The 42,831-nt window shown below is 37.7% G+C and carries 41 protein-coding genes, 4 tRNA genes and 1 pseudogene; 18 read left to right on the top strand and 28 right to left on the bottom strand.

Annotation, left to right across the window (positions count from 1 at the left end):
* Nucleotides 1–252 precede the first annotated feature (252 nt).
* From CDA10_RS15650 to CDA10_RS15640, 3 genes are read left to right on the top strand one after another with little or no spacing between them, the layout of a single operon-like run.
* Nucleotides 253–663 carry a regulatory sequestration protein YfiR gene (locus tag CDA10_RS15650; protein WP_456049116.1) on the top strand — a complete coding sequence of 137 codons (411 nt, stop codon included), beginning with the start codon at nucleotides 253–255 and terminating at the stop codon, nucleotides 661–663.
* Between the two features lie 4 nt (nucleotides 664–667).
* Entirely contained in the window at nucleotides 668–1,885 is a 1,218-nt protein-coding gene (locus tag CDA10_RS15645) for a diguanylate cyclase DgcN/YfiN (protein WP_089606500.1), read from the top strand.
* Nucleotides 1,886–1,911: 26 nt separating this feature from the next.
* Nucleotides 1,912–2,391, top strand: a complete 480-nt coding sequence (locus tag CDA10_RS15640; protein WP_089606499.1) for an outer membrane lipoprotein YfiB — start codon at nucleotides 1,912–1,914, stop codon at nucleotides 2,389–2,391.
* A 170-nt stretch (nucleotides 2,392–2,561) separates the two neighbouring features.
* Here CDA10_RS15640 and CDA10_RS15635 read toward each other — a convergent pair.
* The 8 genes from CDA10_RS15635 to secA all read right to left on the bottom strand — a co-directional run bounded on the left by CDA10_RS15635 (nucleotide 2,562) and on the right by secA (nucleotide 8,996).
* Nucleotides 2,562–2,638 (bottom strand) — tRNA-Pro (locus tag CDA10_RS15635).
* A gap of 16 nt (nucleotides 2,639–2,654) precedes the next feature.
* A tRNA-His gene (locus CDA10_RS15630) sits at nucleotides 2,655–2,730 on the bottom strand.
* A 43-nt stretch (nucleotides 2,731–2,773) separates the two neighbouring features.
* A tRNA-Arg gene (locus CDA10_RS15625) sits at nucleotides 2,774–2,850 on the bottom strand.
* A gap of 48 nt (nucleotides 2,851–2,898) precedes the next feature.
* A tRNA-Pro gene (locus CDA10_RS15620) sits at nucleotides 2,899–2,975 on the bottom strand.
* Nucleotides 2,976–3,126: 151 nt separating this feature from the next.
* Nucleotides 3,127–4,194 (bottom strand): quinolinate synthase NadA, encoded by a 1,068-nt coding sequence (gene nadA / locus CDA10_RS15615; protein WP_089606498.1) that lies wholly within the window; start codon nucleotides 4,192–4,194, stop codon nucleotides 3,127–3,129.
* Between the two features lie 149 nt (nucleotides 4,195–4,343).
* Nucleotides 4,344–5,564: a bifunctional glutamate N-acetyltransferase/amino-acid acetyltransferase ArgJ gene (gene argJ, locus CDA10_RS15610; RefSeq protein WP_089606497.1), complete on the bottom strand. Its 1,221-nt coding sequence runs from the start codon at nucleotides 5,562–5,564 to the stop codon at nucleotides 4,344–4,346.
* A gap of 178 nt (nucleotides 5,565–5,742) precedes the next feature.
* Nucleotides 5,743–6,132 (bottom strand): hypothetical protein, encoded by a 390-nt coding sequence (locus tag CDA10_RS15605; RefSeq protein ID WP_089606496.1) that lies wholly within the window; start codon nucleotides 6,130–6,132, stop codon nucleotides 5,743–5,745.
* Between the two features lie 146 nt (nucleotides 6,133–6,278).
* Nucleotides 6,279–8,996: a preprotein translocase subunit SecA gene (gene secA / locus CDA10_RS15600; protein WP_089606495.1), complete on the bottom strand. Its 2,718-nt coding sequence runs from the start codon at nucleotides 8,994–8,996 to the stop codon at nucleotides 6,279–6,281.
* Nucleotides 8,997–9,331: 335 nt separating this feature from the next.
* Between secA and CDA10_RS15595 the strand changes: the two genes are divergently transcribed.
* Entirely contained in the window at nucleotides 9,332–9,973 is a 642-nt protein-coding gene (locus CDA10_RS15595; protein ID WP_089606494.1) for a peroxiredoxin, read from the top strand.
* A gap of 262 nt (nucleotides 9,974–10,235) precedes the next feature.
* Complete coding sequence (locus tag CDA10_RS15590; RefSeq protein WP_089606493.1) at nucleotides 10,236–10,841, top strand: DUF805 domain-containing protein; 606 nt, start codon at nucleotides 10,236–10,238, stop codon at nucleotides 10,839–10,841.
* 65 nt (nucleotides 10,842–10,906) lie between these two features.
* Here CDA10_RS15590 and CDA10_RS15585 read toward each other — a convergent pair whose 3' ends face one another.
* The 7 genes from CDA10_RS15585 to CDA10_RS15555 all read right to left on the bottom strand — a co-directional run bounded on the left by CDA10_RS15585 (nucleotide 10,907) and on the right by CDA10_RS15555 (nucleotide 15,221).
* Nucleotides 10,907–11,320, bottom strand: coding sequence for a TM2 domain-containing protein (locus CDA10_RS15585; RefSeq protein ID WP_089606492.1), 414 nt, complete (start codon nucleotides 11,318–11,320; stop codon nucleotides 10,907–10,909).
* Nucleotides 11,321–11,469: 149 nt separating this feature from the next.
* A complete protein-coding gene (gene lysM, locus CDA10_RS15580) occupies nucleotides 11,470–11,943 on the bottom strand; it encodes a peptidoglycan-binding protein LysM (RefSeq protein ID WP_010113715.1) in 474 nt (157 codons plus the stop codon).
* Between the two features lie 245 nt (nucleotides 11,944–12,188).
* The gene (gene acpP, locus CDA10_RS15575) at nucleotides 12,189–12,425 is read right to left on the bottom strand and encodes an acyl carrier protein (RefSeq protein WP_004723957.1); all 237 of its coding nucleotides are present in this window, start codon (nucleotides 12,423–12,425) and stop codon (nucleotides 12,189–12,191) included.
* A gap of 87 nt (nucleotides 12,426–12,512) precedes the next feature.
* Nucleotides 12,513–13,247 (bottom strand): 3-oxoacyl-ACP reductase FabG, encoded by a 735-nt coding sequence (fabG, locus tag CDA10_RS15570; protein ID WP_089606491.1) that lies wholly within the window; start codon nucleotides 13,245–13,247, stop codon nucleotides 12,513–12,515.
* Nucleotides 13,244–14,230, bottom strand: a complete 987-nt coding sequence (gene fabD / locus CDA10_RS15565) for an ACP S-malonyltransferase (protein ID WP_089606490.1) — start codon at nucleotides 14,228–14,230, stop codon at nucleotides 13,244–13,246. The genes fabG and fabD overlap by 4 nt, the downstream gene beginning before the upstream one ends.
* Nucleotides 14,231–14,397: 167 nt before the next feature.
* A complete protein-coding gene (gene rpmF / locus CDA10_RS15560; protein WP_004922151.1) occupies nucleotides 14,398–14,583 on the bottom strand; it encodes a 50S ribosomal protein L32 in 186 nt (61 codons plus the stop codon).
* Between the two features lie 74 nt (nucleotides 14,584–14,657).
* Entirely contained in the window at nucleotides 14,658–15,221 is a 564-nt protein-coding gene (locus tag CDA10_RS15555; protein WP_089606489.1) for a YceD family protein, read from the bottom strand.
* Nucleotides 15,222–15,318: 97 nt separating this feature from the next.
* Between CDA10_RS15555 and CDA10_RS15550 the strand changes: the two genes are divergently transcribed.
* The 3 genes from CDA10_RS15550 (at nucleotide 15,319) to CDA10_RS15540 (ending at nucleotide 17,228) form a co-directional block, all read left to right on the top strand.
* Nucleotides 15,319–15,981 (top strand): elongation factor P hydroxylase, encoded by a 663-nt coding sequence (locus CDA10_RS15550; protein ID WP_089606488.1) that lies wholly within the window; start codon nucleotides 15,319–15,321, stop codon nucleotides 15,979–15,981.
* A 259-nt stretch (nucleotides 15,982–16,240) separates the two neighbouring features.
* The gene (locus CDA10_RS15545; RefSeq protein WP_089606487.1) at nucleotides 16,241–16,858 is read left to right on the top strand and encodes an L-threonylcarbamoyladenylate synthase; all 618 of its coding nucleotides are present in this window, start codon (nucleotides 16,241–16,243) and stop codon (nucleotides 16,856–16,858) included.
* A gap of 103 nt (nucleotides 16,859–16,961) precedes the next feature.
* Entirely contained in the window at nucleotides 16,962–17,228 is a 267-nt protein-coding gene (locus tag CDA10_RS15540; RefSeq protein ID WP_089606486.1) for a hypothetical protein, read from the top strand.
* A gap of 137 nt (nucleotides 17,229–17,365) precedes the next feature.
* On the opposite strand, the gene CDA10_RS15535 is transcribed toward CDA10_RS15540, so the two are convergent.
* Nucleotides 17,366–18,175, bottom strand: coding sequence for a DUF695 domain-containing protein (locus CDA10_RS15535; RefSeq protein WP_089606485.1), 810 nt, complete (start codon nucleotides 18,173–18,175; stop codon nucleotides 17,366–17,368).
* 128 nt (nucleotides 18,176–18,303) lie between these two features.
* On the opposite strand from CDA10_RS15535, the pseudogene CDA10_RS15530 reads away from it, so the two are divergent.
* The 3 genes and pseudogenes from CDA10_RS15530 (at nucleotide 18,304) to CDA10_RS15520 (ending at nucleotide 20,779) form a co-directional block, all read left to right on the top strand.
* Nucleotides 18,304–19,181: pseudogene (locus CDA10_RS15530) on the top strand (IS982 family transposase).
* A gap of 189 nt (nucleotides 19,182–19,370) precedes the next feature.
* A complete protein-coding gene (locus CDA10_RS15525) occupies nucleotides 19,371–20,186 on the top strand; it encodes an MBL fold metallo-hydrolase (RefSeq protein WP_089606484.1) in 816 nt (271 codons plus the stop codon).
* A gap of 5 nt (nucleotides 20,187–20,191) precedes the next feature.
* Nucleotides 20,192–20,779: a dual specificity protein phosphatase family protein gene (locus tag CDA10_RS15520; protein WP_089606502.1), complete on the top strand. Its 588-nt coding sequence runs from the start codon at nucleotides 20,192–20,194 to the stop codon at nucleotides 20,777–20,779.
* A gap of 22 nt (nucleotides 20,780–20,801) precedes the next feature.
* On the opposite strand, the gene CDA10_RS15515 is transcribed toward CDA10_RS15520, so the two are convergent.
* The 4 genes from CDA10_RS15515 to trpA are packed head-to-tail and all read right to left on the bottom strand — an operon-like array spanning nucleotide 20,802 to nucleotide 24,836.
* Complete coding sequence (locus tag CDA10_RS15515; RefSeq protein ID WP_089606483.1) at nucleotides 20,802–21,863, bottom strand: SPOR domain-containing protein; 1,062 nt, start codon at nucleotides 21,861–21,863, stop codon at nucleotides 20,802–20,804.
* A complete protein-coding gene (folC, locus tag CDA10_RS15510) occupies nucleotides 21,854–23,143 on the bottom strand; it encodes a bifunctional tetrahydrofolate synthase/dihydrofolate synthase (RefSeq protein ID WP_089606482.1) in 1,290 nt (429 codons plus the stop codon). The genes CDA10_RS15515 and folC overlap by 10 nt, the downstream gene beginning before the upstream one ends.
* Entirely contained in the window at nucleotides 23,140–24,036 is an 897-nt protein-coding gene (gene accD, locus CDA10_RS15505) for an acetyl-CoA carboxylase, carboxyltransferase subunit beta (protein ID WP_089606481.1), read from the bottom strand. Before accD ends, folC begins: the two co-directional genes overlap by 4 nt.
* Complete coding sequence (gene trpA / locus CDA10_RS15500; RefSeq protein ID WP_089606480.1) at nucleotides 24,033–24,836, bottom strand: tryptophan synthase subunit alpha; 804 nt, start codon at nucleotides 24,834–24,836, stop codon at nucleotides 24,033–24,035. Before trpA ends, accD begins: the two co-directional genes overlap by 4 nt.
* A gap of 360 nt (nucleotides 24,837–25,196) precedes the next feature.
* Here trpA and CDA10_RS15495 point away from each other — a divergent pair, with 360 nt between their 5' ends.
* Nucleotides 25,197–26,537 carry a Na+/H+ antiporter NhaC family protein gene (locus CDA10_RS15495; RefSeq protein WP_089606479.1) on the top strand — a complete coding sequence of 447 codons (1,341 nt, stop codon included), beginning with the start codon at nucleotides 25,197–25,199 and terminating at the stop codon, nucleotides 26,535–26,537.
* Between the two features lie 68 nt (nucleotides 26,538–26,605).
* Here the strand turns inward: CDA10_RS15495 and CDA10_RS15490 are convergent, their stop codons facing one another.
* Nucleotides 26,606–27,640, bottom strand: a complete 1,035-nt coding sequence (locus CDA10_RS15490; RefSeq protein ID WP_089606478.1) for an AraC family transcriptional regulator — start codon at nucleotides 27,638–27,640, stop codon at nucleotides 26,606–26,608.
* A gap of 150 nt (nucleotides 27,641–27,790) precedes the next feature.
* Between CDA10_RS15490 and CDA10_RS15485 the strand changes: the two genes are divergently transcribed.
* The 3 genes from CDA10_RS15485 to CDA10_RS15475 all read left to right on the top strand — a co-directional run bounded on the left by CDA10_RS15485 (nucleotide 27,791) and on the right by CDA10_RS15475 (nucleotide 30,624).
* The gene (locus CDA10_RS15485; RefSeq protein WP_089606477.1) at nucleotides 27,791–28,666 is read left to right on the top strand and encodes a metal-dependent hydrolase; all 876 of its coding nucleotides are present in this window, start codon (nucleotides 27,791–27,793) and stop codon (nucleotides 28,664–28,666) included.
* Between the two features lie 51 nt (nucleotides 28,667–28,717).
* Complete coding sequence (locus tag CDA10_RS15480) at nucleotides 28,718–29,593, top strand: metal-dependent hydrolase (RefSeq protein WP_089606476.1); 876 nt, start codon at nucleotides 28,718–28,720, stop codon at nucleotides 29,591–29,593.
* A gap of 155 nt (nucleotides 29,594–29,748) precedes the next feature.
* Nucleotides 29,749–30,624, top strand: coding sequence for a metal-dependent hydrolase (locus CDA10_RS15475; protein WP_089606475.1), 876 nt, complete (start codon nucleotides 29,749–29,751; stop codon nucleotides 30,622–30,624).
* Between the two features lie 77 nt (nucleotides 30,625–30,701).
* On the opposite strand, the gene CDA10_RS15470 is transcribed toward CDA10_RS15475, so the two are convergent.
* The 7 genes from CDA10_RS15470 to CDA10_RS15440 all read right to left on the bottom strand — a co-directional run bounded on the left by CDA10_RS15470 (nucleotide 30,702) and on the right by CDA10_RS15440 (nucleotide 39,491).
* A complete protein-coding gene (locus CDA10_RS15470; RefSeq protein ID WP_089606474.1) occupies nucleotides 30,702–31,697 on the bottom strand; it encodes a DUF2804 domain-containing protein in 996 nt (331 codons plus the stop codon).
* Between the two features lie 522 nt (nucleotides 31,698–32,219).
* A complete protein-coding gene (locus CDA10_RS15465) occupies nucleotides 32,220–33,122 on the bottom strand; it encodes an alpha/beta hydrolase (protein WP_089606473.1) in 903 nt (300 codons plus the stop codon).
* A gap of 336 nt (nucleotides 33,123–33,458) precedes the next feature.
* Entirely contained in the window at nucleotides 33,459–35,591 is a 2,133-nt protein-coding gene (locus CDA10_RS15460; protein ID WP_089606472.1) for a 3-hydroxyacyl-CoA dehydrogenase NAD-binding domain-containing protein, read from the bottom strand.
* A gap of 11 nt (nucleotides 35,592–35,602) precedes the next feature.
* Nucleotides 35,603–36,808: an acetyl-CoA C-acetyltransferase gene (locus CDA10_RS15455; RefSeq protein WP_089606471.1), complete on the bottom strand. Its 1,206-nt coding sequence runs from the start codon at nucleotides 36,806–36,808 to the stop codon at nucleotides 35,603–35,605.
* Between the two features lie 204 nt (nucleotides 36,809–37,012).
* Nucleotides 37,013–37,531, bottom strand: a complete 519-nt coding sequence (locus CDA10_RS15450; RefSeq protein ID WP_089606470.1) for a GNAT family N-acetyltransferase — start codon at nucleotides 37,529–37,531, stop codon at nucleotides 37,013–37,015.
* A gap of 9 nt (nucleotides 37,532–37,540) precedes the next feature.
* A complete protein-coding gene (locus tag CDA10_RS15445; RefSeq protein WP_089606469.1) occupies nucleotides 37,541–38,017 on the bottom strand; it encodes a GNAT family N-acetyltransferase in 477 nt (158 codons plus the stop codon).
* Between the two features lie 463 nt (nucleotides 38,018–38,480).
* The gene (locus CDA10_RS15440; RefSeq protein ID WP_089606468.1) at nucleotides 38,481–39,491 is read right to left on the bottom strand and encodes an AraC family transcriptional regulator; all 1,011 of its coding nucleotides are present in this window, start codon (nucleotides 39,489–39,491) and stop codon (nucleotides 38,481–38,483) included.
* A 211-nt stretch (nucleotides 39,492–39,702) separates the two neighbouring features.
* On the opposite strand from CDA10_RS15440, the gene CDA10_RS15435 reads away from it, so the two are divergent.
* From CDA10_RS15435 to CDA10_RS17200, 3 genes are all read left to right on the top strand, one after another.
* The gene (locus CDA10_RS15435) at nucleotides 39,703–40,821 is read left to right on the top strand and encodes a CaiB/BaiF CoA transferase family protein (protein WP_089606467.1); all 1,119 of its coding nucleotides are present in this window, start codon (nucleotides 39,703–39,705) and stop codon (nucleotides 40,819–40,821) included.
* A 441-nt stretch (nucleotides 40,822–41,262) separates the two neighbouring features.
* Nucleotides 41,263–42,516 (top strand): carbohydrate porin, encoded by a 1,254-nt coding sequence (locus tag CDA10_RS15430; RefSeq protein WP_089606466.1) that lies wholly within the window; start codon nucleotides 41,263–41,265, stop codon nucleotides 42,514–42,516.
* Between the two features lie 162 nt (nucleotides 42,517–42,678).
* The coding region (locus CDA10_RS17200) for a hypothetical protein (RefSeq protein ID WP_167374976.1) at nucleotides 42,679–42,831 on the top strand (153 nt) is incomplete at its 3' end.

Below are 42,831 nucleotides of genomic sequence, written 5' to 3'. Positions count from 1 at the left end.
CCCCTTTTTAAGTTATTTTCTAAATAGTGTACCGTTTGGTTGTTTATCAATCAAATTTATATAAACACCTATGAATTTAACTAAATTTTGAGCTATTTATATTTGTTATTTTTCTTTAAACTACATTTGACGGTTTTTATCTTTAAAATTAATTCGAATATGGCCTATTTTATAAATAGAAAAACATTATGTTTAGGAGTCTTGCTATTTTTTTGCAACTATTCCTCTGCCAATTCGCCACACAATTTTTTTATGATGACATTGTCTATATTAAGTTATGCGAAATGGAATAGTCCCAACCCTCAATTATGTGTTGTCGATAATCCTGATTATGCAACTCAATTTAGTAGTTACATCAAAAGTACTAAATCTCCATTTTCGGCATTAGCAGTTCATGCGACTGAATTAAAAACACGTCATTGTGATGTGGTCTTTTTTTCTAACACGACTGCTCAAGCAGAGCAAAGTTTGATCAACAAGTCTTTTAACCCTTCAATTCTATCTTTTAGTACAAATAATACCGAATGTGACATCGGGAGCACTTTCTGTTTATTAAGCAACAAATCAGGAAATACCATTTTTAAAGTGAATTTAGATAGTTTGGCGCAGTCTAAAATACATATTGATCCACGTGTTTTATTACTTGCAAAGAATTCGGATTAAATTAATGATCAACAATTTTTTTAAATCGACTTCATTACAAACCTTATTCCGTAAATCTCAATTTACGATCTTTGCGATCACCCTTCTGATTTGTACTTCAACATTCGTCAGTATTTCAATATTTACTGTTGAGTCTTATGCGAAGCAAAATTTGTTATTAATCAGTAGAACTGTTTCTGAGCGTATTCAGCCTGCTTTAGTGTTTTCAGATAAATATGCAATCTCTCAAATTATTGATGAATTTACCATTCAGCATTCTGTTCGTTCAATTCAAGTTTATGATGCTCAAGGTCATGAGATTGCAAAGAGTTTGAAAACCGTTCAGCATTATTCTTATATTCAGAATTTTTTTGATCATATTTTTCTAAAAGAAGCCATCAAGCTAGATGTACAACATCAAGGGCAACACGTAGGTAATGTTGTTCTTTATGGTAGTTCCAATGAAATTCTAATGTTTATTTTCAAAATTTTTATTGGACTTGCTTTTGGAATGCTATTCATGGTTTTTGCATTATGGTGGTCTGTTAATCTAACCTATCGCCATATTATGCATTCTTTCTCACCTCTCATTCAGATCGCAGAATTATTAAAAAGTCAAAAAGCTTATAATTTAAGATTCCCACAAAACGATATTCAAGAATTCCAAGAATTGAACATCGTTTTCAACCAGTTACTGGATGAGATTCAATCTTGGCATACACATCTTCAGAATGAGAACCATGAACTTTCATACCAAGTTCAGCATGATCATTTAACCCAGCTCCCAAATCGTAACTATTTTTTCCAAGTTTTGTGTAATTTATTTGAAGATTCAAAGCAACGTGACAATCTTGCATTATTATTTATCGACAATAATAATTTTAAAGCGATTAATGATCAGTACGGGCATTTGGTTGGAGATGAAGTCCTGAAAGAGATGTCCAACAGACTTAAAAACAATATTCGTCAAAATGATTTTGTAGCTCGGCTTGCGGGTGATGAGTTCGCTATTATTTTACAATCTGTTTCGAAAATCGAACATTTAATTTCTATTGCTGAAAATTTGATAAAATGCTGCGAAGAACCTTTGATTTATAAAGGGCAATCCATTTCGTTTAGTTTCAGTCTAGGTATTGCGCTTTCGAAACATGCTTCTACCCCAGAAGATTTAATTTCTCAAGCGGATCAAGCAATGTATAAGGCAAAATCTTTGCAACATCATTGGTTTATTTATCATTCGTAATTTATTTAAAATGTAGAGAATTGTATATGTCACTTAGAAATTTACAGCTTACGATCCTTGCTGTGTTTTGTTTAGCACTTTCTGGATGTATGAATCTAGGCGGTCTAAGCTACAAACAAGCTCGTGTTGTAAAACAGGAGGGCTTTACTCTTACAGATGAAGGTTGGAGCTTAGGGCTGCCTGAGCGTTTACTTTTTGGTTTTAACGAATCCACCATTAAGCCAGAAAACCAAACAGATATCGCTCGTTTAGCAACACAGCTCAATAAATATAGTTTAGATAAACTCAGAATCGTTGGTCATACAGATAATGTTGGAAATCCTGATTATAATTTAAAACTTTCTGAAGAACGTGCGCAGAGTGTTGCCAACGTGTTTATCACACAAAAATTTGATCCACAAAATTTAAAAGTTGTAGGTAAGGGTTCGACTCAACCTATTCACGATAATGAGACAGAAGAGCATCGTGCTGAAAACCGTCGTGTCACTGTGATTATTATTCCTTAATTTACAGTTTCCAATAATCCAACTTTTTAAAATAGATCTCTTCGGAGATCTTTTTTATGTCTACTGTTTTTAATTGTACTTAAAGTTCAGCTTCTATTTTAAATGCCAAATTTCAGACATAAAAAAACCGCTTGTTAGCGGATAATTTATATTTAAGCTTTCACTTAAATTGGTCGGAGCAGTAGGATTCGAACCTACGACCCCCTGGTCCCAAACCAGGTGCACTACCAGGCTGTGCTATGCTCCGATTTCTCATAAGAGATTGGGGTGGATGAAGGGGCTCGAACCCTCGACAACCGGAATCACAATCCGGGGCTCTACCAACTGAGCTACAACCACCATAACAGCATTTTCAGGATCTATAACATCAAACTACCATAAATGGTGCGCCTGACAGGATTCGAACCTGTGACCATCCGCTTAGAAGGCGGATGCTCTATCCAACTGAGCTACAGGCGCATGACCAATGATACTAAAATATCACATGATTACCTTGCCTTGAAGAATTGGTCGGAGCAGTAGGATTCGAACCTACGACCCCCTGGTCCCAAACCAGGTGCACTACCAGGCTGTGCTATGCTCCGTTCATCTCAGCTTTTTGTATCACACATCGTGCGGTACGGTGTGCATTCTAGGCGTGACGCCCGAAGACGTCAACACCTATCTTGAAAAAAAATTAAAAAAACACTCCAAATGTATATTAATCAAGCATTTCAGATATTTTTTATACAATTTCTAACGTTTTAATTGAGCGCTGAAGTTCAACATGCGATCTAAAGGTAATTTAGCACGCTCTGCAAGCGCAGGATCTACAAAAATTTCTTGATCACCTTTTCGCAGTACATCCAAAATACCATCTAATTCATTCATTGCCATCCATGGACAATGTGCACATGAACGACATGTTGCCCCTTCACCTGCTGTTGGTGCTTCAATCAAGGTTTTATGCGGTACAGCTTGCTGCATTTTATAAAAAATTCCGCGATCCGTAGCCACGATTAAAGTATCTTGCGGAAGCGTCTGAGCTGCTTTGATTAATTGCGATGTACTTCCGACTGCATCTGCAATATCAATTACAGATTCAGGTGACTCTGGATGAACCAATACAGCTGCATTTGGATACAGCGCTTTCATATTGCCAATACCACGCGCACGGAACTCCTCATGCACAATGCATGAACCATCCCATAACAACATTTCTGCACCAGTTTTCTTTTGAATATAACGTCCTAAGTGCTGATCAGGCGCCCAAATGATCTTTTCACCTAAGCTATCCAAATGCTCAATAATCTCAACCGCACAACTTGATGTTACAACCCAATCTGCACGTGCTTTCACGGCTGCTGATGTATTTGCATAAACCACGACAGTATAGTCAGGATGCGCGTCACAGAATGCTGTGAACTCATCAACAGGACAGCCCAAGTCTAATGAACAGGTCGCTTCGAGTGTTGGCATGAGAATGGTTTTTTCAGGAGAAAGAATTTTTGCTGTTTCTCCCATAAATTTCACACCAGCAACCACCAATGTAGACGCTTCATGGTCACGTCCGAAACGCGCCATTTCTAATGAATCAGAAACACAGCCACCTGTCGCTTCTGCAAGCTCTTGCACTTCAGGATCACAATAGTAATGTGCAACCAATACCGCATTACGTTTTTGCAACTCTGCTTTAATTTGCTCAAACTTTTGTTGCTTTAGCTCAGGACTTAAACTGTTGTCCTTCGGTTCACCTAAACGATCTAAATGCGCTTGCACAATCGATTTTGCTTCGTTGGCAATTAAATTATTCGCATCACTCATATGAGGTCTTCTCTTTCCTTGTCGCTGGCGTCATGCTAGCGTTTACACATTTGTGAATTGATTGTACGTTCTACCGCACAGAAATTCACCACGAAAAATGTTTTGTTATAAAAAAGCCTCACAAATGAGGCTCTTTTTATATTTAAAAATTAAGAACGATAATCAGCATTAATCTTGACGTAATCATATGATAAATCACAGGTATAAACCGTATCTTTTGCCTGCCCTCGCCCTAAATCAACACGAATCGTCATTTCAGTTTGTGACATCACACGTGCACCAGCTTCTTCTGTATAGTCAGCCGCAGCACCACCATCCTTACAGATTTGCACATCATCCAACCACACTTGAATTTTTTCAACATCTAAATCTTGAACACCTGCATATCCAATCGCAGCAAGGATGCGTCCCCAATTTGGATCTGATGCAAAAATCGCTGTTTTTACCAATGGAGAATGCGCAATGCTATAGGCAATATCACAACATTCTTGAGTGTCATTTCCACCTTCCACAGTCACAGTAATGAATTTTGTTGCACCTTCACCATCACGGATAATCAACTGTGCTAAGCGTTTCATTACACGTGATAAAACATCTAAAACGATGATATATCGTGGATCTTCAACTGAGCTAATTTCTGTACCACCTGCCAAACCTGTTGCAGCAAAAATACAAGAATCATTTGTAGAAGTATCACCATCAACGGTAATACGGTTAAATGATTGCTCAACACTGACTTTTAACATTTGTTGAACAAGGGGACGTGAAATAGGAACATCTGTTGCAACAAAGCTCAACATCGTTGCCATATTCGGGCGAATCATGCCCGCACCCTTAGATATACCCGTCATGGTATAAGTCACACCATCAAGCTCAAACTGCTCAGAAGCTCCTTTAGGCGTGGTATCCGTGGTCATAATACCCGTAGCAGCATCTACCCATGAGTTTTCATTCAAAGTGTTTAATGCAGGTTGTAAACCTTGCACTAATCTTTCGATCGGAAGTTGCTCACCGATCACACCTGTAGAAAATGGTAGCACTTCAAATTCTTCAACGTGAGCAAGCTCAGCGAGCTTCAAACACGTCAATTGCGCATTTTCCATACCCAATTTACCAGTTCCTGCATTGGCATTGCCTGTATTGATCACTAAATAGCGTGGATTAGCTTGTGCTAAATGTTGCTTTGAAACATGTACTGGAGCTGCACAAAAAGCATTTTGGGTGAATACACCTGCAACATTACTTCCTTGTGCAAATTCAAAAATAACTAAATCTCGTCGATTAGGATAACGTACATACGCCTCAGCAGAGCCAATTTTTACCCCTTGCACCACATGCATATGTGGCATAGACACGTCACCAACAGCCATTTTTAAATGTCCATATGAAATATAATAAGAGCACAGCTTATTAGAAATTTTAATAAAAATCGAGCCTATTAAAATGCTTATCTATTTTTACTATCAGAAATTATTCTTGATTTAAATATAAAATTGAAAAAGCCAGTAAAATTTACTGGCTTTCGTCGTCTTGAATATCAACAAATGTTTATTGTTGAACAGGCGCTGCTGTAACCGCTGTTGCATTGGCAGTTGTAGTATCCACAGCCAATAAAGCTTGTTTTACTTTTTCTTGACTACTTGCAGATAAAGCAGGATTTGAAGCCACAACACGGTTAATGGTTGCAGGTGTCACCGCTGCAATCGCTGCAGTTTTGAGAATAATCGGGCGTCCGCCAGTATTTCCCAAGGTATAGCGAATACCTGTACGTGGGCTAATCACAGTCGTCGTTTCATTTTTCACGACAGTTTGTGCAGTCGTTACACCTGTCGCAGCTTGCACTTTTTCAACCGTTGTTGTTTGCGGTGCAGTATCTGCAAATGCCAATACTGGAATTGCTAAAGTTGCAAAAAATAAAGGTTGTAATAATTTTTTCATTGTCTTTCCACAGAACGATCCAATCCAGCAAGTTAATAGCATTTAATTGACATTCCTGCAATCAAAATTAACTTTCAGTAATAACTTGTAAAAAAAAGCAGAACAATTGTTCTGCTTTTTTGGTCAATTTAAAAGGTCAGTGCAAATTAGAGTTTACCGTGACATTGTTTATACTTCAGACCAGAACCACATGGACATGGCGCATTACGGCTTTCTGGTGCCACAATTTTCATCTCTTCAGTAAATTGTGCATCCACAACAACATTATTTAATTCACCCGTTAAACCATCCACTTCATCATGCGCGAAGTTTAAGCGCATAGACTCAGCTTGAGCTTGTTGTTGAGCTTCCATTTCTGCAAGTTCTTCAGGTGTAGGAATATGTACACGAGAAAGATCCATCACCACATCAGATTTGATCACACCCAACATGTTTACAAATAAGTTAAATGCTTCTTTTTTGTATTCTTGCTCAGGATTTTTCTGTGCATAACCACGTAAATGAATCCCTTGACGTAAATAATCCATCGCAGCCAAATGGTCTTTCCAATGACGATCTAAAGCACCCAACATAAAATGGCGTTCCAATGTTGCAGCAGAATCACCACCCATTTGTTCACGACGGTTTCTATAGCGAGTTATAACTTCGTCAGAAATACGTTCAACCAAAGCTTCTTCATCTAAACGACGATCATCTTCCAACCATTGGCTTACAGCAAGATCAATACCTAAATCTTCTCGTAAAGCAACTTCTAAACCATTGATATCCCATTGATCATGGATTGACTCTGGTGGAATATAATTCTCAATTAAGCCTTTCACAACTTCATGATGCATTTCTTCAATATAATCTTGCAGTGTGCTTTCTTGAAGAATTTCATCACGTTGAGAATAAATAATTTTACGTTGTTCGTTATTTACATCATCGTATTTCAATAAGTTTTTACGAATATCAAAGTTACGTGCTTCTACTTTACGTTGTGCATTTTCAATCGAACGTGACACCATTTTATGTTCAATGGCTTCATTTTCTTGTAAACCCATTGCACGCATCATGCCTACAACACGATCACCTGCGAAAATACGCATCAAATCATCTTCTAAAGACAAGAAGAAACGAGACACACCTGGGTCACCTTGACGACCTGAACGACCACGTAGCTGGTTATCAATACGGCGAGACTCATGACGTTCAGAACCGATGATGTGTAAACCACCTGAACTAATCACCATTTCATTGTTACGATCCCACTCTGCTTTTAGATCAACTTCATCTTGTGCAGTATGGTTTTCAATTTTAGCGAGCTTAGCTTTCCAGTTACCACCAAGTAAAATATCTGTACCACGACCCGCCATGTTAGTCGCAATCGTTACAGCGCGTGGTGAACCTGCCTGCGCAATAATATCTGCTTCACGCTCATGTTGTTTTGCATTCAAAACTTCATGCGTAATTCCAGCTTCTTTCAACTTGTCAGATAGAATTTCAGAAGCTTCAATGGTTGCTGTACCAATCAAAATTGGCGCAACACCTGCTTCGTGGATTTTTTGAATTTCTTCAATAATTGCATTGTATTTACCATTACGATTTAAATAGATTAAATCATTCTGATCATTACGAATCATTGGGCGATGGGTCGGAATAAGTACCACATCTAAGCCATAAATTTCTTTCATTTCCGCCGCTTCAGTATCAGCAGTACCTGTCATACCTGAAAGCTTTTTGTATAAACGGAAATAGTTTTGGAACGTTGTAGTTGCTAAAGTTTGGTTTTCAGGTTGAACTTCTAAACCTTCTTTGGCTTCAACAGCTTGATGCAAGCCTTCTGACCAACGACGTCCAGGCATGGTACGGCCTGTATTTTCATCAACAATCACTACTTCATTTTCATGAATAATATAATGAACATTACGTTGATATAAAAAACGCGCACGAATTGCAGCAGTCACGTGATGCACAAGGTTTAAATTTGCCGGAGAATATAAACTTTCACCCTCAGCCAATAAACCCATTTCAATCAGTTCATTTTCAACCGTTTCAAAACCAACTTCAGTCATTTCTACAGTACGTTGCTTTTCATCGATCCAGAAATGACCACCATCAGCAACTTTTTCTTCTTTCTGAGCTTTTAACTTCGGAGGAATACTATTAATGGCAACATAAAGCTGTGAAGAATCATCACTTTGACCCGAAATAATCAACGGTGTACGTGCTTCATCAATCAAGATCGAATCGACCTCATCGATAATCGCATAAGTGAGACCACGTTGCTTTTTCTCTGCCATAGAGAAAACCATGTTGTCACGCAAATAGTCAAAACCAAACTCGTTGTTTGTACCGTAAGTAATATCTGCACGATAAGCTTCAGCTTTTTCAACAGGTGATTGCATTGAATAAATCACACCGACAGATAAGCCTAAAAACTCATACAATGGGCGGTTAAGCTCAGCATCACGTTGTGCCAAATAATCGTTCACGGTAATGACGTGTACGCCTTGCCCACTAATCGCATTCAGGTATACAGCCAAAGTACCCATGAGGGTTTTACCTTCACCTGTACGCATTTCAGCAATTTTACCTTCATGTAAGGTAATACCACCAATCAACTGAACATCGTAGTGACGCATCCCCATGACACGCTTACCTGCTTCACGACAAACCGCAAATGCTTCTGCTAACAACTGATCTAGACTTTCGCCTTTGTTATACCGTTGTTTGAATTCTTCAGTTTTTGCAGATAAGTCCGCATCGCTTAAAGCTGATATCGTTGGCTCGAGCGCATTGATCTTATCGACAATTTTACGCATCCGTTTGAGTTCACGCTCATTTTTTGTACCGAAGATACCTCCGATCAGACTTACCAACATATAAACTCTCTAAATCTTTGTGAAATAATTTTTTCTCAAACGATATTATGGTGCTAGAAATTTGAAGTACAAGGGTTTTGCACAAAACCCATAAAAAAAATCTGACCACCAGTTCTAGCGAATATGAGCTAAAGCGCATTAATGTAGCAAATTTGATCGATATTTACAGCGAAGAACAGATCAATTACACGATTTTTTTTCATGGTTTGATTCTGCAATATCTATTTTCCAGATAAAGAAATATAAAAACACTATTTTTAATTATAAAAAATCTACGCAATAGTATTCATGACGAGCAAATAACGAACTACTTTTCTAAATATTGAGGTTTTAAAATGACTTTACGATTAGGCGATATAGCCCCTGACTTTAAACAAGAATCAAGCCAAGGCGCAATTCAGTTTTATGATTATTTAGATAATCACTGGGGAATCTTATTTTCACACCCTGCCGATTACACACCTGTTTGTACAACTGAACTTGGCTACACAGCAAAATTAAAAGATGAATTTGAAAAACGAGGCGTGAAAGCCATCGCACTGTCTGTAGATGATGTTGAGTCGCATAAAGGCTGGATTGACGATATAAATGAAACCCAAGTGACTCAAGTCAATTTTCCGATCATTGCAGATAAAGATCGTAAGGTTTCAACACTCTATGATTTTATTCATCCCAATGCGAGTGAAACGCTGACAGTACGTTCATTGGTGATTATCGATCCAAATAAAAAAGTTCGATTAATTATTACTTACCCTGCCTCTACTGGACGAAACTTTAAAGAAATTTTACGTGTCGTGGATTCACTACAACTGACAGACAAATTTAAAGTGGCAACACCTGCCAACTGGCAAGATGGTGAAGATGTCGTGATTGTACCTTCACTCAAAGATGAAGCTGAATTAAAACAGCGCTTTCCTAAAGGTTATACAGCGGTTAAACCCTATTTACGTTTAACACCACAACCCGATAAAAACTAAAAAACTGTACTCAATCATCAGTATTTATATTCAAACAGCTTATTGCAGTCACTGCTAGATCTAACGAAGAACTCAGACATTGTAATAAGCTGTTTTTATTTGAAATCCCCATGTATTCTTTATGAAAATTAGAATAATAATTAAAGTTAAACCACTATTTTACAAAAAAGTTTCTTGGCTATAGAACAAAATACATGCAACTCTGTTAATATCTTTTTCAATAACAAATGTTCTTTTATTAACAACAAACATTGAGAAAAATATGAAAGGTACGATTTTAGATTACAGTATACAAAGCAACTCTGGTGTGATTAGCGGAGATGATCAAATCCGTTATCCTTTTACTGGGACAGAATGGAAAGGACAAACTCCACCAAACCGTGGCATGCGTATTGATTTTGATGTTGATAGTATGGGCAATGCTTTACAGATCTATACTGAACTCAAGACTAACAATACGCTTCAAAGTATCAACAAGCAGTTAGATCAAATTTCGAATCTCAACCAAGACGAAGAACAATACAATCCGATTGATTGGTTTGTAAAATGCATAAAACAATATGTAACTTTTGATGGTCGCGCACGTCGTAAAGAATTTTGGTTTTTTATGTTAGTATGTATTGGTTTAGGTATTGTTACACAAATCGTTGATAGTATTATTGGTACTGCACCACTACTGAATGGCTTATTAAATCTGGCATTATTTTTACCAAGCCTTGCAGTCGGTGCACGTCGCTTACATGATGTTGGTCGCTCTGGTTGGTGGCAACTGATTGCGTTGACAGGAATTGGACTTATTCTGCTTATCGTGTGGTGGGCGACAGACACTAAACAAGAACAGAATGAATATGGCCCTCCTGCACGTTAATTCATCTTGAAAAAAATAAAGGGCTAATTAGCCCTTTATTTTTGAATCTACGAAATCAATTTTACTCAACCATATTTACGAGCAAAGTCTTGATCAGAAGTACAGAGATAAATAATAAATTCAATAAAAGCAACAATTGAAGGAATAAACGTCCAACAGAAAACGAGGTAAACAATTCCCCAACCGATTTGACCTAAATAGAATTTATGTGCGCCAAATCCACCTAAAAAGAATGCCAATAACGCAGCAACGATACGATTTTTTTCACCTAATTGATTCGGCAACTGAATAGATTGATTCGTGAGATAAATTTCAATCGCTTGCCCAGCTCCATCAATTGCAAAATCGACACGCTGACCACGATTTGGCGCATGCTGATTACGCCACTGCACCCCAGAAAACTGATATCTATTTTGATCATCACCCGTGATCACACCTGAATTAGTTTGTACTGAATAATCAAGTATTTGACCTTTCATGCTTTTCCTTATTTTTCTTGATAATTTAAGACATCAGTATAAAAATTATCAATCAATTTTTCAAATAATTTCTTATATTTTGAGAGTTTAAAGCAGGGTTTGAAAATAAAAAAAAGACACTTTCGTGTCTTTTCTATCATAACTCAGTCTTACGCAGGAATACGTAAAACTTGTCCTGGGAAAATCTCATCAGGATCTTTAAGCATTGGTTTATTTGCTTCAAAAATTTTAGGATATTTATTGGCATCGCCATAAACTTCTTTGGCAATTTTAGATAAGTTATCACCAGATTTAACCGTATAGAACTTACTTTCAGGCTCTGGAGTGACGACTGTCATTTGGTCGTCAACTTGAGCAACATGATCAATATTACCTACAGCAAGAATAATTTTTTCTTTATCTGCCTGTGTCTGCACTTGACCTTGAATGGTTGCTAGATCAGTTGCGCCATTATAGCTCACCGAAAGCCCTGTTACAGGTAAACCAAGCGCTTTAATATGACCTAATAATTTATTTGCAATTTCCTGAGCAGATGGCTCAGAAGGTGTCGCTGGTGCTGCTTGAGGTTCAGCAGGTGCTGTATTTTTTTTACCAATTCCTTTAATAAAATCAAAAAGACCCATGTGATTACTCCATATAAATAGTGAACTTGTTTTACTGTGAATGATTTCTATTGTGTTATAAAAATTTATAAACCTTATTCTTATAGCTAAAAAACATACTGAATAACGTTGTCATTGGTGACATAAACGTAACGTTATGTAACTCACATTTTTCTTCAAAAACAAATCCATTTCCTCAAAATATAAAAAAACCACCTTAACGGTGGCTTTTACGCGTAACAACAACGTGTTACACAGTCAACTGATTAACCAAGTTTTTTAGTTACATAGTCGATCGCTGATTGAACAGTCGTGATTTCGTTAGAATCTTCATCAGGAATAGTGATGTCGAAGTCATTTTCGAAAGACATAACAAGTTCTACTAAATCTAAAGAATCAGCACCTAAGTCATCCATGAAAGATGCTTCGTTTTTGATTTCTTCAGCTTTGATACCTAATTGTTCTGCAACAGCTTGTTTAATGCGTTGTTCGATATCGCTCACAGGAATTCTCCTCATTGCTTGTGGCGGCGTTTTAATTGCCTGATAGTTTAATTGAATATTTAGTTTTTTCAAAGTTTATACATCGCATTAAGCCATGTATAAACCACCATTTACGTGTATTACTGTACCTGTGATGTAACTGGCTTTATCAGAAGCCAAAAAACTCACTGCATTTGCAATATCTTGCGTTTCACCAAAACGGTTTAACGCAACTTGATCGCTCATTTTTTTACGAATATCTTCGCTTAATTGTTCCGTCATTTCAGTCGCAATAAAGCCTGGTGCAATCGAGTTTACAGTAATCTGACGACTTCCCATCTCTTTTGCAAGACTACGACTAAATGCTTCAATTCCAGCTTTCGCAGCAGAATAATTCGCTTGCCCCGGGTTGGCAAAATGCGCAACCACTGAACTGATATTGATAATGCGACCAAAGCGGGCTTTTGTCATACCTTTCAATACGCGTTTAGACAAACGGAATACGGCTTTAAGATGAATATTTAAAATATCATCCCAATCTTCTTCTGACATACGCAATAAAAGATTGTCTTTGGTAATGCCTGCATTATTTACAAGTACCATCACCGAACCATATTTTTGTTCAATATCTGATACCAATGCATCAATTGCTGCACCATCACGTACATCCAAAATAGTACCTGCACCATTTTCAGCAAAAGCTACAGAAAGTTTTTCTGCGCCTGCTTCTGAAGTCGCTGTACCTACTACAAAATAACCGTCTTGTATAAGTTGTTGAGCGATGGCTGCGCCAATCCCTCTACTCGCACCTGTAACTAATGCGACTTTTCTTTCTTGTGTCATGCAATTTTCCCTTCAGCCACTAATATCGCATTCAGCGCATCTTCCATGCGACTTTGTGTGTCGAGTGGGAATGCTTTTTCAATATTAGGTAAACGTTTTGCTAAGTTCGCCAATACATTACCTGGCCCGCACTCTGCAACATATTGAATTCCTTGGTCTTGAAGGAATTGCATCGTTTTGGTCCATTGTACTGATTGATACAACTGAGCTGTCAATGCTTGACGTAATTGCACTGTATCTACTGCAATTTCTGCGTTTACATTTTGTATTACAGGAATACTAGGCAACTCAATGGCAGTATGTTCCAAAGCTTCTGCAAACTGCTCTGCCGCAGGTTTCATCAATGAACAATGCGATGGCACTGAAACAGGCAATGCAATTGCTTTACCGCCATTTTCTTTTGCAGATGCCATAACAACATCAACCAAAGCTTTAGTACCCGCAATTACAACTTGACCTTGTGCATTGTAATTTGCCGCTTCAACTGCACCACCACCTTGAGCACTGGCTTGATTGCAGAGCTCAATGACTTTAGCATCATCTAAACCAAGAATAGCAGCCATTCCGCCTTGACCTTGCGGTACGGCAGATTGCATAAGTTTGCCACGCAAGTGAACCAATTTTACAGCATCGGCCAGTGTCATTGAATTTGCCGCGACTAAAGCGCTGTATTCACCCAATGAATGCCCTGCAAGATACTTCGGCGCAACACCGCCTAAATCCAACCATACACGCCACAATGCAATACTTGCGGTGAGAAGAACAGGTTGAGTATTTTCAGTTTGATCTAAACCTTCGCCACTTTGTGCGATGTGCCATAAATCGAAACCGATTGCGTCTGAAGCTTCGACAAAAGTTTCTTGCACACCACTAAACTGTTCTGCAAGTTCAGCGAGCATGCCCACTTTTTGTGATCCCTGTCCAGGAAACAAAAATGCAGTTTTGGTCGCTTGAGCTGCTTGTTCGAGTCGTCTAGCAGACATATATAAGTCCCTTATTTAATCTTGATCGTTTCCGATGTGGCAATTTTACAGTAAAAAAAAATTATTTTAATTGCGAAATACAACAAAAAAGCAAAGATACTAAAAACAAAAAAAGGGAGCTTTCGCTCCCATTTTTTTCATTAAGCTCACGCTTAATACTGTCTCAATTATTCAGCATCAGCTGCTTTAGCGAATAATTGACGACCACGGTAAATACCATCTTTAGTCACGTGGTGACGGCGATGAGTTTCACCAGTAGTTTGGTCTACAGTTAATGCATTCTCGGTTAAAGCGTCATGTGAACGGCGCATGTCACGGCGAGAGCGACTTTTACGGTTTTGCTGAACGGCCATGATGGCTCCTTACAAATCGAAAAAATGGATCAGAACAAATTCGGTTGTCTTAACTTAACAGTATAACACAAAATTTAGTTAAGTTTACCCTTCAAACTTGCCAAAACATCAAACGGGTTATCCCGTTTTTCTTCGACAATGTCCTGAACGGCAGGTTGATGCTTATGCTCACAAGCATCATGCTTAGGAGACAAAGGCATCAACAATAACAATTCATCTTCTAAAAGTGCAAGTAAATCAACAGTTGCGGGGGTATTACTTGCATAATCCCCTTTAGTTGTCGCTTCACTTTCACCTAGCACGATGAAATCAGCATCCTCATCCAAGCGCTCTATCAGTGACTCATCGTCCATTAAAGCTATATGTACGTTAGAAACTAATGGTATTTCAACGGGTTCCAAACAACGTTGGCACTCCATTGGAACATTCGTTTCTACACGACCATCTAACCATACGATACGATGATACGCATCCATTGATAGCTTACAGTCTATGGTGATCAATTGATCATCAATTGATCCAACAGCTTCACGGGAAATTCGAACAAAGCGAGATAATGGCAGTGTACCTGACCATTTAAAGCCCTGTTCAGCCCATTTAAACGGCTCTATCTGTGCCGGAAAGGTATTTGCTGACATAATTAAGGCGGCAATTCTACAAATTCATCGGTACTCTGTCAAAGATTAAGATACAATTTTGTACTTATTTAGACAGATCATTTGGGTAATACAAGTTATGCATCAGTTGCAGCCGCAACCTGAAGTCACTACTTCATCACAGTTCAACACACATTTATCTTCAAATTCTGCTGAAAACATAGCCCATGTGCAACGTTTACAGTGGGTAGATTTGCAGAGTGAAATTCAACAGGTCGACTGGCTTATCTTACACTTTAATCAATGGTTTTCCCACTTAAATGTTGAACTCGTCCGCGGAGACTTCGAACCTGAGTATTTTCCTGCATTAGATCAAGCGCCTGCACGTATTCAATTTGCGCATGGTTTTTTCAATAGTGCCTTACACGAAATCAGTCATTGGTCGATTGCAGGAGAAAAGCGCCGTTTATTGCCTGATTTAGGTTATTGGTACGCACCTGATGGTCGTACAGCAGAACAGCAAGCTTTGTTTGAACAAGTGGAAATAAAACCTCAAGCCATTGAATGGTTGTTTTCAAAAGCCTTTGGTCGGAAATTTCGTGTTTCTTTGGATAATCTAACGGGTGAAGGTGGCAATGGTACAACGTTTAAAGACAATGTTTTTGTGCAAGTACAAGCTTATTTTTCAGGTGAAGCACAACTTCCTCGGGATGCGAAATACTTAATTGAATGTATCTGTACATCAATAAGAAGTGGCAAAACATTACACAGCGCAGAATTTAATCGAAAAGATTTAGATTAGATATTTTAATCGTTCTAATATAAGTTCTTTTAGCTTTGAATGATTTTTTAAGGATCTTTTAGAACCCAAAATTTAATCGGTCTAGATTGTTATAAAATACAGCGTTGATTTCAAATTTAGCTAAATTGATAATGGATTAATAATCTATTCACATTTGCAATATATATTATTTTTTAATATTGATTACAAATAATAGTGTTTTATTTCATCTATTTTCAATACCATATCACTATAGAGAATTTGAATCAGGAGAAAAATAATGCTGCATTTAAGAGTACATCCTGACAATCCACAAACCAGACTAATTGACCAAGCTGTTGAGCGCATTCGTGCGGGCGATGTTATTGTCTATCCGACGGATGCTGCTTATGCTATCGGCTGTCAGATTGGAAATAAAAATGCGATGGAACGCATTGCACGAATTCGTGGCTTAGGTGCAAAGCACCAGTACGCCATCATTTGCGCTGATTTATCTGATATTGCAACCTATGCAAAAGTCGATAATGCAATGTACCGTTTGCTTAAAGCAAACACTCCTGCAGTGACAACATTCATTCTACCTGCGACCAGTGAAGTCCCTCGCCGTTTGATGCATCCTAAGAAAAAAACCATTGGTTTACGTGTTCCAAGTAATCCTGTATGTCACATGCTACTTCAAGCTTTAGGTGAGCCATTACTGACAAGTACTTTGATTCTTCCTGGCCAAGATGCCCCCATGGATGATCCTTATGATATTGAACAACAACTTGAAAAACGTATTGATGTGTTTATTGATAGTGGCTTAGGTACTTTAACCACCACCAGTATTGTGGATTTATCGGGTGCAAATCCTGAAATTATCCGTAGAGGTGTTGGTGATGTAAGCGCTTTTGAATAAGCGCTTTTTTTTCCAAATAAACATGATTATAATTTTCAAAGCTTTCTATAAAAATCATCATTTAGCTTTTTAAATAATGTTTTAAATGTTGTTTGGGGATGCTATGGATTTACTCACAACACTCTTAAACGTTGACAATCTACAAAACGATCAAATTTTATTTGTAGAACAACCGTGGACACCTGAATCAGAAGTAGAGGTCAGAACGACAACTCAAATTCAAAATAATGACCGAAAGAATTTTAAATATTTTATAAAGATTTCTGAACTTAGATTATTATTGCTCCGTTTCGAAATGCGAAACCTATGTTTAAGAGACAATTGCTATCTCGTCATTGAACATGTTCTTGATCATCAAACCACAACATAAGCTTTTAATTTTAAATTATTTTTACTTTCCCCCAATGGAAAATGTTCAAGATTTCATCTTAATAATGATTTAGATTTAATCTTTTCTTTTAGCGATAAAGTTCATGCAATTGAATAGAAATTTATCGCTAAAATTGCTTAATTACGAATAATCGGTGTTTCCCAACCATCATATTCCCCACCATTTTCAGTACATAACTCTACCAATTCCCAAGTCACTTCATTAATACTCTTCAATTCAACACTATCAATGCGTACCAGTTGTACACAATATGGATTTATACTTTCCTCATTCAATGACTGATCAATAACTTCATAGCCTCTTTTTTGTATAGCAGTAAGAAATATATCTTTTCCTTCATTTGTTTGAAAATAACACCAATGCTCAACAGGACGTTTTACTGTCAAAACATCACCATGCTTTTCAAGATTCATAATCACTCGGTTATTCTGCATACTTTGCATGGCATAAATATTTGGATAAATACTTTCACGGTAAACCGTCCAATTTGGATCATCCTTTAGACCAAAATTAATTTTGTAGTTAGCAAATTCATCAACAATTTGTTGAATACCCTGCTTTTCATATTTATCTTCTTTAAAATAGAAGTAGAACTCACAAACTCCATCATGTATGAGTCTTCCAACATAAATAGCATTAAGCTTCTTTGTAATTTGAGCTATAAATTCATCCTCCAATGACATCAAAGCGTTGTACTCTTGATCTGTCGTCATGCCATCACCATTAGGATCATTTAATATCAACTCAACCCATAGCAAAGCACTTTTTTCAACTATAGGAATAATGTTAATTAAAGCGAGATTCAGAAAATAACTTCCCACCTTTCCATCTATATCACATAAATAAAAATCCCAATCTTGAGGTAATTGAATAGTTTGTTCTTTATCTTGAGTATTTTTCTTGAAAAATCTATCTAAAAGTCCCATTTTCCACCATTTTTATAAAAAATTACTAATTTCAACCTGAGTTCGATATAAAAAAAGAGTAGAAAAAAGCCTTAGTGTTTGTAACGTATTGGTTCTCAAGACAAAACATTACAACACAAGGCTTTTCTATGGATCATATTACCGAATTATTTTGTATTTTGGATGATTTTTGCAAAATATTTAATGAATCTTTAGAGAAATCCCTGATTTCTGATCAGAATCAATCAACACAAAAATCAGCTTTAAGCCTATCTGAAGTCATGACAATTGTGATCTTATTTCATGAGAGTTATTACTCGCAAGGGGTTATAGATTCTTTAAATATTTTTATTGTTACATGGTCGTTCCTTTCTGGAAATCAGCTTTCCCTAAACTTCTTAGCTATAACCGTTTTATTGAAATTATGCCTCGTTGTTTACAAGCATTAAGCTGTTTCTTTCATCAAGTCAAAGGAACAGACACAGGTGTTAGTATTATCGATTCAACTAAATTAGTGGTTTGTCATAATCTCAGAATTAAAAGACACCATGTATTTAAAGACTTAGCAAACCGTGGGAAAAGTAGTACAGGGTGGTTTTATGGATTTAAATTGCATATTGTGATCAATAGTTTAGGTAAAATCATTAACTTAAAAGTTACATCAGGCAATGTCCATGATGTAGCAGTCATTGAAGCACTTACTTTAGAGTTAAAGGGAATATTACTTGGTGATAAAGGCTATCTGAGTAAAGCAAAAGCAGAGGCTTTAGCCGCTAGAGGGTTAAAATTATTAACACCCTCGCGTAAGAATATGAAGCATGCACAACCAAAAACATTACATGAAAAAGAGTTATTATCCCGACGAGGTTTGATTGAGACGGTGAATGATCAATTGAAGAATTTACATCAAGTTGAACATTCGCGTCACCGTTCAGTCAATAATTTTATGGTGAATATCATGGCGGCAGTCGTGGCTTATTGTTTAAATCCCAATAAACCTACTTTCAAAAACATGATTACAAATTAAGCTTATTTCATCGAACTCAGGTTAATTTCAAATTACTTTCAAAATATGCTTTATCCGACAACTTTAAACAAGAAATATTTGCTGTTGAAATATTGTTATCGACTAACACATTACATCATTTTTAGATTGGTATTTTTCCCATTTCAGTTTATAAACGAAATAACAATCCTAAAAACAAATGCTTAAATTATGATTTACAACGTACATCATCTTCATTGTGGAACCATGTGCCCCATTTGTGCGCCGCTATATGGACAAAAAGGCTTATACGCCAAAATGGTTTGCCACTGTTTACTGGTGGAAACTGATCAAGGTTTAGTTCTAATCGATACTGGATTTGGTATGCAAGACTACCTACATCCACAAACTCGTTTAGGTAAAGCTTTTTCAAAAATAAGTGCGATTCAATCTGATTTTAATCTCACAGCTATTTCGCAGATTCAACAGTTGGGCTTTAAGCCCTCAGATGTTAAGCATATTTTAGTCAGTCATTTAGACCTAGACCATGCAGGTGGTATTTCGGACTTTCCACATGCAACCATTCACATCTTATCCAGTGAATTTAACGCTGCACAAAAACTATTCGTAATGAATAAATTACGATACCGACCGCAACAATTTAAAAATCATCGTTACTGGAATTTTCTTGAGCCTAAAAATGGTGAAGCATGGTTTAACTTCCATAAAGTACAAGGCTTTAGTATTTTTAATGATGAAATTTTGTTGATTCCCTTAGTAGGACATACCGCAGGGCATTGTGGAATTGCAATTAAACAACAAGATGGATGGTTATTGTTTTGTGGTGATGCCTATTTCAATCATCTAGAGTTAAATCCTAAAAATAAATTAAGAGCACTCGATAAAATTGAATATTTATTAGCAGATAACAATATGCTTCGTTTAAAAACGCTATCACAATTACAGCATCTCGCACAAAATGAGCCTAAAATCGAAATCATCTGTGCACACGATCCCCTTGAATTAGAGCGATATATTTTACAATGATCATGATGAAATCTAAGTATTTAAGTTGTTCCATTTTATTGGCAATCAGTTTACAACTGACTGGGTGTATGACCACACCGACCATTGCTGAAAATGAACGCCCTCAGCAATGGGGAAAACTTGTCAATAAACAACATAATTTCTATCAAATTAGTCAGACAGTATATCGTAGCGAACAACCCAGTGCTGAAGTCATAACAGAGCTTGAGAAAAATCGTATTGATATCGTGATTAATTTAAGAAGTCGAGATAAAGATCAATCTGTACTGGCGAAGCAATCTTTTAAATTGGTACATGTCCCCATCAATACTTGGGCCATCAATCGAAATGATTTGTTAATGGTGATGCAGACCATTCAGGCTGCTGAACAAAAAAAGCAAAAGGTACTCATCCATTGCTATCACGGTTCGGATCGTACTGGGGCAAGTGTTGCAATGTACCGAATCATTTTTGAAAATTGGTCAATTGATGATGCTTTAAATGAGATGAAACACGGTGGTTATGGTTTTCATCCAATTTGGGTAAATATTGAAAAATTATTTACCCCTGAAAATGTAAAATGGATTCGTGAGCAACTCGCGAATCCATCTTAAAGTATCTATTTATTCATCATTATTAACGACGATCTAAAGGTACCCATTCGATCACCCAAGCAGACTTCATACCCAAACTTGCATCTGAGTTGATTTTCTTACGAGCAGAATCCGCTGTTTCACGATCTTTAGAAGGCCCAACCATAATACGTACACCCTTAGATGTTGGGCTTTTCGTGACTTTATAACCTTTTGCACGCAGTTTTGCAGCGACGGCATCGGCATTGGCTTCATTGGCAGCAAGTGCAACTTGTACCATCCATTGCTTATCACCATTTTCCAATAGATCACGTGCTTTTTCGGCTTCTGCTTTTTTCTTCGCATCTTCTTGCGCTTTACGTTTTTTCTCTGCTTCAGCTTTTTGCTCAGCCTCTATCTTTTTATCGGCAGCTATCTTTTTCTCTACTTCAGCCTTACGTTGTTCCTCTAATTTACGCTGTTCTTCTAGCTTACGTTTTTTCTCATCAGCTGCTTTCTTTTCTGCTTCTACTTTTTTCTCTGCCTCTAATTGACGTTTCTTATCTTCTTCGGCTTTCTTCACTGCATCTGCAGTAGCTTGACGCTTCTGCTCAGCTAACTTCTTTTCAGCATCTGTTTTTTGCTTTAATTGTGCATTTTGTTGTTCAAGTTGCTTCTGTTCAGCTGCTTTTTGTTGAGCTTTGGCTTTTTCATCTTGAACCAACTCAGGTGGAATATCTGTGCCTTCTTGCGCAGCAGCACCACGTCTTGCATTCATGGCAGCATATTCTTCTGCCGCTTTACGAGCAGCATCTGCTTCCGCTTGTTGCTGCATTCGTAAAAATTCAGCTGCTTTTGCTTCTTGCTCTGCGACCGCTTTTTCACGCGCACGTTTCTGTTCTTCAAGTAAACGTTTTTCTGTCGCAACATCAACCGTTAATGGTTGTAATTGAACAGCTTCGCCAGCAGGAGTGTTTTGATTTTGCTGAACATGTTCAGCAGGTTGCTGCTGTACCTGATTTTGGTGAATTTCTTCTTTACCTTTTAGAAGCAATGCCGCTAATAAAACACCACCACTTAATAAAACAACAGCACCCATCCAGCGTTGTTTGTTATTCATTGACATTCTTCTAAATACTCCCAGACCGCTTCTAAGGTATGGAACGAACCGCACACCAAAATCAGCTGATTATTTTCTGTATCTGCAAGCGCTGATTGAAATGCTGCTTGTACACAATTGAATTGTTCGACTGTTTCACCCTGCAATGCTGTTTGTAATTGTTCCATTGATGCTGCACGAGGCACAGTTAATGGTGCAATTTTCCACTTTAACACAGTATTTTTCAATAACTTGACCACAGAATTTATATCCTTGTCAGACAGCATTGAAAAAATTGAAACAACTTCTGTGTACTGTTTATTGTATTCTAAGAATTTTCGCAATTGATTTAACAAAAAATCTACACCATGCGGATTATGTCCTGCATCAAAAATGACGGTTTTGTCTTTAATTTTTCTAATTTCAAAACGACCTTGTAACTGAGCCGTTTCAATTCCACGTGCAATTGCTTCTTGTGAAATGTTTAAACCACTCACTAAAATCGCTGCCACCGCGGTCGAAATATTTTCTAGTGCCAAAGTACCCACTGGAAGTTTTAGCGTTGTACCTGAACTGGCAAAATCCCATGATTGTTCATCTTCATTTGAAGCAGCATAAAAATAATCTCGATTCACTGCATAAAGTTGGGCTTGGCATTGCTCTACTTTATTTTGAATGGCTTGTGGTATGTCTTGATGACCTGCAAAAACCACTGGAATATTTGGACGAATAATGCCTGCTTTTTCAAAAGCAATCTTTTCAATGCTATCACCAAGCCAGTCGGTATGGTCTAAGCCAATATTGGTAATTACAGCAACATCAGGATCAATCACATTGACTACATCCAAACGACCACCTAAACCAACTTCAAGTACCCATACATCACATTTTTTTTGTTTAAAAATAACAAATGCAGCCAGTGTCGTAGCTTCAAAAAAAGATAAAGTTAAATTACATTCACGGCGAGCTTGATCAACTTGTACAAAAGCATCAATCAGCGTTTGGTCACTCACCTCTTGCCCAGCAAGTTTGACCCGCTCATTAAAACGATAAATATGTGGTGACTGATACAAACCAACATTTAAACCCTGCGCATTCAAAATTGCAGCAAGTGTTGTCGTTGTTGAACCCTTGCCATTGGTTCCTGCGACAGTCAAAACTTTAGCATTTGGTTTCATTACACCAAGTGCTTCCGCGACAGGAATGACGCGTTCTAAGCCTAAATCAATTCCTGTAACGTGAACATGGCTCCAATAATCGAGCCATGTTTGTAAATCATCTGTATTTAAAGGTGCTGTATTGTTCAAGACAAATTCATCAGTTTCGCCACTATTCGATATACAGTATCACGTAATGCATGACGATGAACAATTTGATCGATTACACCATGATCAAGCAAGAATTCTGCACGTTGGAATGGCTCTTCTAATTTCTCACGAACAGTTTGTTCAATCACACGCTTACCCGCAAAACCAATCATCGCTTTGGGTTCTGCGATATGTACATCACCTAACATTGCCAATGATGCCGTTACGCCACCATAAACTGGATGTGTTAATACAACGATATAAGGTAAATGCGCATCTTTCATTTTTTGAATGGCTGCTGAAGTACGTGCCATTTGCATCAAAGACAACATGCCTTCTTGCATACGCGCGCCGCCCGAAGCTGCAAAACAGATCAAAGGTTGTTGAGTTGCAATGGCTTTTTCAGCAGCTTGCACAAAACGATCCCCAACCACAGTACCCATTGAGCCGCCCATAAAGTCAAATTCAAATGCACAAGCAACCAATGAGATATTTTTTAACTGACCTTGCATAACGACTAATGCTTCAGTTTCACCAGTCTTATCCTGTGCTTCTTTCATACGTTCAGGATAAGGTTTGCTATCTACAAAATGTAGCGGGTCTTTTGCAGCAAACTCTTGACCAAGTTCCGCTGTAACATTGTCGAAGAACCAATTTAAACGATCTCGTGCCTTCATTTTCAAATGTTCATCGCATGATGGGCAAACATAAGCATTGAAAGACATTGCTGTACGAGTCACCAAAGCATGACACTCAGGGCACTCAATGGTCGGTTCTGTAAATGTCGCTTTGAGTGTTTGTTGCTGATTTGGCATATGAATGCCTGGAATCGAACGATCTGTCCACGGGGTAATAGGACTGAGAATTTTCCCTGATTTTACGTCTTGATTCATACTAACTCATCGAGCGCTGCTCGAAGCTCCTTGACTTTATTCACCGCTGCTTCCACGGCTTGTTCTGGTGCTAAGTTTGCAAAAGGTTTTACAAATGCACTTCCGACAATCACAGCATCTGCAACCTGCCCGACAGCTTTTGCAGAACTTGCATCGCTAATACCAAAACCTACACCAACAGGAATCTCTGTAAATGATTTGATTTTTTGAATACGTGTTGCGACTTCAGTGGTATCTAAAGTTGCAGCACCAGTCACACCTTTAAGTGACACATAGTAAATAAAGCCACTGGCTTGTTTTACCACATGTTGAATTCGTTCATCTGTAGATGTTGGTGCAAGTAGGAAGATTTGATCCATATCATATTTCTTCAATACTTCGTCCAAATCTTTGGCTTCTTCAGGCGGTAAATCCACCAAAAGTAAACCATCGACACCACACTCATTCGCATAAGCCACGAATTTTTCATAACCAATCACTTCTACAGGGTTTAAATAACCCATCAAAACAACAGGTGTTGAGGTGTCTTTTTGACGAAATTCTTTGACCATATTCAAAGCATCTAAGGTATTGGTACCCGCTGCTAAAGCACGTTCAGCAGCCAATGCAATCACTGGACCATCTGCCATTGGATCTGAAAATGGCAATCCAAGCTCAAGTACGTCTACGCCCGCTTCAACCATTTGATGTAACAAAGGAACCGTTACATGTGGTTGAGGATCACCCGCCATAACATAAGAAACCAATGCTTTACGCTGTTGAGATTTAAGCTGTGCAAATCGAGTGGCTAAACGTGACATAGGGTTGTACATTCCTTGGATTGTTAAACTTGAGGAGTTTGTTTTGTAAAAATACAAGACATTACATTGTAACGCTATTTTTTACTCATTGAACAGAGTAACTCAGTAGCACAATGTTATCTCATATTTATACAAAATAACGAACAACCTATGTGCTACATTTAGCGCTATTTTAAAATTTTGGACAATGATCAAAGCTACCTAATTTTTGCTTTTTTCAAATTTATAAATAATTTAATAAACATAAATTAAATCATTCAAATATCACAATAATGAGATACAAAATCGTCTGATTTTAATTTTAATGAAATAGCAAAAGCTGTTTATACTATACGGGCTTATCTCTTTTATTCATATGTTATGACCACTCTCCCACACAGTAAAGTGCAAGCTCGTGGGCTTGCGCTATTACCACTTATTGTATTTTTAGCCATCTTTTTAGGCAGTGGTATCTATCACACACTCATTGGAACTGAATTTGCATTTTATCAAATCAAAGCGCCTATCGCTGCTTTGCCTGCCATTATTTTGGCAATCTTACTCTACCGCGGGAAATTAAATACGGCGATTGAAGAATTCCTCCAAGGTGCGAGCCATCCCAACCTCATTCTGATGTTTATGGTCTTCATGCTCGCAGGTGCATTTGCCAGTGTATCCAATGCCATAGGGAGTGTCGATGCAACCGTGCAATTTGGCCTATCGATCATTCCACCTGAGTTTGTACTGCCAATGCTGTTTGTGATCTCAGCATTTGTCGCAACAGCTATGGGGACTTCAATGGGAACTATCGCGGCTTGTGCGCCAATCGCCTTTGGTTTTTCTCAAGCAACAGATATCCAAGCTGTTTATGCAGTAGGTGCAGTAGTCAGTGGTGCAATGTTTGGTGATAACTTATCGATGATTTCAGACACCACCATTGCCGCGACACGCAGCTTAAATGTGGAATTAAGAGATAAATTTCGAGTCAATGTCTGGATTGCGCTACCTGCTGCAATCATAACGATTTTAATCTATATATTGACCAATCATGATTCACAATCCATCGAATATAAAGACTATAATTTTTGGCTGATTCTGCCTTATCTTGCGGTATTTTTTCTAGCCTTTAGCCGATTGCATGTCTTAGCTGTACTGAGCATAGGTGTTGTCTTTTCAGGCTTAATAGGACTCATTGAAACACCTCACTTCGATTTTTTAAAACTGAATAATGCAATTTATTCAGGTTTTGAAGGCATGTTTGAGGTCGCATTATTGTCTATGCTGTTGGGCGGTCTTTCTGCGATCATGCAAAAAGAAGGTGGGTTAGAATGGTTGATTCAACGTATCTATAGCGTCACACGCTTATTTAAAGTCGGGAAACAACGTGCCGGTGAAATTGGGATTAGTTTCTTGGTGGTATTTTCCAATATCTTTGTTGCCAATAATACCGTTGCGATTATTTTATCAGGCGATATGGCGAGAGAAGTTGCCAAAGAATATGATGTAGACCCAAAACGTGCTGCTGCATTTATGGACATCTTTTCATGTGTGGTACAAGGCATTATTCCTTACGGTGCTCAACTACTCTTGGCTTGCTCGATTGCAAAATTATCCCCTATAGAACTGATCAGTTCTATTTATTATTGTTGGGTGTTGGCTATTTTTGCAGTACTGGCAATTGTATTTAGATACCCTAAATTAAAAAATCATGCATTACTTTGATCACTAAAACTTTAACAAATTAAAGATTTGAGATAAATCTAAAAGGTGAGTACTTATGCTCACCTTTTTTATTGCTTATCTTTTAACTGTACTTTCTTTTGTAATAAAGTCTGCCCACTAAAAGCTTTATATGCTCTTGCCAATGCAGACTGATCTGAATACCCCAAACGCATTGCGATTTCAGTAAACTGAATATTACTGCCCAACAATAACTCACAACGCTTCATGCGTTCAGTTTCAACAATCTTCTTAAATGACGTATCAAAATCATTCAACTGGCGCTGTAAAGTTCTTGTTGAGATATTTAATTCAAGTGCAATATCTTCAATTTTAGGCGCTTGCTCCTTCAATCTTAAATATTCCGCCACAATAAAATGCAAATGCTGTGGTAAGGTTTCATGTCGAGGCTTAGAAGCAAGTGCATCCTCCGCTTGCTTAACCAACAATTGCATCAAAGAAGGGTCAGCCTGTTGTATTTTTACATTCAAGCCCTCTAAACCTAAAACAAAACTATACTCAGCTTTATTAAAAGTGACCTGACAACCATAAAATTTTTGATAATGGTAAATTGCCATTTGTGGTGGATGTGCGAAATTCACCTCCTGTAATAAGAACTGATTCGCAGGTACGATTTTACGTGCCAAATGCATCATCAAGGCATTGGTAAGTTCATTAATTAGAATATATTTTTCATGATGAAATGGCCAAATCAAATGTACTTGTTGCCCTTTGAACTCCATTTGCATCGGAATAACATGTTCACCATCAATCACTAAACGACTGAAACGCAAAATATTTTGTAGCGCTTCAGCAACAGTAGTGCTCCGTGAAGCCATATAACCTAAAACACCAAAATGCTCAGGCCGCACATATTCTGCCATTTCAAAAATAATCTGAGGACAATCTAAAGCTTGCTTGGTTTTTTCAATATTCTGCTGAAAAAATAAATAAGAAGATTGAGTGTCTATAGGCAATGCCAAGATTGCTTGTAAATGCGCCCGTTCATCTTTCAAGAAATCAGCAGTCAAAGCATCAATCCCTCGCTCAGACAAATACATCTGCCAAAGATGAAAGTATCCATTCGGTATTTGTAATTCTTGCATCAGCTTATGTTTTTATCCTGTTGATTGATAGTTTGACATTCTAAATTTTCATTATGTCGTAAAATGTATAAAAAATGTCAACATCTGTCAAAACAAAGTTGAAAAACACCGACATACTGAAAGTATCAAAGGTGATGCAAGTAAAATAAAATGAATGCATTAGTAACATATCAAGTAGAACCTGTGGTTCGCACCAAACTCGATTTTAAACTGAGTGAAGTTCCACGTTTTTGGTTTGGTGGAGACCCTTTTCGTACTCGCGTATTTGATGCACTGAGCTTAACTTTCCCAGATGGTGAACGTTATTTTATTGAAAGTGTTCGACTATTTCGCGACAAAATTACTGATCCTGATTTACAACAACGTGTTGCTGACTTTATTCGTCAAGAAGCTCAGCATGGTATGGCGCATGACAAAATGAACAAAGTCATGAAAGAGCAAGGTATGCCTGTTGATCAATTTATTACGTTTCTAAATAAACTTTTTAAATTCGAACTAAGTCAGCGTTCACCACAATACAACATTGCCATGACAGCAGCAGCTGAGCATTTGACTGCCCTGATGGCTGAAACCTTCTATAGTAAAAAAGAAACTTTGGCAGAAGCACATCCTTATGTACGTGCATTGCTGGCTTGGCATTCTATTGAGGAAATGGAACATCGTGACGTTGCATTTGATGTGATGCGTGAAGTTGGTGAAGTTCCAGAAAACCTGCGCCGCTTTTCTCTCGCTTTTACTACAGTGATGATGTTCAGTTTCACCTTATACCGTGCTGATGTTATGCTCAAATATGATGGTTTCAGTCGTCTTGATCGTTTAAAAATGGCTTATAAGGGGCTTCCGTGGTTCTTTGGTAAAAAAGGAATGCTCATCGCTATGAAAAATGAATATTTAGATTGGTTTAAAAAAGATTTTCATCCAAGCCAACACCCTGTAATTCGTCAATATCAAGTTTGGGTTGACACTATGGCCGAAACCAATGATCCAATACAAGCAGGTGAGGCTTTTTGGCTAGCAGCATTATAAAAATCATATTTTATAGTACCTTATGAATTAAAACCTTGTGAGAATACGACAATGAACGCTCAAGTAAAATATCAAGTTGATCCTGTCGTTCGTAGCGATTTGGATTTCAAACTCAATGAAGTACCACGATTTTGGTTCGGCAATGATCCTTTTCGTACTCGGATGTTTGATGCACTTAGCCTCACTTTTCCTGTAGGCGAACGTTACTTCATTGAAAGTGTTCGTGCTTTAAGAGATAAAATTACTGATCATGTGTTACAACAACGTGTAACAGACTTTATCAAACAAGAAGCACAACACGGTATTGCACATGACAAAATGAATGAAGAAATGAAGCATCAAGGGATGCCAGTAGATCAATTCACTCAATTTTTAGCTGCACGTTTCAAATACTTAAAACAGCATCGTTCTAAACAATACAACATCGCTATGACTGCTGCGGCTGAACACCTAACAGCACTGATGGCTGAAACCTTCTACAACAAAAAAGAAACTTTAGCTGAAGTTCATCCCTATGTTCGTGCACTGTTTGCATGGCATGCCATAGAAGAAATGGAACATCGGGATGTGGCTTATGATGTGATGAAAAATGTAGGTGAAGTACCAGAAAGCTTACGTAAATTTGCATTGGCCAATATCACATTACTCATGTTCGGATTTACTTTTTATCGTGCCAATGTGATGTTGAAATATGATGGTTATACAGGCTTACAACGTGCCAAAATGACAGTTCAAGGTATTCCTTGGTTTTTTGGAAGAAATGGCAAATTAACAGCAATGCATCGCCAATATTTGGATTGGTTTAAAAAAGATTTTCATCCAAATCAACATCCAATGATTCGTCAATATCAAACTTGGGTAGATATGCTAGCCGAGACCAATGACCCAATACAGGCGGGTGAAGCATTTTGGCAAGCAGCACTGTAATACATTCAAGATTTTAAAAGTTCTGAATAAAACCATGTTTATTGATTGATTAAAACTGACATCTTTAAACTTAAAATTGGCATGACATGACGTGATGCTTAGACTTTATATTTGTCATAATCGTAATCGAATTAGAATATGTGAAACAAAATAAAATGAATACATTCACCCAATATCAAGTTGATCCTATTGTCCGAACCAATCTGGACTTTAAGCTTGAGCAAATTCCACGTTTTTGGTTTGGTGGTGATCCTTTTAAAACACGCATGTTTGATGCATTAAGCTTGACTTTTCCAGATGGTGAGCGTTATTTTATTCAATGTGTACGGTTATATAGAGAACACATTACAGACCCTGATTTACAGCAAAAAGTTGCTGATTTCATCAAACAAGAAGCTCAGCATGGCATCGCTCATGACAAGATGAATCAAATATTGATGGATCAAGGTATGCCCGTGAAAAGGTTTACACAACATGTCAATCAAAGACTTGGTCATGCACTGAAACGCTATCCTAAACAATACAATATTGCCATTACAGCAGCTTGCGAGCATTTAACCGCATTGATGGCCGATGCTTTCTTTAGTGAAAAAGCCACAATGCAGGATGCTCACCCTTTTATACGTGCATTATTTGCTTGGCATTCGATTGAAGAAATGGAGCATCGTGATGTCGCTTATGATGTAATGACTCAAGTTGCACATACCTCAAATGCGCTACGTTATAGCGCGCTTGCTTTAGTGACAGTACTAATGTTCGGTTTTACCATGCAACGTGCCAATGGATTACTGAAAACGGATAGATTTAGCGTTATTGAACGCATAAAAATGGTTCGTCAAGGATTACCCTGGTTTTTAGGACGACAAGGTATTCTGAGCCGTTTAAAATCTGAATATCTAGACTGGTACTCAGCAGACTTTCATCCAAGTCAACATGCAATTATTTTGCAATACCAAACCTTTGTAGATGAACTTGCAAAGACAAATGACCCTATTCTAGCGGGTGAGGCATTTTGGCAAGCTGCTTTATAATCTTTATCGTGATGTCAGCTAAAAAAGATTTTAATTCACGCCCTTTACTTGCCAATTCGCTCAATTAAGCAACAGCATTACCATTTGGCATAATGCTGTTCTAATAATGCATACTCATGTTCCAATTCAATCATTTCGCCTGTTTCTGTTTCTATCGTGCCACTGACTTTAGACTGCCATTGGCTAAACTGACTTCCGACAAGACGCAGATTTAAGTTTTCAAAACGTCTCCAACCCGTTTCTACGACCAATTGTAACTTTTGATTCAACGAACGAATTGACCAAACATTCTCATCTAGTTTTTCAAACAGTACATCTGACAATGGATAAAGCACGCCATTCACCCAAAGGCAATTTTCATTACCAAAGCTTTCATTGACACCAGACGCAAGATTTACTCCAATTCGTTGTCCATTTTTATCCCAAAAATTAGTCGACAACCAAAACCATGCTGTTTCAGGTCTTAAGAAACCGCAAGTATCATCTAAGGAAGCCAGTGTTTTTTCATTGAAGTGAATGGTTTCTTTGTTTTTATTGATAAAAAAACCTTCTACAGCCAATGTTGTTTTCTTTTGCGTATACGTCCAACCATTGATTCCATTTGGGCTACATAAACTTAAAGGTTCTGTCCCTGCGCAAAAAATACGTGCTTTGAGTTGCTCTTCACCATGCCGTGTCACTTGAATATAGCGCACACCATTGGCATGTTGCATTTCAAACTCAAAAGGTGATTTTGTAAAATAACTTTGACTATAAAGAGGTTGCTCATCAACAACAGTGCCGCGACCTAAAATCGTATTGGCATTCCATTCTAAAACCTCATTACTTGCATGGTCGTAGATATAGATGAAACCATGCCCTGCCCAGCCAATATCTGCAATCGCAATGCCAATGGTATATTGTTCATGCTGTATAGAACAAAATTTAAATTTCTTATATTTTAATTGTTTACGCCATCCAGTTAAGGTTTTCCCATATGGCGTTTTATACATATATTGATTCACATCAATCGTTGTAGGCAGATCCTTAAAACGTCCATAGCGTGGTTGACCATTACTTTGTATTAAATCCATTGTATTTTTCCCAATCCTTTATCTCAGGGACGTTATAAGACTTTAGTCAAACATTTGATTATTACTATTTTTACAGATTTAGCAATATTATCTATGACCAAAAAACAATCTCCACTCAAGTTTTAGATAGACAGCCTCAAACAAAAACTTAGAATGATGCCACTTGAAACTTCTCATTGATATTGCTTAGCTTTTATTCATTTTAATCAGAAGATTAAAAAGTTACCAATATAAAAAAAGTAAAATGATTGATGTGTAGCTGATCTAACTGAAATATTTTGACAAGGCTGTTTCAAATTGGACAATCAATTTTTAAAATCATTATCAATTGGCTTACTTTGATGTGCTGATTATATTTTCAAATCAGTTTTTGTAATTCGTTTGAATAATACAAAGCTCTAATGTTAAAAAACCTGAGCTCCGAATAGCTTAAATTTTCACTATTTGAACTCAGGTTGATCATTTAAATTTAGCAATAGAGAATGCTAAAAATCACTTTTTTTCATTGAGAAAATACATGTTTCACATATATTTACCAAACCAATCAAGCATTTGCTTTGGATTTTCTGAGAAATAGTTATAACCATCAAAACGACGTGTTGTACCGTCAATCCAAAACAATTCTTTTTCAGCAGGAATATTTGCATAAATTGTTTCTACATCAGACGGCTTAGTTAAAATATCTTGATGTACTTGCACAACTAAGGTTGGGACTTGAACTGCTTTGGCATGTTCAATCGGTGAAAGTTCATCAATGTGGAAGCCTGTACGTCTTTGGCTACATAAGTCGAAATATTCTGTGCCTTGTTGATGATCAATATTGGCACTTTCACATGCTTTTTCAATAAAAGGTCTTGCCGATACGGGCTGTAATGCAATCATAGATTTAATATGACTGAATTCCTCTGGATGCTTATTCATCGCAACCATCGTTGAGTTGCATCCTAAACAGATACTCAGTAATGAGGTTTCCATACCTTTGGTATCTGGTCTTGTTTTGGCATAGCGCAGTGAACCAATCACATCACGATATTCAAATAAACCAATGCCAACCTTTCCACCATTGCCTGTATTACTATTGCCATGATTTCTCAAATCATACGCAAGGATATTGTATCCTGCATCATGTAATGCTTTGTATTGCGGGATAAAATTAACTTCAAAGCCACCAAAATTTTGCCAACCTTCCAGATGTCCAGGATAACCATAACGATTGCCCGGCATAAAATGATTACAGATGATTAATTTATTTGATCCTTTCGCTGGAATAAACCAACCCTCTAAAGAAACACCATCCATAGATGGAAAAAACACATCTTCATATTCCAAATCAAACTCATCAGGTCTACGGAGTACAGGGGTACGATAAGAGTTAGCAAAAAAATCCGCCAGCCCTTCGATTATTTGTTTTTGCTCACTATCCATTTTCGAGTTCCTCTTTTTTATTAGAATGAAATATATATCACGATATTTTTGTATTTTGTAGTATTTTTCTCTATTTTCAAAATATTTTAGAAGCTATTCAACAAGTGAAATATTGATGCACATGATGATGAACCAGCTAGATCTTTGTACATGATAAAAACTATTAAGCCTGTGCAACTTAAAGCTAAACAACAAATTTTAATTATTGATGAAATTATCTATTTTCAATATAAAAAACCTGAATCATTTGAATCAAAATCTTTATTTTAACAAAAATTTCAACTCATTTAATTCAGGTTTAACATTCAATTCAATGTTAAATTTGGATCAATAGACTTAGTCTATTTTACCACTACTCACTTTATCTTTAAGCAACTGCGGTGCTTTAAAACGCTCACCATATTTCACTTCAAGTTGATTGGCACGTTGCTCAGCTTGGTCTAATCCATATTGATTTAAAAACTGAATCGCACCACCTGTCCACGGCGCAAAACCTATCCCAAAGATCGAACCAATATTTGCATCAATCACCGACTCAAGGACATTCTCTTCATAACAACGCAAGGTATCTAGTGCTTGTACAAAAAGGAAGCGGTCTATCATTTCTTGTTCAGAAATATCTACATCTTTTTTCCAGTGGCTTAATCCATCCCAAAGATGTTTTTTGCCACCTTCTGGATAATCATAAAAACCTGCACCAGCAGCTTTTCCTTTACGGTTGAAAGTGTGAATCATGGTTTCAATCACATCATCTGCACCTGAACGTGGTAAATCTTTACCCTCAGCTTGAAGCGCCTTACGCGTTTCATTGGCAACATGTTCAGAAAGCGTTAATGCGACTTCATCTTGAATAGCCAATGGGCCAACTGGCATACCTGCTTTGAGTGCTGCCATTTCAATACGAGCTGGGTGTACACCTTCATGTAGTAAACGTAAACCTTCCTGAACAAAAGTACCGAATACGCGACTGGTGAAGAAGCCACGGCTATCATTCACAACAATCGGAATTTTACCAATTTGCTGTACATAGTCATACGCCTGCGCCAAAGTTTCAGCAGAAGTATTTTTGCCTTTAATGATTTCAACCAATTGCATTTTATCGACAGGACTAAAGAAATGCAGACCAATAAAGTTCGCTTGATCTTTCGATGCATTTGCCAAACCTGTAATCGGTAATGTCGAAGTATTTGAAGCCATCACACCGCCATCGATAAGGAATGCTTCAGCTTCTTGAGTGACTTTCGCTTTGAGCTCTTGATTTTCAAATACCGCTTCAATGATTAAATCACAACCTTTCAAATCTTCGGCAGATGCTGTTGCAGTAATCAAGCTTAAAACCTGATCACGCTTTTCAGCCGTCATGTGACCTTGTGATACTTTTTTATCGAGTAATTTTTGGCTATACGCTTTGCCTTTTTCTGCATTTTCAACAGAAACATCTTTTAGTACAACTGGAATGCCTTTGATTGCTGTTGAATAAGCAATACCAGCACCCATCATGCCTGCACCAAGCACACCGACTTTAGTCGCTTGCCATTTTGCAACATCTTTAGGGCGGCTTGCACCAGCTTTAATGGCATTCAGCCCATGCCAAAAAGTACCGATCATATTTTTTGAAATTTGACCTGTCGCAAGATAGGTAAAATAACGAGATTCAATGGTCAGTGCCGTATCCACATCCACTTGCGCGCCTTCAACCGCAGCCGCCATGATTGCCTCAGGTGCAGGATAGCAACCTTTGGTTTTATCACGTAACATCGCTGGAGCAATCGCCAGCATTTGTGCAACCGCAGGTGTTTTAGGATCACCACCCGGAATTTTATAGCCTTTGACATCAAAAGGTTGTTGTGATTTCGGATTAGCTTTTACCCAAGCAATCGCCTTATCCATCAACTCTTCAGGTGTTTCCGCGGTATCTTGAATTAAACCAAGAGATTTTGCTTTATCCACACCAAACTGCTTACCTTCCATCAGGAATGGAAAAGCATTTTGTAGACCTAAAAGGCGTACCATGCGCACGATACCACCACCACCCGGCAGCAGACCTAAAGTCACTTCTGGAAGTCCAAATTTAGTTTTAGGATCATTCAATGCGATACGTGCGTGACAACCTAAAGCGATTTCCCAACCACCACCTAAAGCCGTACCATTCAATGCTGCAACCACAGGAACACCTAAAGTTTCGATATAACGAAACTCTGCTTTCATTTTCTGAATCATTTCAAAAAAAGGTGTGGCATCTTCCAAACGTGCTTGAATTAATTCATCCAAATCACCGCCTGCAAAAAAGGTTTTTTTCGCTGAACGGAGAATGATCCCAGTAATCGATGTTTCAGATTTCAGTTTAGAAACAATATTTTCCAGAGCTACCCGAAAATCACCATTCATGGTATTTGCAGATTGGTTTGGAGAATCTAAAGTCAGAATAATAATGCCATCGTCATTTTTTAGATATTGAATTGCGCTCATTATTATTCTCCTTATACCAACTCAATAATGGTCGCAATACCCATGCCACCACCTACACATAATGTTGCCAAACCACGCTTTTTGCCTTGACGCTCTAATTCATCCAGCAATGTTCCGAGAATCATTGCACCCGTCGCACCCAATGGATGCCCCATCGCAATTGCACCACCATTCACATTGACTTTCTCAGCAGGCACTTTTAATTCGGTCATAAAACGCATGACTACAGATGCAAATGCTTCATTGACTTCAAATAGATCAATATCGTCAATCATTAAACCTGCTTTTGCCAATGCTTTACGAGCAGCAGGTGCAGGCCCTGTCAGCATAATAGTCGGATCAGAACCGACTAAAGCCGTTGCCAATACTTTGGCACGTGGTTTTAAACCTTGTTCTTTGACTGCTTTCTCGGAAGCAAGTAATACAAGTGCTGCACCATCGACAATACCTGATGAATTGCCTGCATGATGCACATGGTTAATTTTTTGCGCTTCTGGATATTGTTGTAATGCAATCGCATCAAAGCCCATTGCACCCATCATTTCAAAACTAGGATTGAGCTTTGCCAAACCTTCCGCTGTTGTTGATGGTTTGATAAATTCATCTTGATCTAAAATGGTCACACCGGCTTTATCTTTGATGGCAACCACTGATTGATTGAAATAACCCGCAGCTTGCGCAGCAGCAGCTTTACGTTGAGAATTTGCTGCAAATGCATCGACATCTGAACGGGTATAACCATCTAATGTTGCGATTAAATCCGCACCAATCCCTTGAGGAACAAAGTGTGATTTTAAATTGGTTTCAGGGTCTAATGCCCACGGCCCACCATCTGAGCCCATTGCAATACGTGACATCGACTCAACACCACCTGCAACAACCACATCTTCCCAACCTGAACGTACCTTTTGCGCAGCCATGTTGACCGCTTCTAAACCTGATGCACAGAAACGGTTAATTTGCACACCTGCAACATCATTGTCCCAACCCGCAGCAATTGCAGCAGTTTTAGCAATATCACCACCTTGGTCTGTAATAGGCGTGACACAACCCAAAACAATATCATCCACTTTCGAGGTATCTAAATGATGACGATCTTTCAACTCATTCAACAATGTGGTCAATAGCGTAATCGGTTTCACTTCATGCAGTGAACCATCTTTCTTTCCTTTTCCGCGTGGTGTGCGAATGGCATCAATGATATAAGCCTCGCTCATAGCTGTTCCTTTTTATGACTTCTAGATTGTTATGTGTTTCGAGTGTACTTTATAACGTTGAGAGTGCAATGACGATAATGGAAAAGTCCGTTGATATTTTTTGTCAATTGCACGTTTCAAAATCTTGATAATTTATACAATGAATCAAACTCTTATATAATTTTTATTGGATAAATAGTCTATAAAATAAGTGAATGACTCGTTTTATTCAATCACCAACCGCATTGCACCTCGACTTTCTCGAGAAAAACCAAAAGCAACTTCGTTGTTTAATGCCTTTTGCAGATACATCGGCAAATCGCATTGATTGATCATTTGGAAACCCAACTTTTCATAAAAAGGACGATTCCAAACCACATGAGCAAATGTCGTTAAGGTAACCGATACAAAGCCATTCTGTTTAGCATGATCAATTGCATATTCAATCAGTTGTCGACCAATGCCCTGTTTTTGAAAATCAAGACGGACATCCATTTCGATGATATAAAAATCCTGACCTTGTTTCTTTGCATATAAAAACCCAACAGGTTGATCTTGTTCATTTACGATGACAAATGAGTATGCATTAACAATCAATTCAAGATGAGTATCTGCTGACAAAACTGGACTTTTAGCAATCCATGCGAATTCAGATACACTTAGAAATGCTTGAGCAGCAGACCGCTCTATTTCAATGAGTTTTTCAATATCTAATGGATTTATAGCTCGAACAGAATAAATCATGTTTTAGGTCTATTTACTCTTTTGATGTGTAACCAAATTTAAATGAAAGAATTGGTTAAACTCAGAATTTTCATAATCTGAAAATGCCTCACCTTTGCGGAAACCAAATTTTTTATACAGTGTAATTGCAGGCTCAAAAGATGCATGTGTCCCAGTTTCCAAGCTCACTGTTTGATACTGGTTCAGCTTTGCAATATACAATAAATGTTGCAAAATTTGGGTTGCTGCACCTTTACGCAAATGTTCAGGATGGGTTCGCATAGACTTTAATTCAGCATGTGTGGGAGAAAGTTGCTGAATCGCACCGCAAGCTAACAATACTTCTTCTTGCCAAAGGGTATAAAAATCAATATTCGGTTTTTGCAAACCTGTTAAATCCAATGCAAAACTATTTTCAATCGGTGATGTTTCATGCATACCTTGTAGGTGAATACGAAGTAAATTTTGTACCTGTAAATCATTAAAATCGCCCAATTGGATTCTCACCGATTCCCCTTCCTTTACTTTCTGATTTTTAATATTAAGTAACGTCAATTCGAGATAAACTCTGATGTAAGTTGTTGAAAAGATACATCAGGCACAGCAGAGTCTTATCATTTAAAATCAGATGCAAGGATTAACCTTCGGTTCGACCTACTTTTCTTTCGGGAAAAGTAGGCAAAACCATTTGTCAGTCGCCAACTCGACAGATACCATCAAGTACCTAATATATTGCAAAAACAGTATATTACAGAAGTAGTCCTGCCTCGAACAATGCGACTGACGTTCACGCGTATCTTATAGTTGGGAATATATTATCCCGAGCTTAGGTTAAGTACATCATGCTTTATATCAATATCAAATTTATAACCACCAATACAACAAAAAATTTGGCGTAAAAAAGCCCAAGTGGCCTTGGGCAGAAAACTTAAAACTATTCTAAAACTGAACTAAGAACTTCAATCAAAACTTAGTGATAACCATGCAACTGACGATACAGACCCGGTGTCACGCCTGTCCATTTCTTAAATGCACGGTGGAATGTACTGGTTTCACTAAAGCCAACTTGTTGTGCAACATCTTCCAAAGTTAAATCAGGATTTAGCAATAAATGAATGGCAGCATCACGGCGTAAAGCATCTTTCACCCCTTGATAGCTCTTACCTTCCGCAGCCAAACGACGACGTAAAGTTTGAGGTGATAGATATAACATTGAAGCAACATCGTTCAAAGTTGGCATTTCTTCACCAATTTGACTCTTTAAAACATCACGAATACGAGAGGTCAATGAATTGGTATTTTTAAATTTCACCAACAACTGAGCAGGTGCAGCTTTTAAAAACTCTTCTAAACTTGCTTCATTTTGACGGATCGGTAAATCAAGATAATCCGCAGCAAAAGTGATCTCTGTACGTGGCATGTCAAATTGCATCACGGGTGCAAAGAACAAAGCATCATATTCATCTGCATGACTTGGGCGTGGATATCCAAAATGTACACGCTCTAGAGGAATACGACGTTCAATTAACCAAGAGGCTAAACCGTGCCAAATCATCAGCATACTTTCGGTGATGAAATGATCAGGATCCATGGTTTTTGGAATCAATGGAACCAAACGTGCTTCATGTTTATCACGTTCAACAGCAACCGACCATTCATCGCCAAATAATTTATAAAATTGAGATGAAAGTTCCAAAGCTTCACCCAAAGTCTTGGCATGAATGATCAATTGACACATGATCGCAAAAGAACCTAGTCGTCTTGGTTGAATATCAAAACCAACATGCTCGTCCTGCGTGACTAGCCATAACATTTTAACAAAACGTGTATATTGCTCTGGGGAAATACGCGCTTTAGGTTGACGAAGTAATTCGGCTTCTATGCCCACGTGTGAAAGTAAGGTGTCAACATCCATTCCAAGGCGTTTTACGCCTGTTAGGGCTGCATTCACGAAATGGATACTAATCGTATCACGGCTCATGTTAAATCCTTCAGTTTCTTTAATGTTCACTAGAAATTGACCTAAATGACGCTAAAAAATATTTAATTGGCGATTTACAACACTGCTTATCACCTTTTTACATCTTAAATTGCCGAAATGATCAAGGTAAATGGCTGAACATGACATTGTTATATGAGTTTTATATTTCTAATATAAGGTAAAAATCAATCTAAATTTGGTAAAAATCATTATGACAACAGCTTTAAAGGGATTGAAAATACTCGATTTTTCAACATTATTACCTGGTCCATTTGCCACTTTATACCTTGCTGATATGGGTGCAGAAGTGATCCATGTTGAATCACCGACACGACCAGATTTAGTCCGTCTATTTCCTCCCTATGCCAATGGACAAGCGACTTCGCATAGTTATTTAAATCGCAATAAACAATCAATTGCTTTAGATTTAAAAGATCCAACAAATACTGAACAGATTAAACAAAAAATTTCTGACTTTGACATTGTCGTAGAACAGTTTAGACCGGGGGTCATGCAACGTTTGGGTTTGGACTATCATACACTTGCAGAAATTAATCCTAGACTGATTTATTGTTCCATCACGGGTTATGGACAAACGGGTTCATACAAAGACAAAGCAGGACATGATATTAATTATGTTTCGTTGTCAGGCATCGCTGGCCACAGTGGTCGTCAAGACAGTGGTCCACCACCCATGGGGATTCAAATTGCAGATGTTGCAGGTGGTTCATTACACGCTGTAATCGCAATTTTAGCAGCGATTACAGAACGTCAAAACAGTGGTATGGGACAATATATTGATATTTCAATGACGGACTGTGTTGTCAGCATGAATAATATGGCTGCCGCTGCTAGTCTTGCAGCTGGACAATTTCAACAAGCAGAAAGTGAACAATTGAATGGTGGTACTTTTTATGACTATTACAAAACTCAAGATGGACGTTATATTTCAATTGGAAGTTTAGAACCACAATTTATGAATGGTTTAGCTACAACTTTAGAATTACCACTCTTACTTGCAAAAGGAACATCTTTTGATCCTGAAGACCGTAAAATAGTCAAACAAGCCATTCAAGATAAAATCGCAACAAAGACTTGGGCTGAATGGAATCAAGTTTTTAGTCAGCTCGATTTCTGTGTAGAGCCTGTTTTAAGTTTAGAAGAAGCGTTAACTTCACCTCTTGCGCATGAACGCAATTGGGTTGTAGATGTTCCTCTCAAATCGAACTCAGGAAAGACCGAACCACAATTGGCATGCCCGATTAAATTTTCTCGTTCGCAGATGCGTTATGACTATATTGGACAAGAACTGGGTGAAGGTGAATGGTAATCCCATTCATCATTTTCACTCGAATAATCATATTAAAATTACAAATTGATCATTTTTTAACAATTCATATAAATTGTAAATTAAATAATGTGTGTAGTGTATGAAAGGAAACATTACATATATTCTTTTAAATCAATACTAATTATTCAAAAATCACTATCCATATATTCATTCGCCTTCATTTTTATTTGTGATAAACCGCTTAAAGTTACAGATTTCTAAACTAGTATTATTGATTTGAATAGAATGTATTCATTCTATAAAAGATCCCAAAAACAAAAAAATAGATCCACCCGCACATAGACACATCAATCGACTTATTATCAAAATACGATAAAATATATACAAAAGTTACATAAAAAAGCCAAAAAGAATGAATGTTAATACAAAACGATAGTATCATACATAATTAGTTACAAATTGTTATCGAGGTCACCAAATATGAATAAAACTAAAGGTTTTTACTATTGGTCTGTAAGCTTGTTATCGTTATGTAGTTCATTGTCTAACGTATATGCAGCAGAAGCATTTGATACAAATAGCCCGTGGATGTTTGGTGATTGGAACGGCAAGCGCACTGAATTGCAGCAAAAGGGTTATGACTTTAGCTTAGGCTATACAGGTGAACTTGCGACATTGCTCGATTCAGAAAATCATTCAAGTCATGGTACCGAATATGCAGATCAATTTGCGATTGGTGCACATGTCGATTTAGAAAAAGTTTTAGGTTGGCAAGACACCGAAGCTCAAATCACCATCACTGAACGTAATGGTCGCTCGCTCTCTCAAACCTCAGATGCTTTAGCAGGTCATCTCAGCTCAACTCAAGAAGTTTGGGGACGTGGGCAAACTTGGCGCTTAACCGATTTTTGGATCAAGAAAAAATTCTTAGACCAAAAATTAGATATTAAAGTCGGTCGTTTTGGTGAAGGTGAAGACTTCAATAGTTTTGACTGTGATTTTCAAAACCTTGCACTCTGCGGCTCTCAAGTAGGTAACTGGGTTGGTGATCAATGGTACAACTGGCCTGTCAGCCAATGGGCAGCTCGCGTTAAATATAACATTCAACCCGATTTATATGCACAAGTGGGTGTTTATGAATACAACCCCGAAAACTTAGAGCGTGGAAAAGGCTGGAACCTCAGTACTGATGGTTCTCATGGCGCAATTATTCCTGCTGAAGTTGTATGGCAACCGAATGTGGGGATGACCAAACTACCTGGAGAATATCGTCTAGGTTATTACTACAGTACTGCCGATGCACCAGAAATTTTACATGCAGACAAAACCTCGCATAAGCAAGGGGTATGGATTGTTGCCAAGCAACAGTTAACAGCACATAACGATGATAAAAATCGTGGTTTAACAGGTTTTGTTAATGTCACGCTACATGACTCAGATACCAACCACGTTGGCAACATGCAAAATGTTGGGCTTGTCTATAAAGGTGCTTTCGATGCACGACCTAAAGATGAAATCGCTTTGGGTATGGCTCGAATTAGCATCAATGATGACGTGAATGACACTCAAACCGTTCAACAAGATGAAGAATATAACACTGAAATCTATTACGGTGTTCATGCAACAAATTGGCTAACGATTCGACCAAATATCCAATATATACACCATGTTGGTGCGTACAAAAACGGTGAAAATGCGTGGGTTGGTGGCATTAAGTTACAAACCGCGTTTTAGTTTATAGATGATAAATATTTCAAAGCACTGTTGTTGTGATTTTTAACATTCTAGTCAGTGCTTTTGAGATATTTAAAATCTAAAAATTTAACCAAAGCTCCCTATCACACTCACTAAAGGTAGATAGGGATTTTTAGAATTCAGAAATTACAGGTGGTCATTATGCAAACTCCATCTTCAGGATTGAGAACATTGACAATTGTGATTGCAATTGTCTTTGGTCTAGTCTTATTGATCGGCGGAATATGGCTTGCAGTTTTAGGTGGGTCTTGGTACTACATCATTGCAGGTTGGTGGTGTTTTAAAAAGTATGCT

It is taken from the genome of Acinetobacter piscicola, assembly GCF_002233755.1.
Taxonomy (GTDB): domain Bacteria; phylum Pseudomonadota; class Gammaproteobacteria; order Pseudomonadales; family Moraxellaceae; genus Acinetobacter; species Acinetobacter piscicola.
Note: the sequence above shows the minus strand (reverse complement) of the source record. Positions and strands in the feature narration are given on the sequence as shown.

Coding starts and splice junctions, on each gene's coding strand:
- CDA10_RS15590 (WP_089606493.1), top strand. CDS start 10,236: ATGAAAGGTACGATTTTAGATTACAGTATACAAAGCAACTCTGGTGTG.
- CDA10_RS15470 (WP_089606474.1), bottom strand. CDS start 31,697: ATGGATTTAATACAAAGTAATGGTCAACCACGCTATGGACGTTTTAAG.
- CDA10_RS15535 (WP_089606485.1), bottom strand. CDS start 18,175: ATGGGACTTTTAGATAGATTTTTCAAGAAAAATACTCAAGATAAAGAA.
- trpA (WP_089606480.1), bottom strand. CDS start 24,836: ATGTCACGTTTAGCCACTCGATTTGCACAGCTTAAATCTCAACAGCGT.
- CDA10_RS15485 (WP_089606477.1), top strand. CDS start 27,791: ATGAATGCATTAGTAACATATCAAGTAGAACCTGTGGTTCGCACCAAA.
- CDA10_RS15555 (WP_089606489.1), bottom strand. CDS start 15,221: ATGTCAGCAAATACCTTTCCGGCACAGATAGAGCCGTTTAAATGGGCT.
- lysM (WP_010113715.1), bottom strand. CDS start 11,943: ATGGGTCTTTTTGATTTTATTAAAGGAATTGGTAAAAAAAATACAGCA.
- fabG (WP_089606491.1), bottom strand. CDS start 13,247: ATGACACAAGAAAGAAAAGTCGCATTAGTTACAGGTGCGAGTAGAGGG.
- CDA10_RS15460 (WP_089606472.1), bottom strand. CDS start 35,591: ATGAGCGCAATTCAATATCTAAAAAATGACGATGGCATTATTATTCTG.
- rpmF (WP_004922151.1), bottom strand. CDS start 14,583: ATGGCCGTTCAGCAAAACCGTAAAAGTCGCTCTCGCCGTGACATGCGC.
- CDA10_RS15605 (WP_089606496.1), bottom strand. CDS start 6,132: ATGAAAAAATTATTACAACCTTTATTTTTTGCAACTTTAGCAATTCCA.
- CDA10_RS15475 (WP_089606475.1), top strand. CDS start 29,749: ATGAATACATTCACCCAATATCAAGTTGATCCTATTGTCCGAACCAAT.
- CDA10_RS15495 (WP_089606479.1), top strand. CDS start 25,197: ATGACCACTCTCCCACACAGTAAAGTGCAAGCTCGTGGGCTTGCGCTA.
- fabD (WP_089606490.1), bottom strand. CDS start 14,230: ATGTCTGCTAGACGACTCGAACAAGCAGCTCAAGCGACCAAAACTGCA.
- CDA10_RS15540 (WP_089606486.1), top strand. CDS start 16,962: ATGGATTTACTCACAACACTCTTAAACGTTGACAATCTACAAAACGAT.
- argJ (WP_089606497.1), bottom strand. CDS start 5,564: ATGGCTGTTGGTGACGTGTCTATGCCACATATGCATGTGGTGCAAGGG.
- CDA10_RS15515 (WP_089606483.1), bottom strand. CDS start 21,863: ATGTCAATGAATAACAAACAACGCTGGATGGGTGCTGTTGTTTTATTA.
- CDA10_RS15440 (WP_089606468.1), bottom strand. CDS start 39,491: ATGAGCCGTGATACGATTAGTATCCATTTCGTGAATGCAGCCCTAACA.
- CDA10_RS15545 (WP_089606487.1), top strand. CDS start 16,241: ATGCTGCATTTAAGAGTACATCCTGACAATCCACAAACCAGACTAATT.
- CDA10_RS15550 (WP_089606488.1), top strand. CDS start 15,319: ATGCATCAGTTGCAGCCGCAACCTGAAGTCACTACTTCATCACAGTTC.
- accD (WP_089606481.1), bottom strand. CDS start 24,036: ATGAATCAAGACGTAAAATCAGGGAAAATTCTCAGTCCTATTACCCCG.
- CDA10_RS15640 (WP_089606499.1), top strand. CDS start 1,912: ATGTCACTTAGAAATTTACAGCTTACGATCCTTGCTGTGTTTTGTTTA.
- CDA10_RS15430 (WP_089606466.1), top strand. CDS start 41,263: ATGAATAAAACTAAAGGTTTTTACTATTGGTCTGTAAGCTTGTTATCG.
- CDA10_RS15520 (WP_089606502.1), top strand. CDS start 20,192: ATGAAATCTAAGTATTTAAGTTGTTCCATTTTATTGGCAATCAGTTTA.
- CDA10_RS15435 (WP_089606467.1), top strand. CDS start 39,703: ATGACAACAGCTTTAAAGGGATTGAAAATACTCGATTTTTCAACATTA.
- secA (WP_089606495.1), bottom strand. CDS start 8,996: ATGTTGGTAAGTCTGATCGGAGGTATCTTCGGTACAAAAAATGAGCGT.
- CDA10_RS15480 (WP_089606476.1), top strand. CDS start 28,718: ATGAACGCTCAAGTAAAATATCAAGTTGATCCTGTCGTTCGTAGCGAT.
- CDA10_RS15645 (WP_089606500.1), top strand. CDS start 668: ATGATCAACAATTTTTTTAAATCGACTTCATTACAAACCTTATTCCGT.
- CDA10_RS15525 (WP_089606484.1), top strand. CDS start 19,371: ATGATTTACAACGTACATCATCTTCATTGTGGAACCATGTGCCCCATT.
- CDA10_RS15490 (WP_089606478.1), bottom strand. CDS start 27,640: ATGCAAGAATTACAAATACCGAATGGATACTTTCATCTTTGGCAGATG.
- CDA10_RS15465 (WP_089606473.1), bottom strand. CDS start 33,122: ATGGATAGTGAGCAAAAACAAATAATCGAAGGGCTGGCGGATTTTTTT.
- CDA10_RS15455 (WP_089606471.1), bottom strand. CDS start 36,808: ATGAGCGAGGCTTATATCATTGATGCCATTCGCACACCACGCGGAAAA.
- nadA (WP_089606498.1), bottom strand. CDS start 4,194: ATGAGTGATGCGAATAATTTAATTGCCAACGAAGCAAAATCGATTGTG.
- CDA10_RS15450 (WP_089606470.1), bottom strand. CDS start 37,531: ATGATTTATTCTGTTCGAGCTATAAATCCATTAGATATTGAAAAACTC.
- CDA10_RS15595 (WP_089606494.1), top strand. CDS start 9,332: ATGACTTTACGATTAGGCGATATAGCCCCTGACTTTAAACAAGAATCA.
- CDA10_RS15650 (WP_456049116.1), top strand. CDS start 253: ATGATGACATTGTCTATATTAAGTTATGCGAAATGGAATAGTCCCAAC.
- CDA10_RS15585 (WP_089606492.1), bottom strand. CDS start 11,320: ATGAAAGGTCAAATACTTGATTATTCAGTACAAACTAATTCAGGTGTG.